Origin of the sequence: Nocardia tenerifensis NBRC 101015 (genome assembly GCF_000308715.1) — a bacterium.
GTDB classification, from domain to species: domain Bacteria; phylum Actinomycetota; class Actinomycetes; order Mycobacteriales; family Mycobacteriaceae; genus Nocardia; species Nocardia tenerifensis.
Map to the genome: position 1 here is coordinate 1 of NZ_BAGH01000198.1, position 47,107 is coordinate 47,107.

Annotated in this window: 42 protein-coding genes and 3 pseudogenes; 26 read left to right on the top strand and 19 right to left on the bottom strand. The window is 69.3% G+C overall.

Annotated elements, in window-relative coordinates; genetic code table 11:
* A partial coding sequence (locus ON39_RS16760; protein WP_040735164.1) for an Lrp/AsnC family transcriptional regulator occupies nt 1-365 on the bottom strand: 365 nt, incomplete at its 3' end.
* Nucleotides 366-450: 85 nt separating this feature from the next.
* On the opposite strand from ON39_RS16760, the gene ON39_RS16765 reads away from it, so the two are divergent.
* Nucleotides 451-1,329, top strand: a complete 879-nt coding sequence (locus tag ON39_RS16765; protein ID WP_040735166.1) for a VOC family protein — start codon at nt 451-453, stop codon at nt 1,327-1,329.
* A 1-nt stretch (nt 1,330) separates the two neighbouring features.
* On the opposite strand, the gene ON39_RS16770 is transcribed toward ON39_RS16765, so the two are convergent.
* From ON39_RS16770 to ON39_RS16795, 6 genes are all read right to left on the bottom strand, one after another.
* Nucleotides 1,331-1,756 (bottom strand): YybH family protein, encoded by a 426-nt coding sequence (locus ON39_RS16770; protein ID WP_040735209.1) that lies wholly within the window; start codon nt 1,754-1,756, stop codon nt 1,331-1,333.
* Nucleotides 1,757-1,847: 91 nt separating this feature from the next.
* Entirely contained in the window at nt 1,848-3,245 is a 1,398-nt protein-coding gene (locus tag ON39_RS16775) for an APC family permease (protein WP_051186727.1), read from the bottom strand.
* Between the two features lie 130 nt (nt 3,246-3,375).
* Nucleotides 3,376-4,521, bottom strand: coding sequence for an LLM class flavin-dependent oxidoreductase (locus ON39_RS16780; RefSeq protein WP_040735167.1), 1,146 nt, complete (start codon nt 4,519-4,521; stop codon nt 3,376-3,378).
* A gap of 11 nt (nt 4,522-4,532) precedes the next feature.
* Nucleotides 4,533-5,537 (bottom strand): ABC transporter substrate-binding protein, encoded by a 1,005-nt coding sequence (locus tag ON39_RS16785; protein ID WP_040735169.1) that lies wholly within the window; start codon nt 5,535-5,537, stop codon nt 4,533-4,535.
* Nucleotides 5,534-6,238, bottom strand: coding sequence for an ABC transporter ATP-binding protein (locus ON39_RS16790; protein ID WP_040735212.1), 705 nt, complete (start codon nt 6,236-6,238; stop codon nt 5,534-5,536). Before ON39_RS16790 ends, ON39_RS16785 begins: the two co-directional genes overlap by 4 nt.
* Before the next feature lie 341 nt (nt 6,239-6,579).
* On the bottom strand, nt 6,580-7,398 hold the full coding sequence (locus ON39_RS16795) for an ABC transporter permease (RefSeq protein WP_246003171.1): 819 nt from the start codon (nt 7,396-7,398) through the stop codon (nt 6,580-6,582).
* 240 nt (nt 7,399-7,638) lie between these two features.
* Between ON39_RS16795 and ON39_RS16800 the strand changes: the two genes are divergently transcribed.
* The gene (locus ON39_RS16800; protein ID WP_040735170.1) at nt 7,639-9,144 is read left to right on the top strand and encodes a flavin-containing monooxygenase; all 1,506 of its coding nucleotides are present in this window, start codon (nt 7,639-7,641) and stop codon (nt 9,142-9,144) included.
* A gap of 609 nt (nt 9,145-9,753) precedes the next feature.
* Here ON39_RS16800 and ON39_RS16805 read toward each other — a convergent pair.
* Nucleotides 9,754-10,473 carry a TioE family transcriptional regulator gene (locus tag ON39_RS16805; RefSeq protein WP_040735172.1) on the bottom strand — a complete coding sequence of 240 codons (720 nt, stop codon included), beginning with the start codon at nt 10,471-10,473 and terminating at the stop codon, nt 9,754-9,756.
* Between the two features lie 81 nt (nt 10,474-10,554).
* On the opposite strand from ON39_RS16805, the gene ON39_RS16810 reads away from it, so the two are divergent.
* Nucleotides 10,555-11,733: an erythromycin esterase family protein gene (locus ON39_RS16810; RefSeq protein ID WP_040735173.1), complete on the top strand. Its 1,179-nt coding sequence runs from the start codon at nt 10,555-10,557 to the stop codon at nt 11,731-11,733.
* A gap of 388 nt (nt 11,734-12,121) precedes the next feature.
* Here the strand turns inward: ON39_RS16810 and ON39_RS16815 are convergent, their stop codons facing one another.
* Nucleotides 12,122-12,532, bottom strand: coding sequence for a hypothetical protein (locus tag ON39_RS16815; protein ID WP_211336466.1), 411 nt, complete (start codon nt 12,530-12,532; stop codon nt 12,122-12,124).
* Nucleotides 12,533-12,965: 433 nt separating this feature from the next.
* Between ON39_RS16815 and ON39_RS51450 the strand changes: the two are divergent.
* Both ON39_RS51450 and ON39_RS16825 read left to right on the top strand, forming a co-directional pair.
* A pseudogene (locus ON39_RS51450) lies at nt 12,966-13,190 on the top strand (hypothetical protein); the annotation flags it as partial.
* Nucleotides 13,145-16,324 (top strand): acetyl-CoA carboxylase family protein, encoded by a 3,180-nt coding sequence (locus ON39_RS16825; RefSeq protein ID WP_040735176.1) that lies wholly within the window; start codon nt 13,145-13,147, stop codon nt 16,322-16,324. The pseudogene ON39_RS51450 and the gene ON39_RS16825, both read left to right, overlap by 46 nt.
* A 61-nt stretch (nt 16,325-16,385) precedes the next feature.
* On the opposite strand, the gene ON39_RS16830 is transcribed toward ON39_RS16825, so the two are convergent.
* Entirely contained in the window at nt 16,386-17,552 is a 1,167-nt protein-coding gene (locus ON39_RS16830; RefSeq protein ID WP_083894504.1) for a serine hydrolase domain-containing protein, read from the bottom strand.
* 958 nt (nt 17,553-18,510) lie between these two features.
* On the opposite strand from ON39_RS16830, the gene ON39_RS16835 reads away from it, so the two are divergent.
* Nucleotides 18,511-18,921, top strand: coding sequence for a YciI family protein (locus ON39_RS16835; RefSeq protein ID WP_040735179.1), 411 nt, complete (start codon nt 18,511-18,513; stop codon nt 18,919-18,921).
* 1 nt (nt 18,922) lies between these two features.
* Complete coding sequence (locus ON39_RS16840) at nt 18,923-20,161, top strand: RNA polymerase sigma factor (RefSeq protein WP_040735180.1); 1,239 nt, start codon at nt 18,923-18,925, stop codon at nt 20,159-20,161.
* Nucleotides 20,162-20,233: 72 nt separating this feature from the next.
* Here ON39_RS16840 and ON39_RS16845 read toward each other — a convergent pair whose 3' ends face one another.
* Nucleotides 20,234-20,959, bottom strand: a complete 726-nt coding sequence (locus ON39_RS16845; protein WP_083894501.1) for an alpha/beta fold hydrolase — start codon at nt 20,957-20,959, stop codon at nt 20,234-20,236.
* 151 nt (nt 20,960-21,110) lie between these two features.
* On the opposite strand from ON39_RS16845, the gene ON39_RS16850 reads away from it, so the two are divergent.
* Both ON39_RS16850 and ON39_RS16855 read left to right on the top strand, forming a co-directional pair.
* Nucleotides 21,111-21,509 (top strand): winged helix-turn-helix transcriptional regulator, encoded by a 399-nt coding sequence (locus tag ON39_RS16850; RefSeq protein ID WP_051186728.1) that lies wholly within the window; start codon nt 21,111-21,113, stop codon nt 21,507-21,509.
* Between the two features lie 373 nt (nt 21,510-21,882).
* Entirely contained in the window at nt 21,883-22,086 is a 204-nt protein-coding gene (locus ON39_RS16855; RefSeq protein ID WP_040735184.1) for a hypothetical protein, read from the top strand.
* A gap of 91 nt (nt 22,087-22,177) precedes the next feature.
* Here ON39_RS16855 and ON39_RS16860 read toward each other — a convergent pair whose 3' ends face one another.
* Nucleotides 22,178-22,765, bottom strand: coding sequence for a TetR/AcrR family transcriptional regulator (locus tag ON39_RS16860; protein ID WP_040735186.1), 588 nt, complete (start codon nt 22,763-22,765; stop codon nt 22,178-22,180).
* Between the two features lie 92 nt (nt 22,766-22,857).
* Here ON39_RS16860 and ON39_RS48190 point away from each other — a divergent pair, with 92 nt between their 5' ends.
* Nucleotides 22,858-23,118, top strand: coding sequence for a hypothetical protein (locus ON39_RS48190; protein ID WP_085998203.1), 261 nt, complete (start codon nt 22,858-22,860; stop codon nt 23,116-23,118).
* Between the two features lie 140 nt (nt 23,119-23,258).
* Here ON39_RS48190 and ON39_RS16865 read toward each other — a convergent pair whose 3' ends face one another.
* Nucleotides 23,259-23,471: a type 2 periplasmic-binding domain-containing protein gene (locus ON39_RS16865; RefSeq protein ID WP_040735187.1), complete on the bottom strand. Its 213-nt coding sequence runs from the start codon at nt 23,469-23,471 to the stop codon at nt 23,259-23,261.
* A gap of 59 nt (nt 23,472-23,530) precedes the next feature.
* Between ON39_RS16865 and ON39_RS16870 the strand changes: the two genes are divergently transcribed.
* Genes ON39_RS16870 through ON39_RS16880 form a run of 3 tightly spaced genes read left to right on the top strand, consistent with a single transcriptional unit; the run spans nt 23,531 to nt 25,504 of the window.
* Complete coding sequence (locus ON39_RS16870; protein ID WP_040735188.1) at nt 23,531-23,725, top strand: hypothetical protein; 195 nt, start codon at nt 23,531-23,533, stop codon at nt 23,723-23,725.
* Nucleotides 23,722-24,567, top strand: a complete 846-nt coding sequence (locus tag ON39_RS16875; RefSeq protein ID WP_040735190.1) for a polysaccharide deacetylase family protein — start codon at nt 23,722-23,724, stop codon at nt 24,565-24,567. Before ON39_RS16870 ends, ON39_RS16875 begins: the two co-directional genes overlap by 4 nt.
* Nucleotides 24,560-25,504, top strand: a complete 945-nt coding sequence (locus ON39_RS16880; RefSeq protein ID WP_040735216.1) for an NmrA family NAD(P)-binding protein — start codon at nt 24,560-24,562, stop codon at nt 25,502-25,504. Before ON39_RS16875 ends, ON39_RS16880 begins: the two co-directional genes overlap by 8 nt.
* A 122-nt stretch (nt 25,505-25,626) precedes the next feature.
* Here ON39_RS16880 and ON39_RS16885 read toward each other — a convergent pair whose 3' ends face one another.
* The 3 genes from ON39_RS16885 to ON39_RS16895 all read right to left on the bottom strand — a co-directional run bounded on the left by ON39_RS16885 (nt 25,627) and on the right by ON39_RS16895 (nt 28,765).
* Entirely contained in the window at nt 25,627-25,806 is a 180-nt protein-coding gene (locus ON39_RS16885) for a hypothetical protein (RefSeq protein WP_146251340.1), read from the bottom strand.
* 1,075 nt (nt 25,807-26,881) lie between these two features.
* Nucleotides 26,882-27,751: an NAD-dependent epimerase/dehydratase family protein gene (locus tag ON39_RS16890; RefSeq protein ID WP_040735192.1), complete on the bottom strand. Its 870-nt coding sequence runs from the start codon at nt 27,749-27,751 to the stop codon at nt 26,882-26,884.
* 66 nt (nt 27,752-27,817) lie between these two features.
* Nucleotides 27,818-28,765: an NAD-dependent epimerase/dehydratase family protein gene (locus ON39_RS16895; RefSeq protein WP_040735193.1), complete on the bottom strand. Its 948-nt coding sequence runs from the start codon at nt 28,763-28,765 to the stop codon at nt 27,818-27,820.
* 302 nt (nt 28,766-29,067) lie between these two features.
* Here ON39_RS16895 and ON39_RS16900 point away from each other — a divergent pair, with 302 nt between their 5' ends.
* The 4 genes and pseudogenes from ON39_RS16900 to ON39_RS16915 all read left to right on the top strand — a co-directional run bounded on the left by ON39_RS16900 (nt 29,068) and on the right by ON39_RS16915 (nt 32,237).
* A complete protein-coding gene (locus ON39_RS16900) occupies nt 29,068-29,643 on the top strand; it encodes a TetR/AcrR family transcriptional regulator (protein WP_040735195.1) in 576 nt (191 codons plus the stop codon).
* 90 nt (nt 29,644-29,733) lie between these two features.
* Nucleotides 29,734-30,391 (top strand): annotated as a pseudogene (locus ON39_RS16905) (hypothetical protein).
* A gap of 1 nt (nt 30,392) precedes the next feature.
* Nucleotides 30,393-31,106: a type 1 glutamine amidotransferase domain-containing protein gene (locus ON39_RS16910; RefSeq protein WP_040735196.1), complete on the top strand. Its 714-nt coding sequence runs from the start codon at nt 30,393-30,395 to the stop codon at nt 31,104-31,106.
* A 486-nt stretch (nt 31,107-31,592) separates the two neighbouring features.
* Nucleotides 31,593-32,237, top strand: a complete 645-nt coding sequence (locus tag ON39_RS16915; RefSeq protein ID WP_040735198.1) for a pentapeptide repeat-containing protein — start codon at nt 31,593-31,595, stop codon at nt 32,235-32,237.
* 102 nt (nt 32,238-32,339) lie between these two features.
* Here the strand turns inward: ON39_RS16915 and ON39_RS16920 are convergent, their stop codons facing one another.
* Both ON39_RS16920 and ON39_RS16925 read right to left on the bottom strand, forming a co-directional pair.
* Complete coding sequence (locus ON39_RS16920; protein ID WP_040735199.1) at nt 32,340-33,209, bottom strand: fructosamine kinase family protein; 870 nt, start codon at nt 33,207-33,209, stop codon at nt 32,340-32,342.
* A gap of 10 nt (nt 33,210-33,219) precedes the next feature.
* On the bottom strand, nt 33,220-33,981 hold the full coding sequence (locus ON39_RS16925) for a TetR/AcrR family transcriptional regulator (RefSeq protein ID WP_040735200.1): 762 nt from the start codon (nt 33,979-33,981) through the stop codon (nt 33,220-33,222).
* 97 nt (nt 33,982-34,078) lie between these two features.
* On the opposite strand from ON39_RS16925, the gene ON39_RS16930 reads away from it, so the two are divergent.
* The 9 genes from ON39_RS16930 to ON39_RS16970 all read left to right on the top strand — a co-directional run bounded on the left by ON39_RS16930 (nt 34,079) and on the right by ON39_RS16970 (nt 46,589).
* On the top strand, nt 34,079-34,753 hold the full coding sequence (locus tag ON39_RS16930) for a hypothetical protein (RefSeq protein ID WP_040735201.1): 675 nt from the start codon (nt 34,079-34,081) through the stop codon (nt 34,751-34,753).
* 159 nt (nt 34,754-34,912) lie between these two features.
* Entirely contained in the window at nt 34,913-35,956 is a 1,044-nt protein-coding gene (locus ON39_RS16935; RefSeq protein WP_051186729.1) for an AraC family transcriptional regulator, read from the top strand.
* A gap of 72 nt (nt 35,957-36,028) precedes the next feature.
* Nucleotides 36,029-37,444 (top strand): MFS transporter, encoded by a 1,416-nt coding sequence (locus ON39_RS16940; protein ID WP_083894502.1) that lies wholly within the window; start codon nt 36,029-36,031, stop codon nt 37,442-37,444.
* 1,005 nt (nt 37,445-38,449) lie between these two features.
* Nucleotides 38,450-39,709 (top strand): GlnX family signal transduction membrane protein, encoded by a 1,260-nt coding sequence (locus tag ON39_RS16945; RefSeq protein ID WP_246003172.1) that lies wholly within the window; start codon nt 38,450-38,452, stop codon nt 39,707-39,709.
* Nucleotides 39,706-40,671, top strand: a complete 966-nt coding sequence (locus ON39_RS16950; protein WP_040735202.1) for a glutamate ABC transporter substrate-binding protein — start codon at nt 39,706-39,708, stop codon at nt 40,669-40,671. The genes ON39_RS16945 and ON39_RS16950 overlap by 4 nt, the downstream gene beginning before the upstream one ends.
* Nucleotides 40,668-41,852 carry a hypothetical protein gene (locus tag ON39_RS16955; RefSeq protein ID WP_040735203.1) on the top strand — a complete coding sequence of 395 codons (1,185 nt, stop codon included), beginning with the start codon at nt 40,668-40,670 and terminating at the stop codon, nt 41,850-41,852. Before ON39_RS16950 ends, ON39_RS16955 begins: the two co-directional genes overlap by 4 nt.
* On the top strand, nt 41,849-44,266 hold the full coding sequence (locus ON39_RS16960; RefSeq protein ID WP_211336468.1) for a serine/threonine-protein kinase: 2,418 nt from the start codon (nt 41,849-41,851) through the stop codon (nt 44,264-44,266). Before ON39_RS16955 ends, ON39_RS16960 begins: the two co-directional genes overlap by 4 nt.
* Nucleotides 44,263-45,306 carry a PP2C family protein-serine/threonine phosphatase gene (locus tag ON39_RS16965; RefSeq protein ID WP_040735204.1) on the top strand — a complete coding sequence of 348 codons (1,044 nt, stop codon included), beginning with the start codon at nt 44,263-44,265 and terminating at the stop codon, nt 45,304-45,306. The genes ON39_RS16960 and ON39_RS16965 overlap by 4 nt, the downstream gene beginning before the upstream one ends.
* Nucleotides 45,303-46,589, top strand: a complete 1,287-nt coding sequence (locus ON39_RS16970; RefSeq protein ID WP_040735206.1) for a vWA domain-containing protein — start codon at nt 45,303-45,305, stop codon at nt 46,587-46,589. The genes ON39_RS16965 and ON39_RS16970 overlap by 4 nt, the downstream gene beginning before the upstream one ends.
* 43 nt (nt 46,590-46,632) lie before the next feature.
* Here ON39_RS16970 and ON39_RS51160 read toward each other — a convergent pair.
* Nucleotides 46,633-47,107: pseudogene (locus ON39_RS51160) on the bottom strand (hypothetical protein); the annotation flags it as partial.

The following is a 47,107-nucleotide window of genomic DNA, read 5'->3' on the forward strand; positions in this document are numbered from 1 at the left end:
GCCAGCTCGGCCAGCGGCGCCGACGCCGCCTCGGCCACCCGGAACAGGCAGCCGAGTTCGGCCCCACCCGACATGATCGTCACCCACGCCGTGTCGGCGCGCCGCGCGAGTACCCGCGCCAGCTCGGCGGTGCCGTCCGGGTTCATCCGCAGGCGGACCAGCCACTCCGCGTGACCGGTCCGCTGTTGGTCGAGCACGCCGGTGACCCGCAGCGTGCCCGTGCCGAGCAGCTTGCCGTAGCGGCGCGCCAGGGTGCGCTCGGAGACGTCGAGCACCGCGCCTATCCGGCTGAACGGCGCGCGAGCGTCCAGTTCGAGCGCGTGCAGCAATCCGCGATCGACGGCATCGAGGGTGAGCGAATCCACCTCGTCAGCGTAGGTGAGTGTCGGATTGCGGCGCAGTGGCCCGTGATTCGGGACAGTCGGGGCTCGCCGCGGCGAACATCGTCGCGTGACCACAATCGACGCCATCCACCACACCGGCATCCTGACCCGCGACCTGGACGGGATCGCCGCCCGATACACCGACTTCGGCTTCACTCTCAGCCCGCGCTCGCGGCACCAGCTCAGCGCGGGGCCCGGCGAACCGCTGGTCGAGAGCAGCACCGCCAACCAGTGCGCGCTGTTCGGCGGCTCCTACATCGAACTGCTCGGGGTCGTCTCCGAGACCGCGCCCGACCCGTGGCACGCGCGGGCCATGGCCGATCAGTACGAGGGTCTGCGCATCCTCAATCTGGAGACCGACGACGCCGACGCCGCGCAGCGCCGCTTGACCGAGGCGGGCCTGCCCGCCTCCGGCGTGCTCGAGCTGGAACGCGACGTCGACACCGAGGAGGGCGTGCGCACCATGCGCGCCCGCACCGTGCACATCGACCCGCGCACCACCCGCGAGGCGCTGCTCGGCGTCTCCCAGCACATGACCCGCGAGTACGTGCACCAGCCGCGCTACCTCACCCACCGCAACGGCGCCCGCGGCATCACCGCCGTGCTGATCGTGGCCGCCGACGACGAGTTCGACGCGATCGTGGACCGCTACCGCCGCATCGTCGAGGTGAACCCCGAGCGAGTGAACCCGCGCACCGTGCTGAAACTGCCCACCGCACAACTGGAGTTCCTGCGCGCCTCGGAGGTCGAGGAGTTCCTGCCCGGCGAACCGGCCCCCGCCCCGTCCTATCTCGCCGCCATGACCATCGCCGTCGACGACATCACCGCCGCCCGCGGCATCGTGGACGGCGCGGGCGTCGAGACCGTCGACACCGCCCACGGATTCTTCGTCTCGGCGCGCGACGCGTACGGCTCGGGCTTGTTCTTCGTGCCCGCCGCAGGCTGATTCAGCCCCCGACCGACTCCACGTCGGGCAGGGTGCTGTCCGGGAACGAGTGGTGCTCGTGCGCCACGATCCACCGCTCGTTCTCCTTGCGCAGGCCGAGGGTGAGCCGCAGACGACGGCCGGGATTCTCGGCGAACTCCTCGGCCGTCCCGCAGAGCACCAGGGCGTGTGCGAACGCGACGTCGGCGCCCGCGGTGACGTCGAGGGAGACGATCTCGAACGTCGCGCCCTGCGCCTGCCACTCGAAGAACGCCGGCCAGGCCGCCCGGTAGGCGTCGATGCCGCGCAGGCCCTCGTCCGGCGGCGGCACGTCGAACATGACGATGTCGGGCGCGTGATCGGCGAGGACGCCGGCCAGGTCGCCCGCGTGCACGGCGGCGGCCCAGCGCTCGATCAAAACCCGGATCGTCTTCTCGTCGTCCGCCATCGTCATCGTCCCTTCGTAAGACGCCTCACCGGCACGGTCGGCCTCCTGTGAGCCTGCCGGAGAGGCGGCGGCGTGCGCAACCGACCGGTCGCTAGTCGGCCGTGGGGGCGAGGGTCGAGCGTTTGCGCCCGTATCCGAGATAGACGATCAGCCCGACGACCACCCACACCGCGAACCGCACCCAGGTCAACGCCTCCAGCGTGGTCGCGAGCAGCACGCACCCGATGAGGGCGAGCACCGGAACCACGGGCACGAGCGGCGTGCGGAACGGCCGCTCCCGCTCGGGCTCGGCCCGGCGCAGCACCAGCACGCCGACGCACACCACCGCGAACGCGGACAGTGCGCCGATATTCACCAGCTCCACCACGATGTCGATGGGCAGCAGTCCGGCGATAACCGCGCAGCACACTCCGAGCAGCAGCGTGAGCCGGACGGGCGTGGACCGCTTGCCGGTCTGCGCGAGACCGAAGGGCAGCAACCGATCTCGGCACATCGCGAACGACAGCCGGACCTGTGCGTAGACGATCATCAACAGGCCCTTGGTCAACGCGATGATCGAGGCGACCACGATGACATTGCCGATCCAGCCGATGTGCAGACTGTCGAACGCCGTCGCGATCGGCGCGCCGTTGTTCAGCGAGGCGAACGGCGCGATACCGGTCAGCACCGCGCTGACCAGTGCGTAGAGCACGGTCGCGATGAGCACCGTGCCGATGATGGCGAACGGCACGTCCCGGCGCGGTTTGCGCGCCTCCTCGGCCGAGGCCGCGACGACGTCGAAGCCGAGGAACGCGAAGAACGCGATGGCGGCGCCGCCGACGATCCCGCCGACGCCGAACGGCGCGAACGGCCGCCAGTTGTCGACGTCGATATGCGGCGCGCCGACCGCGACCACCAGCACCAGCACGCCGATCGTCACCCCGACCAGCACCTTCGTGATCCGCGCGGTCAACGACACCTCGCCGGCCAGCACCGCCACGATCACCCCGATGATCAGCACCGCGGGCAGGTTCACGATCCCGCCGTCGGCGGGCCCGGCGGCGATGGCCTTCGGGACGGTGACGCCGAACAGGGAGTCCAGCGCCGACACCGTGGTGCCCGACCAGCCGATCGCGACCGCGGCCCCCGCGATCACGAACTCCAGCAACAGATTCCAGCCGACCAGGAACGCGGGCCCCTCACCGAGGGTGGCGTAGGTATAGGTGTAGGCGCTGCCCGAGACCGGCACCATCGCCGCGAGTTCGCTGTAGCAGAGCGCGACCAGCACGCATACCGTCCCGGCGAGCACGAACGACAGCACGATGGACGGGCCGGCCTTCTCCGCGGCGGCGACGCCGGTGATCACGAAGATGCCCGCGCCGACGATGGTGCCGACGCCCATCGCGGTGAGGTCGACGCGCCCGAGCTTGCGCGCCAGCTTCGGCGCGCCCTCGGGGGTCGCGGTGTCGGGCAGGCGGCGGCGCCATCGCTGAGCGGGTGCGGTGGTCATGACTCCCTTATGAGTTCGTCCGGCGGGCCGGCCGGTGAGCCGGACCGTCGGATATTCTCGCCGCAGTCAGTCAGTGACCGTTAACTGGGGATCCCCACTCGATCTCCCGCGGGGGCCGCAGCCTGCTATTTCAGCTGCTGGACGAGGCGGCGAACGGCGTCGCCGCAGGCGCCGTGGCCGGACGCGACGGGTGCGTCCACAAACCCTTGCGCTCGAGGATCGGCAGCACCCCCTCACCGAACCAGTACGCCTCCTCCAGATGCGGATATCCGGACAGGATGAAGTGGGTGATGCCGAGCTTCGAGTACTCGACCAAGCGCTCGGCGACCTCCGCGTGCGAGCCGACGAGCGCGGTGCCCGCCCCGCCGCGCACCAGCCCGACCCCGGCCCACAGGTTGGGCGCGATCTCCAACCGATCCGTGCTGCCGCCGTGCAGCTCCGACATCCGCCGCTGTCCCTCCGACTCGCTGCGCGCCAGGCTGGCCTGCACGCGTTCGATATCGGCGGGGTCGATGCCCTGCAGCAACCGATCGGCCTCGGCCCACGCCTCCTCCGAGGTGTCGCGGCTGATCACGTGGATGCGCAGGCCGTAGTCGAGCACGCGGCCGTGGTCGACGGCGAGGCGGCGGATCCACTCCAGCTTCCTGCTCACCGCGAGCAGCGGTTCACCCCAGGTGAGGTAGGCGTCGGCGTACCGGGCCGCGACCGGTCCGGCCGGTGCGGAGGAGCCGCCGAAGAACACCGGCGGAACCGGATCGGGCCGGTTGCTCAGCAACGCGTCGCGGACGTGAATGTGCTCGCCCTCGAACGTGATCGGCTCGTGCGAGTTCCACAGCTCCCGCACCACGTGCAGAAACTCGCCGGTGCGCGCGTAGCGCTGCTCCTTGTCCAGGAAATCGCCGTAGGCCTGCTGTTCGTGCGGCTCGCCGCCGGTCACCACGTTCAGCAGCAGCCTGCCCTGCGAGTGTCGCTGGAAGGTGCCCGCCATCTGCGCGGCCAGCGTCGGGCTGACCAGGCCGGGGCGCAGCGCGACCAGGAACTTCAGCGTCTCGGTGGTGTCGACCATCATCGCCGTGGTGAGCCAGGCGTCCTCGCACCACGCGCCGGTCGGCGTGAGCACCGCCTCGAAGCCGTTGTCCTCGGCGGCCGCGCCGATCTGGTTGAGGTAGCGCAGCGTCGCCGGGCGATCGCCGGACATGAAGGTGCCGTGCCCGCCGGCGACGAGGCCGCGCGAGTCACCGTAGGTGGGCAGGAACCAGTGGAACGACAAAGTCATGGGCCAACTCCTCAGGCGGGGGGAAACAGGTCGTTGAAGCGGGTGTCGGTGAAGTCCGAGATGGTCACCTTGCGGGGGATGAGCCCGGCCTCGGCGAAGGCGTCGGCCACGCCCTGCTCGGCGGCGATGCTGGCGGCGTCGAGCGGATGATCCTGGTACCGACCGCGTTTCACGACGGTCAGGATGACGTCGTAGGGCAGGCCGGTCAGTTCCGCGTAGGTCTTGGCCCACTGCTCGGGGTGGTCGTTGACCCAGGCGTGCGCCCGCGCGATGCGGGCGAGCAGGTCGCGCAGGGCGGCGGTGGTCGCCTTGCTGCCGAGCGCCTTGTCGCCGGCGACGTAGAAGGCGTCGCCGGTCACATAACCGTTGCCGTCCACCAGGATTCGCGCGTTGGACTGCTGTTCGGCCTGCGCGGTGTAGGGGTCCCAGATGGCCCATGCGTCGACGCGTCCGGTCGACAGCGCGGCCAGCGCGTCCGGCGGTTGCAGGTACTGCGGCTCGATGTCGCTCCACTTGATGCCCGCCTTCGCCAAGACCGCGAGCAGATGGGCATGGGCCGAGCTGCCCTTGGTGACGGCGATCTTCTTGCCGCGCAGGTCTTCCGGGGCGCGCAGCGGTGAGTCCTTGGGCACCACGATGCCCTGGCCCTCCTTGCCCGCCTGGTACCCGCTGACGATCTTGATCGCCGACTTGGCCGCGGCCGCGAAGATCGGCGGGGCATTGCCGACGCCGCCGATGTCGACCGCGCCGGAGTTGATCGCCTCCAGCATCGGCGGGCCCGCCTGGTACTGCGACCAGGTGATCTTGTAGGGCGTCTTGTCCAGCTCGCCCGCGGCCGTGAGCAGGGCCTGGAGTCCCGTGCCCTTCTGGTCGCCGGCGTGCAGGGTCACCTGGGACAGGTCGATCGAGCCGTCGGGGCGGACCGCCGCGTCGTCGGACTTGCCGGACCCGCAGGCCGTGCCGACCGCCACGACGAGCGCGAGAGTCGTTGCGAGCAGCAGCCTTCTGGCTTTCATTCGGTTCCTTCCGGTGCGACGCCGAGCTCGGCGAGCAGGGTTTCGCGCAGCGCGAGCAGGCGCGGATGGTCGCCGCGGCGCGGGCGCGGCAGGTCGATGCGGGACTCGTGGGCGATGCGGCCTTCGCCCAGGACCAGCACCCGGTCGGCGAGGCGCAGCGCCTCGTCCACGTCGTGGGTGACCAGCAGGACGCCGGGGCGGCGGCGCTGCCACAGGTCGATCACCAGGCGGTGAATGGTGAGGCGGGTCAGCGCGTCGAGGGCGCTGAACGGCTCGTCCAGCAGTAGCAGGTCCGGCTCGCGGACCAGCGCGCGGGCCAGGCTGGCGCGCTGCGCTTCGCCGCCGGAGAGGGTGAGCGGCCAGGCGTCCGCGCGCGCGGCGAGGCCGACCTCGGCGAGCGCGGCGCGGGCCGCCGCCTTCGGGTCGCTGTGGCGCAGGCCGAGAAACACGTTGGGCAGCACGCGTTTCCACGGAACCAGGCGCGGTTCCTGGAAGGCGACGGCGATGGTGCCCTGGGTCGTGAGCTCGCCGCGTACGCCGCGGTCGAGGCCGGCGAGGGCGCGCAGCAGGGTGGACTTGCCTGAGCCGCTGCGGCCGAGGAGGGCGACGAATTCGCCTGGGGCGATGTCGAGGTCGAGGCCGTCGAGGACGCGGCGGTTGTCGAAATCGCGAGTCAGGTTGCGCACGTGGGCGACCGGTATCGCGGTCGCGTAAGCCGTTGTGGGCGAGCGGTCCTCGATCCCGCCCGCCGAGCGTGGTTCGGTGCCGTGCTGTGAGCCCTGTTCGGCGTCGTCGTCCGAGCCCGGTGTGGCGTCGTGCTGCGGGCCTGGTGTGGCGTCGTGGTCCGAGCCCGGTTCGGTGTCGTGCTGTGAGCCTGGTTTGGCGCTGTGGTCCGGGCCTGGTGTGGTGTCGCGCTGCTGGCCGGGTTCGGCGTTGTGTTCCGAGCTTGGTTCGGCGTCGTGCCGCGGACCCGGTTCGACGCCGTGTCCGGAGCTCGCAGAACTCGTTGCCCCGCTAGCCTTCTCGGCCAGCTTCTCGACGATCACTGCCCCAGTAACCCGCGTCGCCATGCCAGCGCCTTCCTCTCGATCAAACGGACGAACGCGTCGGTCAGCAGGCCGAGCACGCAGTACACCAGCAGGCCGACCACGATGACGTCGGTGCGCAGGAACTCGCGGGCGTCGTTGATCAGAAAGCCCAGTCCCGCATCGGCATTCACCTGCTCGGCGACGATCAGCGCCAGCCAGGCGACGCCGAGCGACTGGCGCAGCCCGACCAGCGTCTGCGGCAGCGCGCCCGGCAGCACGATGTGCCCGAGCAGGGCCAGGCGGCCGAGCTGCTGCACGCGGGCGAGCTCGGCCAGCTTGCCGTCGACGCCGCGGATGCCCGCGAAGGTGTTGAGATACAACGGAATCGCCGTGCCGAACGCGACAAGCACCACCTTCGGCAGCTCGCCGATCCCGAACCACAGGATGAGCAGCGGGATCAACCCGTAGAACGGCACCGTGCGCAGCATCTGCATCGGCGGGTCGACCACGTACTCGCCGATCGTGCTCAACCCGGCGAGCACGGCGAGGCCGATCCCGAGCGCGGCACCGATCACGAACCCGGTCGCCGCGCGCCCGAGCGAGACGGTGATCGCCTCTTGGAGTGTGCCGTCACGCAGGAGTTCTCCGGCGGTCCGCACGATCGTCACCGGCGAGGCCAGCTGCCGCTCCGGCAGCACGCCCGCGACACTGGCCAGCTGCCACGCCGCGACGATGACCAGCGGGCTCACCACCCGCAGCCAGGATTTGCCCGGCCGTAGCCGGGTCGCCGGCCGAACCCGGATCGGCGTGGGCTCCAAGACAATTGATGACACGCGACACCTCGGGTAGGGGACAGGGTTCAGCGAACGCCGCTGGGCGCGTCGCAGTCCTCCATGCTGTGCGCGCGGCGCGCGGGAGTCACCGTTTGAAACCAGCGCGGTTTTAATTGCCGCCCCGTCGGCGGCACGTTTCCGGCAACCCCGGACTAGACGTAACCTGAGATAACACGTAATCTCGAAGAGAGCCCTCGCTCGCCGGTGAACGAGGCGTGACCAGACGAAACGAGTTCCTCAATGACGCGGCATGTCGACGTACTGATCATCGGCGCTGGCCTGTCCGGTATCGGCGTGGCCTGTCACCTCACCCGTGAGCAGACCGGGCGCAGCTACGCGATCCTGGAGCGCCGCACCGCCATCGGCGGCACCTGGGACCTGTTCCGCTACCCCGGCATTCGCTCCGACTCGGACATGATGACCTTCGGCTACGGCTTCCGGCCCTGGATCGGCACCAAGGTGCTCGCCGACGGGCCAAGCATCCGCCAGTACGTCGAGGACACCGCCGAAGAGTACGGCGTCAAGGAGCACATCCACTTCGGTCGCAAGGTGACCACCGCGCGGTGGTCGAGCGCGGAGAACATCTGGACCGTCGAGGCGCTCGACGAGCAGACCGGCGCCGTCGAGACGTTCACCAGCAACTTCCTCGTCGGCTGCACCGGCTACTACGACTACGACAACGGCTACCGCCCCGAGTTCCCCGGCGAGGCCGACTTCGGCGGTCAGATCGTGCACCCGCAGCACTGGCCCGAGGATCTCGACTACCGCGGCAAGCGGGTCGTCGTGATCGGCAGCGGCGCCACCGCCATCACCCTCGTCCCCGCCATGAGCAAGGACGCCGCGCACGTCACCATGCTGCAGCGGTCGCCCACCTACATCACCGCGCTGCCCGCCGACGACCCCGTCGCCGTCGGCATGAAGCTGGCCCGGGTGCCCGCCGCGATCGCCTACCGGGCGGGTCGTGCACGCAATATCGCATTGCAGCGCGCCAGTTTTCAGCTCTCCCGCACCAACCCCGCCGCCTCGCGCAAGGTGCTGCTCGCCGCCGTGCGCCTGCAGCTCGGCTCGAAGATCGACATGCGGCACTTCACGCCGTCGTACAACCCGTGGGACCAGCGGCTGTGCGTGGTGCCCAGCGGCGACCTGTTCAAGGTGCTGCGCAGCGGCGAGGCGTCCATCGTCACCGACCGCATCGAGACCTTCACCGAGACCGGCATCCGCCTCGCCTCCGGCGAAGAACTGCCCGCCGACATCGTGATCAGCGCGACCGGCCTGCGCGTGCAGATGCTCGGCGGCGCCACCCTCGAGGTCGACGGCGAGCCCGTCGTCACCCGCGACCGCGTCGTCTACAAGGGCGCGCTGCTCGACGGCATCCCCAACGCCCTCATGGTCCTCGGCTACACCAACGCCTCCTGGACCCTCAAGGCCGACCTCGCCGCCGAGTATTTCTGCCGAATCCTCAATCACATGAAGGCGCGCGGCTACACCAAGATGGTCGCCGTCGCCGAGGAGGCCGACCGCTCCACCGAGTCCGTCATGGGCGGCGCCCTCACCTCCGGCTACATCCAGCGCGGCGACGCCGTCATGCCCCGCCAAGGCGCCCGCGGCCCCTGGCAGGTCATCAACAACTACTTCCGCGACCGAAAGATGTTGCGCAAGGAGCCCATCGAAGACGGCGTCCTCACCTTCTCCCACCCCGAAGCCGAGGCCGTAGTCCGCCCGTTGGCAGCCAAACGCACCGCCTGACCCGCCTGGCGCCGCCACCTGCCGGCGGCCCCACGGCAGCACTGCACCGGCGTATCAGCGAGCAGAGTCATATGGTCGCCAACTGATCTTCGCGGGCAACCATATGACTCTGCTCGATGGATGTGACAGCTGAGGGGCGGACCTCCGCGCAGTGCACCCTGGTGACAACCCGAGCGGTCTCGCCCTCCATCGTTGGCACCTGGGGGCGCGCTGCACTGCTTGGCCTCGCTGGCATCAGCACGTCGGCGGTGGCTCGGACGGTCTGGTCCTCCGACGTCGGGACCCCTGGGCGGCCCCGATGAATGGGCGCGGATCTTTGGGTAAGAAGGCCGCGCTCACTCTAGGGGAGCGCCCTTTTGGTGCCGGAACCCAGTCGTGCGCGCGCACATCGGCGGCGCTGGGATGGAGCAGAGTCGAATGGTCGTGGTCCAAGATCGAATAGGCACCATTTGACTCTGCTCGTCGCCTCATCGTGCTGGAGGAGCAGAAGGTGACGCCGCGTACCTTTCTTGCTGGGGCTGACCTTGGGCGGGTGGCGGTCCATAGGCAGCCGCATACCTTCTGATGTCCCGCACACGGAAACGCATGCAACTTCGTGTGCTGTGGGAGTCAAGGGGTTCGCGGGGGGAGGGTTACGTATTCGCTCAGGCGCTTGGCCGCGGTCAGCATGGCGAGACCTTGTGCGGTGAGTTTCTGGTGCCAGTCGTCCAGGGCGGCGGCCAAAGCGTCTGTGCCACCTGCGGTTCGGATCTGGTGGATCACGGTGCGGATGTGGTGGAGGGGGTAGCCGCCGCGGCGGAGGAGTTCGGTGAGGCGGGCGTCGCGGATGTCGGTGGCGTCGTAGCGGCGGTAGCCGGTGGTTCGGTCGCGGGTGGGGGTGAGGATGCCTGCGGACTCCCAATTGCGAAGCGTCGCAGGGGTGATGCGGAGTTGGTGGGCTAGTTCGCCGATGGTAAAAGACTGGGTGTTCTCGAGTTGGCTTGCCGCGCTGCCGGTTTCATTGGTCAGGTGGGCCACCGCTTTGCGCACGGAGTCGAGAGTTTCTCTGTCGCGCAGCAATCGGCAGTGGCCGCGGTCGATAGTCAACAGCACGCCGTCGAGTCCGCCCGCGTGCAGCGCGTTCATGATCTGGCCGCTGGCCGCGTGCCCGTACGCCGGGATGAGCGCGAGGTAGGTGCGCAGTGCGGCCGCGTGCACCTCGGTGTAGATCCGGTACCCGCTCGGCGTGCGGTCGGCGGGCGGAATGCAGCCGTCCTGCTCGTAGTTGCGGACGGCCTGAGTCGAGAGGCCGTGTTCGCGGGCTAGGTCGGCTGGTCGCAAGGTAGTCACCGATTTGAGACTTTATCGCACGGTTCACATGCACAAACGGGAAAAGCTTCAACCGACCTTTCAACGATACGATTCATATGCATGACCCAGAACATTCGAGACTTCATCCCGCCCGCCTGCCACGTGGTGGCGCTCGGCGAGCCGACGCATCAGGAACCCGCCTTCCAACTGATCCGCAATCAACTGTTCGCGCAACTGGCCGACCTCGGCTTCCGCTCGTTCGTCCTGGAAACCGATCGCGTGGCCGCACTCGCCGTAGACGACTACGTCCGAGACGGCGTCGGCACCCTCGACACCGCGCTCAGCGAGGGCTTCTCCCACGGCTGGGGCGAACAGGAAGGCAACCGGCGACTACTCGCCTGGATGCGCGAGTACAACCGGCAGCGCCCGCCGGAAGACCAGCTGTCCTTCCACGGCTCCGACGCACCGACGGAGACCATGAGCGCACCCAGCCCGCGCCGCTACCTCGAATACGCCCGCGACTACTTGCAATTCGACGCCGACCTGACGAGTCTGCTTGGTGAAGACGAGCTTTGGAGCCGCGAGGCGGCCATCATGAACCCGGCCGACTCCCTCGGCGCCACCCCCGAGGCCGAGCGGGCGCGAGTAATCGCCGAAGGCATGCTCATCGCGCTCGAACGGCGCGGCACCGATCCGGTCGGGCCCGCCCGCGCCGAATGGCACCGCGCCAGAACCCATCTCACCGCCGGCCTCGACCTGCTCCGCTACCACCGCCAGGCCGCCCGCGACCTCGAACTCAACGAACGCATCTCCTTGCTCGCCACCACCAGGGACGCCATCATGGCCCGCAACCTCCTCGACATCCGCGCCGTCGAAATCACCCGCGGCCCAACCATGCTCAGCGCCCACAACTACCACCTCCGCCGCAACTCCGGCACCATGCGCGTCGCGGGCCTGGTCCTCGACTGGCTCGGCGCAGGCGCCCTGATCGGCGCCCTACTCGGCGAGCAATACACCTTCATCGCGGGCAGCCTAGGCCGAAGCGACACCCTCGACCTCCCCGAACCCACCCCCGACACCTACGAGGGCCTCCTCCGAACCCAACTCCACACCTGGGGTCTGACCCCCGCCGACACCATCACCTCCGGCCGAACCCGCACCGACACCGTCCCCGAAAAGGGCTACTTCCCCCTCGACTCCAAAATTCTCGCCACCGCCGACACAGTCCTGTTCATCGGCGACGGCGTGCCCGCCTCACCCACGGAACCCAGCCACAGTCTGGCGACCTCCGACACATAGTCGGCCACAGCACTTTTGAGCGGCAGAGTCGGCGACCCGAAACCAACTCTCCGATGAACCCAGCGCAGCGAGCAGTCGAGCCGCGGCGGCGCGAGCAGGGGCGCGCATGACGAACCGGTCGAAGCTCCAAGGCCGGAGCATTCAGTATCCCTCGAGCACTCCTGGGGGCGCGCCTTTCGCGTACGCATCGTCCTCCAGCGCGACGGCTGCGAATTCGAGTTCGGCCCGGAATCCAGCGCGTCGACGACCCGGATCTGCCTTGTGCGGTTCGGACAACGACTGTGGCGCGTCGGTCACGCACTCGTCCTCGCCAACGGGGATGGCTGCACCGGCGCGCCTACGGTGCCCCAAGCTGCCGGATGTGGGATGTAAAACGCTGTGACGCAACTCAATCCGTGCGTCCCGTACCGGCGGTGTGCCAGTCGAGCAAGGCTTGGGCCCATGCCTTGTTCCGGGTGGTCTCCATGAATTCCTTGCGGTCGATGAGCAGGTAGATCTCCCCAGCCGAGACGGTGTGCAGGATCAGGGGTTTGCCGGAATCGAGCAGACCGCCGAGGAAGCGGCCGTAGAGGTCGGTGAATTTTCGCTCGATAGCGGTGATTTCGGTGGGGCGCAGGATCAGGTCGCCGGAATCGTTCCAGTCCGACAACACCAGGGTGTCGGTATCGAGGGTGATCTTTCCGCGGCGATGGAACAGGGCCTTCTGGCTGACCAGCCCCGCCGCCTTGTCCGGCGTGCCCTTCTCCCGCAGTTCCGCGGCGGTGGCGCCGACATAGGTTCCCGATTCGATGGCCGTCACTGTTACTCCTTCGCGTCGTGCTCCGATACGGCCATCGTCGCCCGATCCCGGTGAGCTGGACATCGGTCTCGGGTCGCGCGAGTGGGTGATTCGACGGGGCTCGCGATGGTCCTCGAGAGGTAGCCCCCATCCGCCCGCGGTCGCGCCGTCATCCCAGGTCTGTCGGCACCGCGCAAATAGGTAGTGCCCGGCACGCTCACAGCAGAGACTGCCGACATTCTTCGACGCTCACGCGGCGGGAGCAGGCGGTGCTGTCACGGTCGGCGGCCAATCGCGCGGTTCGATGTCGGCCGGCTTCTGGGGCAGGTCCCGGCCCCAGTCGAAACCGGTTCTGGTGCTTCGGCTCGGCTAATGAGATGGGTTCCGAAGTCGGCGTGCACGCAGCCGCAAGGTCCGGAGAGCATCATCTCGGCAATCCGACCCACTACGCCCCCAGGACCCGTTCTCCATGCTGGCCCTGGCGTTCGCGCTGACGGTGCTGTTCGAGGTCGCGATCCAGGTCGCCCGGCTCAACGACATCCGCAAGGTCCGGCGGGAGGCCGAGGACCTGGCGGCGCTGTCCGACGAAGAGGCCCTGTTCGAGGCTGGGCGGGCATGCGGGAGACTGGCCGGATGCGCGTGGTTGTGGTCAATCGGGGTGAAATTGCGGTTCGGGTGATGCGGGCTGCTCGGGAGCGGGGGTGGGCGACTACGGCGGTGTATACGGCCGAGGAGCGGGATGCTTTGCACGTTCGGCTGGCCGATGATGCGGTGCGGTTGCCGGGAGTGGGGGCGGCGGCGTATCTGGATGTGAGCGCTGTGGTGGCGGCGGCGGGGGCGGGGGCGTTCGTGCATCCGGGGTATGGGTTTCTCAGTGAGAGTGCGGATTTCGCGGAGGCGTGTGCGGCGGGGGAGCTGGTGTTCGTGGGGCCGGGGGCGGAGGTGTTGCGGACGTTCGGGGACAAGGTGGCGGCGCGGGCGGCGGCGGAGCGGGCGGGGGTGCGGGTGTTGGCCGCTACGTCGGCGGGCGGGGGGCTCGACGAGATCGCTTCGCTGCTCGCCGCGCATCCGGACGGCGTGATGGTGAAGGCGGCGGGTGGGGGCGGCGGGCGCGGGATGCGGGCGGTGCGCGAGGCGAAGATGCTGGCCGAGGCGTATGAGCGATGCCGGGCGGAGGCGTTGGCGGGGTTCGGGGACGACACGGTGTACGCGGAGGCGCTCATCGATGACGCGCGGCATATCGAGGTGCAGGTGGTCGCGGACGGCGTGCACGCCGTCGCCGTGGGGGACCGAGACTGCAGTGTGCAGCGGCGGCACCAAAAGCTGATCGAGGTCGCGCCGGCGCCGAATCTCGCTGCGGCGCTTCGCGAACGGCTGCACGCGGACGCGGTGCGGCTGGCCGAGTCGGTGGGGTGTCGCGGTGTGATCACGGTCGAGTTCCTGGTGCGCGGCGCGGACGCGTGGTTCCTCGAGGTGAATCCGCGACTTCAGGTGGAGCACACGGTCACCGAGGAGGTGACAGGGGTGGACCTGGTGTCGATCCAACTGGATCTGGCGCAGGGACGCGCCCTGGCGGACCTCGACCTGCCGACCGGTCCGCCGCGCGGCTACGCCGTGCAGGCGCGGGTGAACGCCGAGATCGTCACCGCGGGCGGCGAAGTGCTGCCGAGCACCGGCACCCTCGCCCAGTTCGCCGCGCGGACCGGCGTCGGTGTGCGCGTCGACACGGCCGCCTACGCCGGGATGCGGCAAGGGGCACAGTTCGATTCGCTGCTCGCGAAGGTGATCGCCCGCGGTCCCTCGTACTCCGCCGCACTGCGCCGCTGCTCGGACGCGCTCGCCGAGACCGTCGTGGTCGGCATCGACACCAACGCGAACCTGCTGCGGGCGGTGCTGGACGCGCTCGCGGGCGAAACCACCGTCTCGACCCAGTGGTTCGAACGCAATCTCGATGAATTCGCCGCCCTCGCAACCGATTACGCGCCCCATATCGAGCCGTCCGCAGCCGACTATCCCGCGCCGACCGGGACGGCCGATTCCTTTGTCCTGCAAGACGATGAACAAACCCTGCGCTCGCCCATGGGCGGCACAGTGGTCAGCCTGGTCGAACCGGGCACCGTGGTGGCGGCCGGCGCCGAAGTCGCCGTCTTGGAGGCGATGAAGATGCAGCACGTCCTGCGCGCCGAGCAACCACTGCGCATCCGCCGCCACCTCGCGACACCGGGCGCAACGGTGGATCCGCATGCGCCCCTGCTGATCTGGACCGAAGCCGACCACGAGGGCGTCGCCGCCGACAGCACGGCCGTCGATCTCGACGCCATCCGTCCCGACCTGGCCGAGGTGCTCGAAAGGCGCCGCGTCGTGCTCGACGAATCCCGCGCCGAGGCCGTCGCCAAACGCCACCGCCTCGGCAGGCGCACCGCCCGCGAGAACATCACCGACCTAGTCGATCCCGACAGCTTCGTGGAGTACGGCGCCTTGGCGGTGGCCGCCCAGCGACTGCGCCGCAGTCAAGAAGACCTGATCGCGAACACCCCCGCCGACGGTCTGATCGGGGGAGTCGCGACCATCAACGCCGACCGCTTCGGCGCAGACCGCAGCCGCGTGGTCGTAATGTCGTACGACTACACCGTTTTGGCGGGCACCCAGGGCGTGCGCAACCACGCCAAGACCGACCGCATGCTGGAACTGGCTCGCGTGCAGAACCTTCCGGTCGTCTTCTTCACCGAGGGCGGTGGCGGGCGCCCCGGCGACACCGACGGCGGCATCTCCGGCCTCGACTTCACCACCTTCCACGCCATGGGCGCGCTGTCCGGCCGAGTCCCGTTGATCGGCATCGTGTCCGGCCGCTGCTTCGCGGGCAACGCGGCCCTGCTCGGCATGTGCGACGTCGTCATCGCCACCCCCGACGCGAACATCGGCATGGGCGGCCCGGCCATGATCGAGGGCGGCGGCCTCGGCGTCTACGCCCCCGAGGACATCGGCCCGATCGAGGTGCAGCGCCGCAACGGCGTCGTGCACATCGTGGCCGCCGACGAAGCGGAGGCGGTGCGCGTCGCGCAGCGGTACCTCTCCTATTTCCCAGGCGCGGTGGACGATTGGACCGCCCCGGATCCGCGCCTGGCCCGTCACGTCATCCCGGAGAACCGGCTGCACGCCTTCGACATCCACCGCGCGATCGAGGCCGTCGCCGACCTCGACTCCGTGCTCGAGCTGCGCGCCGACTGGGCGGTCGGCCTCGTCACGGCCCTGATCCGCGTCGAGGGCCGCCCCTACGGCCTCATCGCCAACAACTGCCACCACCTCGGCGGCGCCATCGACGCGCCCGCCGCCGACAAGCTCAGCGCGTTCCTCCGCCTGTGCGACGCCAATGATCTGCCGATCGTGTCCCTCTGCGACACACCGGGTTTCATGGTCGGCCCGGAGGCCGAGAAAGACGCCACCGTCACCAGGTTCAGCCGCCTGTTCATCGAAGCGGCCGTACTGTCCGTCCCGTGGGGCACCATCGTCCTGCGCAAGGGGTACGGCCTCGGCGCGCAGGCCATGGCGGCCGGGTCCTTCCGCGCTCCGCGCTTCGTGATCGCCTGGCCCACCGGCGAAATCGGCGGCATGGGTCTGGAAGGGGCTGTGCGCCTGGGCTTCGCGAAGGAACTCGCCGCCATCGAGGACCCCGGCAAGCGTCAGGAGGCGTTCGACAACCTGGTCAGCCTGGCCTACGCCAGCGGAAAAGCGTTGACGGCGGCCACCGTTCTGGAACTGGACGACGTCATCGATCCCGCGGACACGCGACGGTGGATTCGCACCCTCCGCTGACCGGGATGTCAGGGACCATGCTCGCGCGCATCAGCCGTTGCGCCAGTCGGCAATCCGCGTGCTATCCGAGAGCACTGTCGAGCGCATCGACCAGATTGCGTGCGCGCAGATCGAGCGCCCCTTCGATGATGTAGTTGGTGACGTAGGCGAAGGCGACACCCCGACCGGGATCGGCATACCCGAGCGACCCGCCTCGCCCCGGATGGCCGAACGAATCCGGCCCGCCCAGTGGAAATTCCGCGAGCGGCAGCATGAACCCGGTGGCATAGCGATTCGGCAGCATGATGACCCGGTCGAGTCCGCTGGTCTGCTCGGCGACGGCTGCCGCGAGGGTCTCCTCGGTGAGCAACCGGTCGCTGTCGACCTCCCCGATCAGCGTCGCGTACAGCCGGGCCAGCCCGCGCGCGGTTCCGATGCCGTTGCTCGCGGGTATCTCCGCGGCGTGCACGGCGGGCGAGTCGAAGTCGATGTCCGGCGGGTCGGTGATCTGAAAAGCCCTGTTGGACAATGATTCCGGATCGCGCATGGCCGCGAGCATCGGTCGCAGCTGCTCGGGAACGAGTTCGTCGGGCACCGAGGCCAGGTCGGGCTTCGGCGCGAACGTCAAGCGGCTCACCCGATTCCGTTCGGCCGCGGGCAGTCCGATGAAGAAGTCGATGCCGTAGGGCTTCGCGATCTCCTCGGCCAGGAACTGCCCGACGGTACGCCCGGTGATCCGCCGGATCACCTCGCCGACCAGCCAGCCGTAGGTGCGCCCGTGGTATCCGTGGTCGGTGCCCGGCGTCCAGTTCGGCGCCTGCGCGGCCAGCGCGTCGACCATCGGCGTCCAGGCCAGCGCCTCGGCCAGCGGCACCGGTTCATCGAGCGCGGCCAGACCGGCCTGATGCGTCAGCAGCCAGCGCACCGGAATCTCGCCCTTGCCCGCCGCCGCGAACTCCGGCCAGTACCGCGCGACCGGCGCGTCCAGGTCGAGCTGCCCGCGCTGAACCAGCAGATGCGCCGCCGCCGCGACCACCCCCTTGGTCGCCGAGTACACCAGCTGAAGCGTGTCGCGCTCCCACGGCCGCCCCGTCTGCGCGTCGGCCACCCCGCCCCACAGATCCACCACCGGCCGCCCGTCCCGATACACGCACACCGCCGCCCCCACCTCGCCCTCATCGGCGAAGTTAGCCGCAAACGCCTCCCGAACCCCCTCATACCCCCGAGCCACAGTCCCGTCGATCCGCATGCGCCCCAGCATGTCACGATCAGTCCCACCCGCCATCTGAATATCGCCGCGGCACCCCGTCAGCCCTCTGCCGAGACGCTGTCTCAGGGATCCGACAGTCGTCACCACTGCAGTCGGCGGACGATGCTGCTCCGAGCCCTCCGAGCCCTCCGAGCCCTCCGAGCCCTCCGAGCCCTCCGAGCCCTCCGAGCCCTCCGAGCCCTCCGAGCCCTCCGAGCCCTCCGAGCCCCCCGAGCCCCCTGAGCCTTTGAGCCTTTGAGCCCCCGAGCCCCGAGCCGTGGCCCGCAGCGCGTGCCCCGGTGCCGCTCGCGTGGCCGGACGCCGGCACCCTCCTTCGGCGGCTGGATGTTCATGACAGCAATTCATCTGCGGGGCATCCTCGGCTACAGCGCGGTCCAGGCCGCGCATGCGGTTGCGCCTTGTGCCCCGCGCCGCAGGCCCATTGCGCGTGCGCTGTGCACCGTGTGTCTTGCCCTGCGGCCCGTGCGCCGTGCGTCCTGCCCGACGCCGCTCGCGTGGCCGGACCTCGGCATTCTCCGGCGGCCGGATGCACGTGATGGCCAACCCTCGGCGAGGAGCCCCTCAATTCCAGCGCGCTGCAACCCCTCGCCTCGCGCCACGGGGCCGCCTTGTGCGCCCGTGCACCACGCCTCGTGCCTGGTGCCTCGTGTCCTGCGGCCCAGCGCCCGTGCCCCGGGCCCCTCGCGTGGCTGGACCCGGGCATCCTCCGGCGGCCGGATGTTCGTGATGGCAACCCATCTGCGGGAGCCCCCTCGGCTCCAGCGCCTTGCACCCCTCGCCCCGCGCATCCTGATCGCAACGGAGTCCGCAGTCACGCTGCCGCCCCACTGACTCAAGCAATCAACATTTTCACCGCCCCGATGTCCGAGAATGGTCTCCGGCTCCGACGTTCCATTACGAGCGACGCCACCGGGGCGGCCGACGACGAGGAGTGACGATGAAATACATGATCCTGAGCTACGGCTCGCAGGAGGATTACGACGGCATGGCGGGCAAGGCGTCCGGCAAGCCCGCTTGGACGGCCGAGGAGTTCGCGGCCATGGTCCAGTTCATGACCGACTTCAACAAGCGACTGGCCGAATCCGGCGAGCTGGTGGAGACGCGCGGCTTGGCCGAGCCGGTGCATACCCGGCGGATCGGCGGCTCGGGCACGGCGTTCGTCACCGACGGACCGTACGCGGAGACCCAGGAGGTGCTCGCCGGCTACTGGATCGTCGAGTGCGAGAGCTTCGACCGCGCCACCGAGATCGCCGCCGAGCTGGGCCGCTGCCCCGCGCCCGCGCACCTCGCCGACACGGCCTACGCGGATGTGCGGCCGATCTCCGAGGCGGCCCCCGATCACGGCTGACGTGCCGGACAGCCGAGTGGCCGACCTGCTGCGTTCCGCGGCGCCGCAGGTCTTGGCCGCGCTGGTGCGGCGCTACGGCCATTTCGACTCCGCCGAGGACGCGGTGCAGGAGGCGCTGCTCGCCGCCGCGACGCAGTGGCCGACGCAGGGCGTTCCCGACAATCCCACGGCCTGGCTGATCACCGTCGCCTCGCGACGATTGACCGATCTGTTGCGCAGCGAGCAGGCTCGCGAACGGCGTGAGGCGCAGGCCGCGCGGTGGGTGCTGCCGCAGGATTGGGTGACCCCGCCCGCCGACCGGCGCGCGACCGACTCCGACGACACGCTGATCCTGCTGTTCCTGTGCTGTCACCCCGCGCTCTCGCCGCCGTCGCAGGTAGCGCTCACCCTGCGCGCGGTCGGCGGCCTGACCACCGCCGAGATCGCCCGCGCCTTCCTCGTTCCCGAGCCGACCATGGCCAAGCGCATCGGCCGCGCGAAGAAGACGATCAAGGACAGTGGTGTCCCCTTCGCACCGCCCGCCCTCGGCGAGCGCGACGCGCGCCTGACCGCGGTGCTGCACGTGCTCTACCTGATCTTCACCGAGGGCTACGCCGCCACCTCCGGCGACAGCCTGCACCGCGTCGAATTGTCCACGGAGGCAATCCGACTCACCCGCCTGCTGCACCGGCTGCTGCCCGACGACGCCGAGGTGGCCGGCCTGCTCGCGCTGCTGCTGCTCACCGACGCCCGCCGCGCGGCCCGCACCGGACCGTGCGGTGAACTCGTCCCGATGCAGGAGCAGGACCGCGCACTCTGGCACGCCGAGTCCATCATCGAGGGCATAGCGCTCATCACCGCGACCCTGCCGCGCGGCGTCCCCGGCCCGTATCAACTGCAAGCCGCCATCGCCGCGCTGCACGACGAGGCGCCCAGCTACGCCGAGACCGATTGGCCGCAGATCATGCTCCTCTACGATCGTCTGCTCGCCCTCGCCGACAACCCGATGATCGCGCTCAACCACGCCGTCGCGGTGTCGATGGCGATCGGCCCCCACGCGGGTTTGCGGCTCGTCGACGACCTCGCGACCGACGCGCGCATCGCCGACGACCACCGCCTGCACGCCGTGCGCGCCCACCTTCTGGAGTCCATCGGCGACCCCGCCGCCGCCCGCGAAGCGTATCTGCTTGCCGCGCAACGGACTATGAGCCTGCCGCAGCAGCGCTACCTGAACGCCCGCGCCGCCCGCCTCGACCGGTGACCGACCCACGGATCCGTCACCGGTCGAGGTCGACCGGGTGATCACGCCTGTCACCGATCCGCCCGGTCGGTGCTACACGCTGAGCTTCAGCAGCAGTTCACTGAGCTCGACGGGCATGGTGATCATGCAGTCGTGGCCGGTCGGTAACTCCCACACTTGGGCGGGAGAACCGTTGGGCTGCAAAGGAACTGGTCGTCGGGTGATGCCCGCCGGACTCGGGCCGACGCAATGAATATGCGTGCGCGGGACGGTGTTGAGGGCCGGGTTGTCCATGCGCACCGGTTGCTGAAGGCAGCGCACCGGTTGATCCGAGAGCATCCCGCGCAGCCAGGCAACGTCGACCGGGTCGGTGACCCCGAACAGGCCGAAGGGTGGTGGCAGCTCCGGCATCGGCGGCACCCGCCAGCCGCTGTCGGACCGCTCGGCGAGATCGATCAGATCTCGAGTGACAGGGAGGACGTCGACCGCGGTCTCGCCGTCGCGCGGGACCATCGCGTCGAGGTAGACCAAATGCCCGATCCGGTCCGGAACCCGGTTGGCCGCAGCGGAAATGACCAGTCCCGCGTAGCTGTGCCCCACCAGGATCACCTCGGTGAGATCTTGCTCGTCGATCAGCGAGACGATGTCCTCGACGTGCGTGTCGAGCCCGACCTCGGGGCCGAGCAGATGCGCCTTGTCGCCGTAGCCGGTGAGCGACGGCGCGAGCACTCGGTGTCCGGCCGACTCCAGCAGCGGCACCACTCGCTCCCAGCACCGTCCACTGTGCCAAGCGCCGTGGACCAGCAGAAATGTTGACATGATGTCCTTCTTTCGAGGCGAGCTACGCGCGAAACAACTACGGTTACCGTTCGTAACCCGGTACTGTTCAAGAACCGCAATCAATGGTGATCGCTCGATATGCCCAGAGCAATAAGGCACATTTCCGTGCCCCGGTTCCCCGGAGGTAACCATGACCACGAGCAGGCCTGTGCCGCAGGACGTTACGTGCCGAACCCGGGTGGTGCTCGACATCGTCGCCGGCAAGTGGTCGTTGCTGATCGTGCGCAATCTCCGGCACGGTCCGCGCCGCTTCACCGAGCTCAAACGAGACATCGACGGGATCAGCCAGCGCATGCTCACCGTCACACTGCGCGACCTGGAACGCGACGGAATCTTGACCCGCACCGTGCACAACGTCATGCCACCCCACGTCAGCTACGAGCTCACCCCGATGGGCAGGACGCTGCGCGAAGCCACCGCGCCACTGCTGGAGTGGAGCGTCGCCCACCTCACCCACATCGACGCCGCCCGCGCGGAATACGATGCCCGCGCCGACACCGGCCAACCCGGTCGAAGTGGCCGCGCCTGACCCGGCCCGCATCGATCGTCGACGCCCGGAAGTCGGCGTAAGTCGTTCTCCACCAAGCGGTTCGGATAGCGCTCGTCAAGGTCCAGAAGCCGGCCCAAGTCGTTGACATCGGTGCGCTCTCACGCCGCTCTGTGGTGATCGCGAAACATGCCCGCCCGAGCACAGTGCGCCACGTCTCTCTCGGCATGCTTCCCAACTGAACCGACAAAATGTAGGTTACATATTCGGGCGTGGTGGGTTCGCGTGCGGCACGGTTCCTGCGGCAGTGGTACCCGTCGCTGCCGTTCACCATCGCCGGTCGTGATCTCGACCGCGCACGACGGGTGGCTGCATCGCAGCACCTATCTGCTGCACCCGCGGGGGGCAGGGGCCGTTGACCTCGCTCGGTGTCGCGCTGGGGGTGGAACGCCTGCTCGAGCTCGACGGCGCGACCCCACCCGGTCCCGGCGTCCATACCCCCGAAGCGCTGTTTTCCTCGACCTATGTGGTGGGTCGCATGCTCGAGACGGGTGCGGTCTTCCTCGACGACGCCACCGGTGACCCGGTCGAGGAGTTGCCGGCGGCGACGATGACATAGCTTGTCGCCCAACGTAATCGGCATCGCGTGCGCCGCGCACCGGGGGCGCTGGATGCCGAAAGCGTGCGGGTGCGCCCGCCAGTTGACTGCTTCAGCCGGTCGCGGTGATGTCGAGGCCGGCGAGGATGAGACCGGTCAGCGCGTCGGTGGCCTCGGTGAGGGTGGCGCGGCCGCGGATCAGCTCGGCGCCGAGGATCTCGGCGGCGCCCATCACCGCGAAACAGCGCAGCCGCAGAGTCCGCGCCGACAGGCGGGTGTGGCCGGCGATGGCGGCGCTCATCATGTCCGCGAATCCGTCGCACAATTCGAGTTCGACGGGCTCGAGTTCAGGGCTGCCGCGCAGCGCCGAGGCCACGGCGGTCCACTCGGAAACCTCCGTCAGGCACGTGAAGTAAGCCGTGCTCAACGCCTGGGCCAGCTCCTGCGGGTCCGCGTTCGCCCGCGCCAAGGCTGTGCTGGTCATCTCGCGTAGCCGATCGGCGAGCCGACGGTAAAGCGCGAGCAGCAACCCGGGCCGGGTGCCGAAGTGGTCGTACACCACCGGGCGGCTGACTCCGGCGGCTTCGGCCAGGGTCACCAGGGACAGTTGGTCGGTGCCGTGCGCCCGCACGATCGACAGCGCGGCATCGAGCAGCTGCTCGCGCCGCTCTTGGCGGGACAGCCGGGGCGTGGTCGGCAAAATTCTCGTCCTCTCTTGCGCTCGACCCACAGCGTACTCTACAAACTGTAGGTTACATTTTGTAGGCAACGGAGATCTGGAGAGGTGTCGCGATGACAGTGGATTGGCGCAGTGCGCGCGCGGCGATGTCGGGGCGGTTGGTCGATGCGTGGCTGCGGGTTCCACCTGCCACGATCGCTGTCCCGCAGGAAACACGGGACATGACCATTCCCATGCCCGACGGGGCCGAACTGCTCGCCGACCGGCTGCGCCCACCGGGAGAAACGCCGCTGCCGGTGGTACTGATCCGCAGTCCCTACGGCCGCCGGGGAGCGTTCCTGGCCTCACACGTCGTCCTGCCGGTCAGGCGGTAAGGGGTACGGGGCGGTATCGCGAGAAGACAACTGCCGCTTGGCAATTGACCGGCAGTGCGTCTCGGAAGGCGCATGCTGAACGCCCGCTCATCATGCCGAGGGTGTTCACCGCCGGACTTCTCGGACGCGCGGAACGTGCCTCAGGCAGTCAGCTGTTCTCTGGCGCACCTCAGGAAGGCCGCCACCAGACCGGAATCCTCGGTGCGCGTCGCGAGGACGACGCGGCTCGGTGCGACTCCGTGTAGCGGGATCACCGCGAGGTCTGTTCGGGTGGTGTTGACATGGCTGCGGGTGGCGACGGCGAGAGTATCCCCGGCGGCCACGAATTCCCAGGTGTCGTCGAGGGTGTTCATCGCGGGGCCGGCGGGCGCGGGCCGGCCGTCCGGTCGGGGTTCGAGACGCCAGAAGGCGGATGTCGCGAGCCCTGTTCGGCCACGGCGTCTACGCGGTCGCCTTCACCCATCCGGTCGTGCCCCGGGGCGCGGCGCGCATTCGCGTCCAGGTCTCGGCCGCCCACTCGGACGCCGAGATCGCCTGCTGCGTCGAGGCATTCGTGCGTGCCCGGCGCGACGTCGCGGCCGATGGTCACACCGGGACGGGCCGATGAGCGAGGCGCCGATACGGTGGCCGGGCGGCAAGCAGGCGGCGGTCATCATCACCGTGGCCGTGGAGCTGTGGTCACCGGGCCACTGGCCGGTCTACGCCCCGATGGCCGCGGCGTGGCCACTGCCGGGAGTGCTTGATACACACAGTGTTTCCTGGTCCGAGTACGGCGCCACCACCGGGGTGTGGCGGCTGCTCGACATTCTGCGTCACGTGCCCGCCACCTTCGGCGCCAACGGCCTTGTGGCCGAGAGGTTTCCGCAAGCGGTCAAGGCCGTGCACGACGCCGGGCACGGGATCGCCGCGCACTCCTACGCGCAGGATGTCATCCCGGCCCTGCTCGACGTTCGCGCCGAACGCGAGAACATCCGCCGATGCACCGCGATCCTCGGCGACCTGACCGGCGTGCGCCCCATCGGCTGGATGAGTCCCCGGGCCTCGGGCACGACGAACAACCCCGATCTGCTGGCCGAGGCCGGATACCTGTGGTCCGGTGACTACAACGACTACGAACTACCGCGAGTCCTGACGACCCGGCACGGCCCGCTCGTCGCGATCATGCACAGTGCGCTGTCCGACATTCGCGGCGCAGCCGGACCCCGCGACTACCTGGACAGCCACGTCGACCTGCTGAACGACGTGCTCGACGCGCCCGGCGCGGGGATCTACAACCTGACCGTGCACGCACACGTCGGCGCCAGGCCGCTGCTGTCCGGCATGTTCGTCCGGATCCTCGAGCATATCGAGTCGGTGAGCGACAAAGTGTGGCTCGCAGCGCACCGGCAGGTCGCCGAACACATTGTCAGCCAACAGAATTCAGAAGGGAGCTGTGCCGATCATGGTTGATACGCTCGTCATCGGCGGCACCGGCGCGATGGGCAGCGCGGTGGTCCACCGACTGCTCCGCACTCCCGGCGACACCGTCGCCGTGCTCACCCGCAAGCCTCGCGCGGACAAGGCCGCGGATCTGCTGGCGCGTGGAGGCAGCCGGATCCGCACCGTTCAGGGCGATCTGGACGACGCCGACAGCGTCCGCGCGGCCGTCACCGGCATGGAGCAAGTGTTCTGCAATACCGACTTCTGGTCCGGCGCAAGCGTTCTCGGCGAATATCGGAGGGGGATCACCGTGCTGGAGGCCGCGCGGGCGGCCCGGGTCGAACGGTTCGTCTGGTCCTCACTGGACAGCGCCGTGACCCTCACCGGCGGATCCATCCCGGTGCCGCACCTCGACGCGAAAGCCGCCGTGGCGGCGCACATCAACATGCTCCGATCCGATGAGACGATGCGTGAGGTCGACGACGGCTGGTACAGCGACCACGTGTCGATCCTGACGACCTCGCCCTACTTCGAGAATCTGCGAGCGCGCCTCGCGCCACAGCGCCACCCGCTCCCCGACGGACGGTCCGGGCTGTTGTTCTCCCTCCCGTTGGGATCGGGCAGGTACCCGCTGATCGGGCTGGACGACATCGCGTGGTTCGCCGACTTCATGCTCCAGAACTGGCAGAGCTGGGGTGCCCGCGACCTCGCCGTCGCAGCGGACAGCCTGACCGGTGACGAGATAGCCGCCACCTTCGAGCAGGTGACGGGCACCCCGTGCCGATACCGCCCGATTCCGCCGGACGATCTGCGATCCTCGATGCCCGGCGTCGGCCACGACTACGCGGCCATGTTCCGCTTCTTCCAAACACGCGACATCCTCGGCCTCGATCGAAACCTAACGCACCTGCGCGAACTCCACCCGGTGTTGATGACCTTTGAAGACTGGCTCCGCGCCACGGCATAGGTTGTGGCGCAAATATTCTTAACTGGTTCTCCCCGCACAAACCGATGCTGTCGCGGCCACTGTCTCGCTCTCGCCGTCAGCCGCTTCGAACTCCGCCTCTACGACTCCGTGGGCAACGGTCTTCACCACAGCAGAAAGATCGCCTCCTGGCCCACCACATAGCCGATGACCACCGCGGCCACACCGCCGAGCGCCACCACAGGCCAGGACTTGCCGCGCCACCGAAGTGTCACCACCACGAGTGTGGTGAGCACGAGAATCCCGATGAGCAGAGCTACAGCAGGCGTGTGATCAGTCTGCATAGGGTAGTAGACAATTTCATCATCGGACTCCACGCTAGTCGAATCGGCTCATCGGAATTCGATGTTTCATCGAGCTGGGCTGCCACGCCGCCGAGGTGCGGCGACCGCCGTGATCGAGGGGGTAGCGCCGGACGCCACGGAGCACGGGTTCCCCGGACTTTACTGGAACACCTTGGAAGACAGCCCAGCTCGCGCGCTATATGACAACCTAGGCAGGGCTTCAGCAGGGGCTCGTTCACTACACGTACCGACCCGATGCCGGCACTCGACGCGTGACCACGCGGTAACGCCTCGTTCCGGACGGTCAAGTTGACCAAAGGCGTTGGCGGACAACCTATCTCGCGAGCATCCGATGACGCCGTCCTCGGTTTGCCTGACATCGATCCGCGCGACAGCCTCGTAACAGGTAGCGTTCGGGGTGGCAGGCGAGCGTGAACGTGTCGCCGACTCGGTGCAGCTCCTGACGGAAAGGCGTGGGGGAGCGCGGTGCTGCGGCGTCTCGGTCTCGGCTCAATGGTCGATGCCGGGGAGACTGACCGGATCAGAGTCCGGTGGGATGTTCTGGGCCCCGCGAAGGTGCGGACTCGGTGGCACCGGGCTGCGCGGTTCACGGTCGCCGGCCAGATCTCCGCCTTCTGGCTCGTCGGGGGCCGGTATTGGGAACACTCGGGTCGACAACAATCTTGACCCGGGAGGCCCGCAGACTACCTTCCCTGCTGCCGCCTGGTATGCCGTCTTTCCCGCCTCGCACCGCATTCTCTCGTGGCGGCCGTCGGGAAGTACACGCAGGTAGTAGGGGCTGACACCATCGGGCTGCAGTGTGTAATCGCCAGGTTCCGGGTTGTGTGTCATACCTCGGAATTGTGACACCTCAATCGCATGGTCGAAACGTATGCGCCCGCCCTGAATTGTGACACCCCAATCGCACGGTCGGAGCTTGTGCGCCCGCCCCGGTCGGCGATGTCTATCACTCGATGGTGGTCGAAGTTCCCCCGGTGCCTTCTGCGCCGACGAAAGTGCTGCTAGGCAAGCCTGTCCGGCGACGGGACAGGCTTGCCTCCCAGGCAACGGTGGGTCAGCGATAGGACCCATCGGTCAGATCCGAGATGACATCGGGACCCTCGGGCTGCCAGTTCAACTGCTCGATTCCGGCCTGTCCGGTGATGGTCTGGCTCAGCGCCAGGGCGTCGGCGAAGGGCGTGCCCAGTTCGGCTCGGGCTTCCTCGAGGGGCCAGATCTCGGTGTCGCCGGTGACACCGGCGGCCTGGGCTGCGGCCGTGGCCAGGTCGGTGACCGGGACGGCGGGCTGGCTGATGCCGTGCCAGATCGAGCCGGCCGGAGCCGCGTGCACGACTTTCGCGAACAGATCGGCCAGGTCGTCGAGGTGGACCATGGGCCACACGACCGACTCGTCGGCGACGACCACCGGGGCCTCGTGCTTGCGGGCCAAATCGACCAGCAGGGCGGGAATTCCGCCGCCGCGCCCGTGGACGATGCCGGGGCGGACGACGGCCGCGCGGACGCCGGCGCCGGCGAGCGCGAGGACCTGGCGTTCGATCTCGGGACGGTACCCGACGATGGGAATCGGGTTGGTGGGCGAGGTTTCGTCGGCACCGTCGGTCGCGCCGAGCACCCAGACTCCGCTGGTGTAGACGAACGGCTTGCCGGTGCCGCGCAGCGGATCGGTGAGCGCGGCGACCGCGGCCGCGTCCACGGCGGCATCGCCGCTGGGAGTCGCCAGATTGACGACGGCGTCGATATCGGGGGTGACCGCGGCGGTCAGCGACGCGGGATCGGCGAGATCTCCTGTGCGCGTCTCATACTCATGCGCGCCGGTGTCCGCGCCGGGACGCTCGAGTGCCACGATCTCGTCCCCGAGGGACGAGAGGCGTTCGGCGACAGCGGAACCCACATATCCCCTGGCCCCGATGAGTAGTACTCGCACGACATCTCCTCCTGTTTGCAGCAGCCGTTCAGGGCTAACCGGCCTGAGAGATACCCCCGTACCGTATTACATCGGCTCGGACTCGATCAACCGCTCGCCGGTGAGGATCCGCGTGACTCCCTCCCGATAGGTGGTGACTTGGAAGTCGGGAAAGCGGGCCGCGAACTTCGAGCTGTCGAAGATGTTGTCGTCGCGGTAGCGGTCGAGGAGTTCGTACATCTCGTCGAGCGGCTCGACGAGGTGGCGCCCGAGGCGGAAAGCGAGCATCGGCAGGACCGTGTAGCCGATCTTGCGGCCGGTGACCTCGCCCGCGATCTCGATGAGCTGGGCGTAGGTCTGGCGGTTCGGGTCGGTCGGTAGGTGCCACGTCTGGCCGTAGGCATCCGCGGTGTTGCCGAGCAGGGCCAGCGCCCGGCTCGCGGCGGGGGTCCAGATCAGGGAGCGCTCGGTGTGGGCGTTCACCGGGACGAACGGCCGCTTGCCCGCCCTGATCCGGTCGAACACCAACGAATTCGTGTAGCTCTTGGTCGAGCCGGGTCCGTAGAACTCGGGGGCGCGGCCGATGAGGCCTTGAACCCGATCGGCCCGCACGGCCTCGAGCAGCATGGTGGCGAGCTCGCCGCGGACACGTCCCTTGCGACCGTTCGGTGCGAATGCGGTCGACTCGGTCTGCGGCGCCGACGTTCCGGGATACATGTAGGTGTTGTCGAAGAAGACGAGCTTTGTTCCGTGTGCGGCGCAGGCGTCGATGACGTTGCGCATGATGACGGGGAATTGACGCTCCCACAGCTCCGAGTTCAGGGGCAGGCCGACGGTGAGGTAGGCGATCTGGCTGCCCGCGACGGCGCGGCCGGTGGCCTCGGCATCGGTGAGGTCCGCGGCTACGAGTTCATCGGTGTCGTTGATCTGCGCCGGCTTGCGGCTGACGAGGCGAATGTCCTTGGTGTGGTTGCGGTGGAGCTCTTTGACGAGCTCGTCGGCGATCGGTCCGCCGGCGCCGAGGACGGTCTGCATGTGGTCTCCTCGCGGTGATGGGGCGGTGTCGACGTCGGCTCGGTGACGAGCAGCGTCGTGCCACCCGAGGGCTATGCGGTCCACCACCGTGGCCCGGGGTGTGGACCAACGTTGGTCGAACTCGGGGACATATGGTCGCTGGTGCGGTTGTCGGCGTGTCGCAGAGGCCGACGCGAAGGTGCGATCGGTGATGCCGTCGACGGCAGCGCATCGTCGCCCAGGGGTGACGAAGGCCGGACGGTTCCTCCGGGGAGTGCGCTATGTTTACAGTGCTAACACAGCGTAGAAGGGCAAAGTGAGCAATGTCAACATCGGAGAAGGGCAGCTACCATCACGGCGACCTACGGACAGCGCTGCTGTCGGCCGCGATGGAGATGCTCGAGGCCGGCGAGCCCTTCTCGCTCCGCGCGGTCACGCGGAGGGCCGGCGTGTCGCAGACGGCGCCGTATCGCCACTTCAAGGATCGCGACGCACTGGAGTCCGCGCTGGCCGTCGAGGGCTTCCGGGATCTGCTGGCGGACCTGGGCCAGGGCGGCAACCCGCCCGCCTCGCTCCAGGATCTGGCCGAGTTCGCGGTCGCCTACGTCGCCTTCGCGCTGCGGCGCCCGGCACTGTTCCGCGTGATGTTCGGCAAGCCGTGCGACGATGCGGACGACGAGCGGGCCAAGGCCGCCGATGCTCTGCACGAGCTGCTGGCCGACGCGCTCGATCAGGTTTTCCCCGAAGCGGACTCCTCGGCCCTGGCGTCGGCCGGCTGGGGGCTCGCGCATGGGCTGGCCTGCCTGTACCTCGACGGCAAGCTGCACGCGGCGTCGAGCGATGAGGTCGCCGAGCGGGTGCGCAGTGCCTTCCTCGCGATCGCCTCGGTCGGCTCCTGAGCGCCGCGCCTCGCAACGCGCGTTGTTGACAGTGCTCACATGCCGTGCCATCCTCGGTGTTGACACCGCTTACATTGGAGGAGAGCGTCGATGGCATCGACCGGCAAGCTGGCCGACGGGACCGTAGAGGTCGACCTCGGCGGGCGTCTCGTCACCGTCCCGGAAGGCGGCCTCTACGACCGGTTTCGGATGAACACCGACCTCGACGAGGTCGCGCGGGACCCGAGGGTCAGTAGCGTCGACTTCTTCCGCCGGATGCCGAAGACTCGCGTGGACTCCCGCATCGGACCCACACTCACGCCGAACTTCTACTACCGCATCTCCACTACCCGGCTCACGATGCTCGCGCCGACGAAGGCGATCCGGACTCGCCTGCCACAGGAGCTGGATCCGCTCGAGATCGCCCCGGGGCTCGGGCTCGTCTCGGTGATGGCCTTCCGATACGACGTGTGCGACATCGACTTCTACACCGAAGCAGACCGCCCGGCCCACCGGCGCGCACGTCTCGACCCTGACCTCCTACACCACGATCGACGGTGCCTGGCACGCCACGACCAGTCAGATCAACATGCTCTCCTCGGGCACCACGCGATTCCCTCGCCGCCTGAATCTCCAACTCGGCGAGGGCCGGATGAGCGAGAACCTGCGCTCGCTGAAACCGATCCGGACGATCCAGCTCGACGTCACCACCGAAGGCCAGCTTGCCCTGCACATGCCGGTGCCCACCTCCGTCCAGGATCGGAGCTGAGATGCCCACCAAGCGTGTTCTCCACGTCGTCACCAACGTCGGCCACTACGACGACCCGTCGCACGCGACTGGGCTGTGGCTCTCCGAACTCACGCACGCTTGGCGCGTGTTCGACGAGGCGGGCTTCGAGCAGACTTTGGTCAACCCGGCGGGCGGCCCCTCGCCGCTCGAGCCGCGGGCGCTGAAGTTCCCCAGTTACGACAAGACCGCGAAGGCCTGGCGCGCCGACCCGGCGAAGATGGAGCTGCTCGCGACCACGAAGCGCCCCGAGGAGATCGACTCCGCCGACTTCGACGCCGTCTACTTCACCGGCGGCCACGGCGTGATGTACGACTTCCCCGATTGCGAAGGCCTGCAGCGCATCACCCGCGAGATCTACGAGCGAGGTGGGGTCGTGTCCTCGGTCTGCCACGGCTACTGCGGGCTGCTCGACACCCGGCTCTCCGACGGCTCCTACCTCATCGCGGGCAAGCACATGACCGGTTTCGCCTGGCGGGAGGAGGTGTTTGCCCGCGTCGACAAGCTGGTGCCCTACAGCGCCGAGGAGCGCGCGAAGCAGCGCGGGGCGCTCTACGAGAAAGCGAAGCTTCCGTTCGTGTCCTACACCGCCGTCGACGGCAACCTCGTCACCGGCCAGAACCCGGGCTCGGCCAAGGCCACGGCGCGTAAGGTCGTAGAGGTCCTCGCGGGCGACACATCGCAGGCTCGCCCCTGAAACGCGTTCGTTCCGTGGAACACTGCGGTCGAGGCCGACGCGATTCTCGTCGGAGATTCGGTTTGCGGGGCTTACAGCATCAATTGCTGTGGCGCGCAGCGGTATTCGGGCCATGGTGCGGGAAAGCCGAACTGCGGAAATGACGTCTCAGTTCACCGCGCGCCCGCGAATTTCGTCCCCGACATCTGGACCTCCGCATCTACAGTCGAGCCGATTTCGACGCGATCGCCGATGAACCCAACGCGCGCCCTCGGCAAACCCTCGGATTCCGCACACCATCACAAGTACTCGAAGAGGTGTTGCGTTGACCGCCTGAGCCCGCACCGCATATCGCGCGTTGCCAGTGAAAGGTGTTCTTGTCCTCGTGACGGCGAGGGTGGTCGGCCACATCGGCGATGGGCCGTCGACCTCCGGGTGAGTGTGTCGGTGGCGGCCGGAATACTCGACGCGTTGTCGCACCACGAACCAGCACCAGGAGGAATCCGCATGCCTCGCGAGCTCGAAGACCTGCCCTACGCGCGCCATCTCACGGCACCGGAGGGGGAGTTGGAGCCCGAGGGCGATTACGACTGTGTGCATTTCGACGACGGCGAGTTCGACGAGGTGGACGCGCAGAACGCTCGGTTCGGCGAGTCCGCCTTCACCTCGGTCGCGTTTCATCGAGGCAGCATGCGGTACAGCAGGTTCGCCGATGTGTGGCTGCGCAATGTCCGCTGGGTCGGCACCGAGCTCGCCGACACCGGGTGGCTCGACGGCGAGGTGATCGCCGGGGCCATGTCCGGCGTCGATCTGGCCGGCTCGCGCCTGCGCCGCGTGCGCTTCGAAGGGTGCAAGTTCGACTCGGTGAACTTCCGCACCGCGCAGTTGCGCGAGGTGTCCTTCGTCGAATGTGTGCTCAGGGACTGCGATTTCGGCGACGCCACCCTCACCGATGTGACCTTCCCCGGCTCCACCCTGGAGAGCCTGATCCTGAGCCGGGCGAAACTGACCAAGGTCGACCTGCGCGGCACCCGCACCGTCGACATCACCGAAGGCCTGGACGCCCTACGCGGCGCAACCATCGACCACGGCCAACTGATGGAACTGGCCCCCGCCCTCGCCCGCCACCTCGGCATCCTCCTACGAGACTAGGGCAAGTCGAGCAGAGTCATATGGTGCCTGAAAGATCTTGGGCAGCAACCATTCGACTCTGCTCGATGAACGCGCGCATTTCCGCGGCGGTGCGCGGCCCGGTCAGGTCCGCCTGCGGCGGTGAGGTGCGAGCAGTTCGTGGATGATCCGGGCGGCGCCCCAGGTGTCGAGGCCATGGGCGATCACGCTGAACAGATCCCAGACGCGCAACAGCTGTGCGTGGTCGCGCCATCCGTCGCACGGTGGGGTGAGGTCTTCGTAGACGGCGAAGAACCGGTCCGAAGCCGGTGGTCGGGGTTGGCACCATAGTGCGGCCAGGTCGATTTCGGGCCAGCAATAGGACACCGCGGGGTCGATCAGAGCGGGCTTGCCGGTGCTGTCCGTGAGGATGTTCCCGGGCCACATGTCGCCGTGGGTCAGCGATGGCGGGTGGGGTGGGATGAGCTCGGGGAGCGCAAGACACAGTCGTTCGATGGCCCGGCGTTGGTCTCGGTCGAACTCCTCCCGCACCGGCTTCTCGCGCAGCCACCGCAGGATCCTGTGCTGCGCGTAGAACTGGTAACCGTCTGTCTCCCAAGCGTTTTCCTGCCGCATTCGGCCGTGCCAGCCATCGCGGTGCCAGCCGAAGCGGTCGGTGACGGTGGAGGTGTGCAGTGCGGCGACCATGTGCGCGAGCTGTTCCCAGAACTGTTCGTCTTCGCCGCGGGGCTGTAGCGCTTCGAGGACGAGCAGCCGGGGCGAGACATGGGCGACGGCGGGGACGCGTACACCGCCGAGCTGTGCGAGGGCGGACAGCCCGGCGGCTTCGACCTCGAAGACGTCCGCGTCCGGCAGTGTCTTGGCGAAAACCCGGCTCCCGTCGCGCAATACCGCGACGCCGGCGATGCAGATGCATCCGCCCGCCATCTGTTCGAGCACCGTGACATCGAAGCCCGCCGCCGCTAGTTGGTCGGCGAGGACCTCCACCACCATTCCGGATGACCTACTGGGCGGCGCGGGCGATGGTGGCGGCGACGCCGTCGAGGACGAGTTCGAGCCCGAACTCGAAATCGTCCCGGCTGGGGTCGTCCGCCGTCGGCGGCGGCGCGGACTCGAAAAGTCCGGAGGCGAAGAGTTCGGCCGCGTCCGGGAAGCGCTCCGGATCGACCAGCCGGGCCATGTGGCGGCCGTAGTCGCGGTTGGTCTCGGATTCGTTGAGACCCGTTGTCCGCCTTCCCTGTTCGAGCTGCTGAGCGAGTAGGTCCGCTTGGCGCACGTACCCGCTGACCACCATGATCACGCCGACCTTCGTGCCGGTGTCGAGGCCGGTCGCCCGCATGGCGCGCAGACCCGCGTCCATCCAGCCGATGGTGCCCGGCCCGCTCGGCGGCCCGGCGATCGGCAGTTGGGTGAGCCAGGGTCGCCGCCGGTGCATCGACCAGAGCGCGTGGGCCCACTCGCGCAGCGCGGCGCGCCAATCCTCAACCGGCGCAGCGAAATCCGGGGGCGTACCGGTGCCGACGTCGCTCATGAGGACGAACAGCTCGTCCTTGGATCCGATGTGGCGATAGAGCGACATCGGTGTGACGCCGAGCTTTTCGGCGATCTTCGGCAGGGTGGCCCCGGTCAACCCGTCCTCGTCCGCGAGTTGCACGGCGGTTCGGACGACCTGGTCGACGTCGAGCCCCGCCGGGCGGCCGAGCCGGGGACCGGTGGGCAGCCGCCAGAGGCGAACCAGCTCACTCGGCGGGGTGTCGTCGGCCATCGTGCGTTTCGCCTCCTCGGTAGTCGTGCTCGAGCTGCCGAAACATTAGCATTCGTCTTATAGTATAAGTAATATACTAACCGGAAGCGAGAAGATCATGAACGACACCGTCATCAGACGCACCACCGGCGCGGCGGGCCTGGCCGCCACCGTCCTGCTGCTCGTCGAGCTGCCGCTCTACTTCGTCTACGGCGGCGCACCGCCGGACTGGAACATCCTCACCCGCAGCATGTTCGGGCTCATCGGCAACACCCTGCTCATGGTGTTCATGCTCGGCCTGCCGCACCTGCTCAAATCCCGCGACCCGGAGTACGCGTGGATCGGCTCGATCGTCGCGGCGGCCGGGCTGATCTGGCTGACGGTCAGCGCCGTCTCCACCTGCCTGGAGGTCGGCGCCGCCATCGCCGCCCCGGAGCCGATCGACCCCACGATCGCCGTCCCCGCTACCTACCTGCTCTACGGCTCGCTGACGAAACTGCTGCTCACCCTGTTCCTGACGGCGTTCGGTATCGCGATCGCGAGCACCGCCCTGCTGCCGCGCTGGACCATGTGGTCGGCCTTCGTTCTCGCCGCCATCCATGTGGCCTTCGTGCCGTCGATGTACTTCGGGAACGACCCCGCGAACTTCTACGCGGCCAATGGCTGGGGCACCACCGCGACAACCGGCGGAATGACCATTCTTTGGCTGCTAGCGGTGAGCGTCGCACTCCTGCGCACGTCGGCGAGCGACACCGCGCCGGCGCGGGTGCTCGAATCTTCGCCGTCGCGGTGATTCGTCCTCAGAAAATTCGCGGCACACGCGCGAACCGGCGAGTTGACCACTCGCCGAAAGGGTTTCCGGCAAACGCGGCGTTTCCGCCCGCGAACCGCTCGGCATTGATAGATTTCGCCAAGCCGTCTGGTACGGCGATTTCGACAGGAATGCGAGTACATGTTCGACGGGGAATTTCGCCGCGGCACCGCGGGCGTTCGCGCGCTGATCGCGCTCGCCGAGGAACGCGGAGTATCCGGTGCCGACTGCCTCTCCGGCACGATGCTGACGCCGGGCGATATCGAATGCACGGCCGAGCAGGAATTGCTTGTGGTGCGCAATGTGGTCGAACGCCTCGGCGCCGAGCCCGGACTCGGCGCGGCGGCGGGCGGCCGGGCCGAGCTGCCACCGTCCGGGCCGTGGGGGCTGGCACTGCTCAGCAGCCGCACCCTGGGTGACGCGGTCGATGTCGCGGCGCGTTATCTGGATCGCACGTCCATTTCCGGCCGCGTGATCGTCGAGGAAACAGCGAACACGACACGCGTGCGCTTCGATCGGTCGGAGTGCCCGCCGGATCTGCGAGCGTTTCTGGCCGAGCGAATACTGGCCGCCGTCAAGACAATCGGCGGCGAGATGTTCGAAACCGGAATTCCGCCCGCCCGAGTCGAATTCCGGCACGCCCCGCCCGCGAACCTCGGCCGTTATCGCGAGATCTTCGGCATGGAGCCTATTTTCGGCGCCGAGACCGACGCCATGACGTTCGACCGCCGCGCGCTCGACCTTCCGGCGCCGAAGATTCGCGAACGTGCGCGCGGCGCGTGCGCGCAGTTCTGCCGCGAACTGGTGGATCGGCAGCACACCCGCTCCGGCGTCGCGGGGGCGGTGCGCAATCTGCTCGTCCGCAACCCCGGCGCCATCCCCGACCAGATCGCGGTCGCCAATGAACTGTTCATGAGCCCGCGCACCCTGTCGCGGAGGCTCAACGAGGAAGACGTCTCCTTCCGCGGACTGCTCGACGAGGTGCGGCAGCTGATGTCGGAGCAGTTGCTCGTCCACACCGCCCTGTCCACCGAGCAGGTCGCCGCGCGCCTCGGCTATGCGGAGGCCGCGTCGTTCATTCGCGCGTTCCGGCGCTGGAAAGGGTGTCCGCCGCAGGAGTTTCGATTGCACCGGGACCGGGCGGGCGCGCCACCGCGGGCCGCCGTCGCGGCGGGCGTCCACTAGCGCGTGCCCTGGAATCAGGCTCGCACGGTGTGTTGACAGTGCCCACGAGCGGGATGCTGGAAGTATGCTGACATGTCGATCAGCGCTCCCGCTGTGCCGAATATGCCGAGAACCAACCGGCAGGCCGCGGTGTTGGCCGTCTGCTGCGCCGCCACCGCGATGGCGAGCATGGACACCGCTGCGGTCACCGTCGCACTACCCGCGATCGGCCGAGGGCTGCACGGATCGATGTCAGGGGCGCAATGGGTGGTCGTCGCCTACCCGCTGACCCTGGCCTGCCTGTTGACCCTGTCCAGTTCGCTCGCCGACCTGATCGGCCGCCGAGCCGTCTTCCAGATCGGCCTAACGATATTCGCCATGAGTTCGCTGGCGAGCAGTATCGCCCCTTCGATGGGCTGGCTGATCGCGTCGCGGGTCGCGCAGGCGGTCGGCGGGTCGATGCTCACGCCGGTCGCGATGGCGATCATCTCGGCGGTCTTCACCGATCCGGGGCAGCGGGTCAGGGCGATCGGGGCGTGGAGCGGATCGATCGTTCTCGGCTTGGCGGCGGGCCCGCTGGTCGGCGGATTCCTGGTCGACGCGGTCGGGTGGCCGGCGGTGTTCTGGATCAACGCGCCGATCGCGGCCGTCGCGCTCCCGCTCACCCGCCTGATCGTTCCCGAGTCGAGATCGAAGCGCCCGCCCGCGCTCGATCCGCTGGATCAGCTGCTGGTAAGCGGGGTGCTCGGCCTGCTGGTCTTCGCGATAACCGAAGGGCCACACCGGGGTTGGGCCTCCCCGGTGACGATCGGCTGCCTCGCCGGATCAGTCACCTGCCTCGCCGCGCTGCTGAGATACGCGCCGCGCCACCCACATCCGCTGATCGACCCGCGCCTGTTCCGGTCCGCCCCCTTCACCGGCGCGTTCGTGATCGCGATCCTCACCTCCGCCGCCATGGGCGGCTTCCTGTTCCTGAATACGTTCTACCTTCAAGAGATTCGGCAAGACTCGCCACTGGCGACCGGTCTCGCACTGACCCCCATGGCGCTCGCCATGCTCCTGTTCGGACCGATGTCGCGCAGGCTGATCGCCCGCCGAGGCGCCCGCCGCACGCTGACCGCTGGCGCCGTCCTCGCGACCACAGCAGCCGCAACCCTGACGGCCACCTTCAACGCAAACCCCTTGCCTCTCACCGTCTACGCCATATTCGGCGCGGGCCTCGGCCTCCTCCACACGCCGCTGACGGCAACCGCGACGGCGGGCCTGCCACCTCCGCAAGCAGCCGAGGCCGCGAGCCTGGTAGCCATGTCGCGCCAAATCGGCCAGACACTCGGCATCGCACTGATCGGCTCCATGATCGCGGCCCAGCCAGACGCCCTGACCTCATCCACGACCTTCCACCCACCCGCCCACCTGAGCTGGCTCACCATCACCACCCTGTGCGCCGCCACCTTGCTCATCACCCGAATAAGCACCGCCCCCAAACGAATCAACACCGTCCCCGACTGATTCCGCCCCGCCTTATGCTGATTCAGCACCGAGCCGGGGTGATCGGGCATCGCCACTGGATGATTCGGCGTCGCTCTTTGTGATTCGGCGTCGCCCTGGGTGACCAGGCAGTCCCCGAGGGATTCAGGACCGCCCGTTGGAGATTCGCGTCGCGCCCAGCTGATTCGGTGGTGGGCCTGCCGCTCGAGGACGCAGCCGCGGCGGCGAGCCTGACAGCTATGTCGCGCCGGATCGGCCAGCGGCTCACCGTAGCCAGTCATCGGCTCCAATGATCGCCGGCCCCAGGCAAAACCGCCCATCACTAGGTGGGTAAGCACGGCCCGTTGGTGATTCGGCCCGCGCCCGGCTGATTCGGCACGGTGCCAGGTGTTCGATCCTGCCGCGGACGCAGCCGCGGGCGGCGAGCCTGATAGCTATGTCGCGCGAGATCAGCCGGGCGTTCGGCATAGCGGTCATCGGCTCCATGAGCACCGGCCCGCCGGATGCCCTGACCTGGGCCGCACTCTGTCGGCTGGCCCACGGCCCAGTTGGCTGACTATCGCCGTCCTGTGCGCCGCCTTGCTCGTCACCCAATCAACCCCGCGTGCCGGCGAATTAGCACCTCCGCCGAGAGATTCGGCACCGCGCCAGGTTATTCGGCGTCGCTCCTGGGTAGTTCGACACCGGCTCTAGCTGTTTCAGCACTGCCCTCGGCTGTTTCAGCACTGCCCTCGGCTGTTTCCGCACTGCCCTCGGGTGATTCAGCACCGCCCTGGGTGGTTGGCATCGGCCTTGTTTGAATCGGCACGGCCCTCGGCCGAATCGGCACGGCCCTCGGCCGAATCGGCACAGCGCCGGGGTGCTCGGGCATCGCCTCCGAGCGATCCGCACGGTCCTTAGGGCCGTTCGCCCGCGCCTTCTGGCACTGCCATTGTCCACCACCTGGGCAATCGGTCGGCACACCGAATCCTCCTCCCGTACTATCGCGATCGGATACACCGGCCGGGGAGATGTAAGGAGGACGGTGTGGGACCTCGCATCCGCAACGGGACCCTGTGGTTGCGACGCTTCGCCGGAACGACGCCGGGGGTGATCGCGGCGTTCGCCGTCGTCTCCGTCGTGCTGTGCCTGCTCGCCGGTTTCACGTGCGCGAACCAGATGAGCGGTAAGAGCGCGCGCCGCGACGTCGCGCTCGAGCGCACCGAGCCGCTCGCGTTCGCCGCGCAGCGGCTGTACGTGGCGCTCTCGGCCGCCGACGCCTCGGCCGCCACCGCGTTCCTGTCGACCGGCATCGAGGCCCCCGAGCTGCGGCATCGCTATCAGCAGTCGCTCGCCGACGCGGCCGTCGCGCTCGCGGAGGCGACCGCGGGGGTGTCGGACGAGCAGACCAGGCAGATCGTGGCCCGGATCGCCGCGGACCTGCCCGCCTACACCGGCCTCATCGAGACCGCGCGCGCGAACAACAGGCAGGGCTACCCGGTGGGCTCGTCCTACCTCAGCGCGGCGTCGGAGGTGATGCAGAAGTCGTTGCTGCCCAACGCCGAACGGCTCACCGCCGACAGGTTCGCCGCGGTCCGCGAGGACCAGCGGGCCGTCGCCGCGCTGCCCGCGCTGAGCATCGCGCTGATCGTGCTCGTGCTGCTCGTCTGCGCGGCGGGCTCGTGGATCCTGTTGCGGCGCACCAATCGGCTGGCCAACGCGGGCGTCCTGGCCGCGGCGGGCGCGGCCGTGCTCGCGCTGCTGTGGGTGGTCACCGCGACGAGCGTCGCGGCGAACGCCATGGACACCGGCGCGTCCGGCGCGAGCAACCGTTTCGAGTCCCTGGCGAAGGCGCGCATCGCGGCTCAGCAGGCCCGCACCGACGAGACCCTGCAGCTGATCACCCGCGGCGATATCGCGGCGGGCGAGGACAGCTACAACCGGCACGCCGCCGAACTGCGCGAGCGCCTCGGCGCCGTCGTCGGCCCGGAATCGGCCGCCGCACAGGAACTCTCCCGGTGGACCGACGGCCACCGCGCCCAGATCGAGGCCTATCAGGCGGCCGACTATCGGGCGGCGCTCGCGCAGGCGATAGGCGCGCAGCCCGACTCCTCGGCCTCCCGGTTCACCGCGCTGGACCGCTCGCTCAACGACAACATCACCCAGGCCCGGCTCGATCTGCGCGGCGGGCTGCGGACCGCGGGCAACGCGCTGATCCTCAGCCCGTTCGGCACGCTCGTGCTGCTGGTGCTCGCCGCGGCCGCCGTGGTGGTCGGCGTGTGGCCCCGGCTGAAGGAGTTCCTGTGAGGACACATCCGCTGCTCGCCGCGCTGGTCGTCGGCGCGAGCGTGCTGATGACGGGGTGCGGCTCGGGCGAGCTGCCCGCGTCGAGCACCTTGGACGCGGTGGACCCGCAGCCCGCGGGCGCGGCGGAGATCACCGCGGCCCCGCAGGCCGAGGGCGGCTGCGACACCGAGGCGACCCTGCGGCCCGGCCCGCTGCCGAGAGCCGGTGCGATGCCGCCGAACTCGCCGATGGCGGCGATCGTGGCGAATAAGCGGCTGCGCGTCGGCGTCGATCAGAACACCTACCTGTTCGGCTTCCGCGATCCGGCCACCGGCCGCCTCGAGGGCTTCGACATCGACATCGCGCGCGAGATCGCCAGGGCGCTTTTCGGCGATCCGGACAAGATCGAGCTGCGCTCGGTGACGGCCGCCGAGCGCATCCCCGCGCTGCGCGACAAGCAGGTCGACATGATCGTGCGGACGTTCTCCGCGACCTGTGAGCGCCGCCGGGAGGTCGACTTCTCGGCGGTGTATTACCGTGCGGCGCAACGCATTCTGTCCCCGCGCGCGTCCGGCATCGCCTCGGCGCGAGACCTGGCGGGCAAGCGGGTGTGCGTGGCGCGCGGCACCACCGCCGCCGCGCCGCTGTTCGCGCTGCCCGAACGTCCCGTGGTGCTCGGCGTGACCAACTGGACCGACTGTCTGGTCGCGCTGCAATCGGGTCAGGTGGACGCGATCAGCGGCGACGAGCCGATCCTGTCCGGCCTGGTCGCCCAGGATCACAATCTCGAGGTGGTCGGCGACCCCGTCGGCACCGGCGGCTACGCGGTCGGCATGCCCAAGGGCAGCGACGAACTGGTCCGATTCGTGAATGGCGTGCTCGAGCGGATGCGCGCCGACGGCACCTGGCGGCGGATCTCCTCGGCCCGCCTCGGCGCACTCGGCCAGGCGCAGGACCCGCCAGAGCCACGGTATGTGGGATGAACGGGACCATCATGGAGCCGCTCACCCTCATCGAGATCGATCTCGAATTGGCCAGGCGCGCCGCCGAAGCCGACTCGATCGTGGCCACCCTGCTCGAACTGGACAAGCATCAGGGGCTCACCCTGGTGCGCAACTACCCGCCGTCCGGGGTGACCGAGGCGCGCTGGCTGCCCGTGCGCGACGCGCTCGCGCTGATGTGGGAGGACCTCGGGCGGATGCGCGCCATCCTGGACTCGGCGCGCGCGGTGCGCGGCACCCGCGCCAAACTCGACGACGGTCAGCGCGCCCGGCTCACCGAGTTGCTGCGCGGGCGTCCGCACGAGCTGTCGCGCACGCCGATTCCGCTGGTCGAGCGCTCGCTCACGGGTCCGAGCGAACACGTGCTGTTCGTCGGCCTCGCCGATACGCTCGAGCGCATGCGGGCGACCTTCCCGATGATCGCCGAATTCCTGGACGCGGTGGACAAGGTGAACTCCCGCGTGATGACGGGACTCGCGCCGCTACAGGACCAGCTCGACCGGGCCGGGGCGGCGACTCCGCGGCTGCGCTCGATCGGCGACGGCATCGCCGAGCTGCTCAGCCGCTCGGCCACCGACCCCCTCGCCCTCACCACGGCCGAGATAGACGCCCGCTTGGCCGAACTCGCCGACGCCCTCCGCCGCGAGTCGGCCACGCTCGCCGAACTCGCCGCGATGAAGGCGAATTGGCCCGCGGCGGTCGCCGCCGCACGCGCGAGACTGGACGCCGTGCAGGCCACCCGGGACCGGGCCGCGCGCGCCAAGGCGGAGGTCGAGCGCACCATCGTGTCGAGTCCGCTGCCGGTGTCGCCGAACGATATCGGCCCGCTGCGCGCGCAGCTCGACGCGATCGCGGACAACCCGGACGCCGCGCCCGCGCTGCTGGACCTGGGCGGTCGGATCGACGCCGCCACCTCGGCCGCGGCCGCTGCCGAGGACCTGGCCCAGGGCCTGCTCGACCGCCGCGGCGAGCTGCGTGGCAGGCTGGCCGCCTACCAGGCCAAGGCGGCGCGTCTCGGCGTCGGCGAGGACCGCGACGTGATCGCGGCCCATCGGATCGCCGACGGGCTGCTCGCGCGCACACCGTGTGATCTGGCGGCGGTCACCCGCGCGGTCGCCGACTACCAGCAACTGATCGCGGAGAAGGCGGGGAGGCGACCGTGAGGACATGCACCGAACCCGGCTGCGCGGGCACGATCGAGGACGGCTACTGCTCGGTGTGCGGGACCGCGCCCGCCGAGGCGACCACGGTCCACTCGACCCCGGCGCCGGCGTCGAGCCGGGGCGCGCAGGCCGCCGAGGCGGCGTCCGCGAAGACCGAGCCGACCACCGCCGAGGCGGCGCACCGTCGATGCGCCGAACCCGAGTGCGGCGGAACGATTCTCGACGGCTACTGCGAGGTCTGCGGCACCGCGCCCGCCCCGGAGACGGTCGAGACGGTGTCGGCAGGCACCCGCGGCACGCGCGCGGGCTCGCGTTCGGTGCGCACCGGTCGTTCTTCGTCCAGGTCGAGCAGGCGCGGGCGGCTCGGCGCGGGCATGGTCGAGGTGCCCCGCGTTCCGCGCATCGACCCGGCCACCGCGATCATGACCGACCCACAGGTCCCGGAGAGCAAGCGCTTCTGCGGCAAGTGCGAGAAGCCGGTCGGTCGCGGCCGGGACGGAAAGCCCGGCCGCACCGAGGGTTTCTGCGCCAACTGCGGCACCCGATTCTCCTTCGCGCCCAAGCTGGCCAAGGGCGACCTGGTCGCCGGCCAGTACGAGGTCGCGGGCTGTCTCGCGCACGGCGGCCTCGGCTGGATCTACCTCGCGATCGACCGCAATGTCAGCGACCGCTGGGTGGTGCTGAAGGGCCTGCTCAACTCCGGCGACGCCGACGCCATGCTCGCGGCGGTGGCGGAGAAGCGCTTCCTCGCCGAGGTGGAGCACCCGAGCATCGTCAAGATCCACAACTTCGTCGAGCACGCCGGGGCGGACGGCGTCGCGGTCGGCTACATCGTCATGGAGTACGTCGGCGGCACCTCGCTCAAGCAGATCCTGCGCGCGCGCCGCGACGCGGGCGCCGGATTCCTGCCCCCGGCGCAGGCGATCGCCTACGTGCTGGAGATGCTGCCCGCGCTCGGTTACCTGCACTCGCTGGGCCTGGCCTACTGTGATTTCAAGCCCGACAACGTGATGCAGACCGACGAGCAGCTCAAGCTCATCGACCTGGGCGCGGTGATCGCCATGGACGATGAGGACAGCCCCATCTACGGCACCATCGGCTACCAGGCGCCCGAGATCGCCGAGACCGGCCCGACCGTCGCGACCGAGGTCTACACCGTCGGCCGCACGCTGGCCGTGCTGCAGATGGACGTGCCGCAGCAGGGCGGTCACTTCGGCGCGCTGCCCGGCCCGGACACCGAACCCCTGCTGGCCACCCATGATTCGCTGCACCGATTCCTGTTGCGCGCCACCGACGCCGACCCCGACGCGCGGTTCGCCTCGATGGAAGAGATGTCCGATCAGCTGACCGGGGTGCTGCGGGAGGTGCTGTCCGCCGAGGACGGGGTGCCGCGGCCGGGCATGTCGACCTACTTCGGGCCCTCGCGCGCCGTCTTCGGCGTCGACGCGCCGGTGGATGCCGCGAATATTGTTGCCGCCCTGCCGGTTCCGCTGGTCGACCCGACCGACAGCGCGGCCGCGCTACTGGCGACCACGAGCGGCACCACCCCGGCCGAACTGGAGCATGCGTTCGAGGCCGGGCTGCGCTCGGTCGTCACCGGGCGCGGCGCGTCGACCGAGATTCCGTTGCGGCTCATCCGCGCCGCGATCGAGGTGGGCGACACCGCCGAGGCCGACCGGCGGCTGACCGAGGTGGCCGCGACGCTGCCGGGAGATTGGCGGCTGGCCTGGTATCGCGGCGAAAGCCGTTTGCTCGCCGGTGATTTCGCGGCGGCGAGCGCGGAATTCGACGCGGTGTACGCCGCGCTGCCCGGGGAGGGCGCGCCCAAGTTGGCACTGGCCGCAGTTGCCGAGCTGTCCGGCGCGGCGGCCCCCGAGACGGCGGGATTCAACGCCGCGCAGGAGAAGCGCAGAGCCGCAAGCTATTACGAGACGGTGTGGCGGACCGATCGCACGTATCTGAGTGCGGTGTTCGGACTGGCCAGGCTACGTGTCGCCGCGGGCGATCGCGACGGAGCGGTCGACGTACTCGATCAGGTCGACGCGGGCTCGGCGCTGTTCACCGAGGCGCGGATCGCCGCGGTGGAGACGATCCTGAACGGCCGCACCGCCGACGAACTCAGCGAGCCGATCCTGCGCGACGCGGGCGAGCGGGTGGCCCGGCTGCGGCTGGACTCGAAACGCCGTGGCGCACAGGTGCGTCTGCGCGTGCTGCGCGCCGCGCTGGACTGGCTGAGCGCGGGCCACACGCCCGGCTCGCCGGACCCGTTGCTCGGCGCGAACCTGGATCAAGACGGCGTCCGCACCGGATTGGAGCGCTGCTACCGAGACCTGGCCCGGGAGACCGACGACATGTGGGAGCGATTCGCATTGGTAGAGCAGGCCAACACCGTTCGGCCGAGGACCAGGTTATGAGCACCGGGGTCGAATTGCGCTGCCCCGCCTGCGCCGCCGAGGTGGACCCGCGGGATCGGTTCTGCGAGAACTGCGGACAGGAACTGGGCGGCAAGCGCGTCGCGCTGCCGAACCACGAGCCGGGCCCGCCCACCGCGTGCGACGGCTGCGGCGGACTGCGCTACGACGGCGACGGCTACTGCGTCGACTGCGGGCAGCTGCGCGGCGCGCCGGACCGCTTCGACGCCGACCTCGGCGCCGTCGCGGTGGTGACCGATCGCGGAATCTCCCACGCGCGCAACGAAGACGCGGTCGCCGCGGCCGTCCTCGACGGCACTGGCGGCGGCCCGAAAGCCACGGTGATCGTGGTCGCCGACGGGGTCTCCTCCTCGGAGGACCCCCAGGTGGCCTCGGGCACCGCGGCGCGCACGGGCGTCGAGGCGTGCCGCACCGCGCTGCTGGACGGCCTGCCCTCGGCCGAGGCCGCGATGGCCGGCCTCGCGGCGGCGACCCAGGCGGTCCGCGATATCGGCGTGGCCGACGGCCACGCGCCCTCGTGCACCTACGTCTCGGCGGTGGTGCGCGCCGACGCGGACGGCACCGAGATCACCGTCGCGAATGTCGGTGACAGCCGGGCCTATTGGCTGCACGCCGACGCGCCCGACGATCCGGGCAACCCGCCGTCGCAGCGGTTGACCTCCGACGACTCGTGGGCCCAGGCCCTGGTCGACGCGGGCGCGATGGACGAGCACGCCGCGATGAACGACCCGAGGGCACACACCCTGATCCGCTGGCTCGGCGCGGACGGCCCGGCGAAGCCGTGGTCGGACAACTGCCTGCGCACGCTGCGCACCACCGGCCCCGGCGTGCTGCTGCTGTGCAGCGACGGGCTGTGGAACTACCTGTCCGACGCGACCGCGCTCGCCGAGGTGGCCACCGCGACCGCCCCCGCCGTCGCCGCGCGCGAACTCGTCGAGTTCGCCCTGCGCTGCGGCGGCAGCGACAACATCACCGTCGCGATCGTTCCCGTTCCATGGTCACAGCCAGGAGAAGTACAGTGAATTCCGTTGCAGGCAATGGCATCTCGGTCGCCGTAGATCAGAACGAGTACCTGGCCGATGGCGTCGGCACCGTCGACGCGGTGGTGACCGTCGAGACAGGCGCCGATCTGGTGGTGGCCGCGCCGCCGCGGGAACGGCTGGAGATCCTCATCCTCGACTGCTCGGGGTCGATGGCCACCGGGCGCAAGTTTCCCGGCGCGCGCCAGGCCGCGCTGGCCGCGCTCGACGTGATGGCCGACGGCACCAAGTTCGCCATCGTCGAAGGCACCGCCATGGCGCGGCTGGCCTTTCCGTCGAATGTGCCGTCCCTGCCCGCGAATCGGGAGTCGCGCGCGGCCGCGCGGCGCGCGCTGGACAAGCTCTCGCCCGGCGGCGGCACGGCGATGGGCACCTGGCTCGGCCTGACCAGGCAGCTGGCCAAGAAGCACCCCGACGCCATGGTGCACGCCATCCTGCTCACCGACGGCAAGAACGAGCACGAGGAGCCCGCCGCGCTCGCCGCGGAGATCAAGCAGTCCGAGGGCGTGTTCACCTGCGACTGCCGCGGCGTCGGAACCGATTGGCGGGTAGACGAATTGCGCACCATCGCCACCGCCCTGCACGGCACCGTCGACATCGTCGCCGACCCGGCCAAGCTGGCCGCCGACTTCGCCGCCATGATGCAGGGCTCGATGGCGAAGGCGATTCCCGAACTGACACTGCGGGTCTGGACGCCCGCGGGGGCGAAGGTGCGCTTCGTCAAGCAGGTCGCGCCCACCATCACCGACCTCACCGCGCGCCGGGTGGAGACCGGGGCGCAGGTGGGGGAGTATCCGCTCGGGGCGTGGGGCGCGGAGGACCGCGACTACCACGTGCAGGTCGAGGTGGAGCCGGCCGCGCCGGGCCGAGAGAAACTGGCCGCGCGGGTGAGCGTGGTCAGCGGCGAGGAGGTGCTCGGGCAGGGCTTGGTGAAAGCGGTGTGGACCAACGACTCCGAGCTCTCGGCCCGAATCAGCAGGCGCGTAGCGCATTACACCGGTCAGGCGGAGCTGGCACAGGCCGTGCAGGAGGGGCTGGCCGCGCGCAAGAGCGGCGACACCGACACCGCCACGGCCAAACTGCGGCGCGCGGTCCAGCTCGCCGCCGAGTCGGGCAACGAGAGCACCGCGAAGCTGCTGCGCGGCGTGGTCGAGGTGGACGAGCACAACGGCACGGTCCGGCTGCGCGCCAGCGTCGCCGCCGCCGACGAGATGGCCCTCGACGCCCGCTCGACCAAGACGGCAAGGGTACGAAAGGAGGGATAGTGGCCGTTACCTGTCCCGACGGGCACACGTCGACCGCCACCGACTACTGCGACGTGTGCGGCACGCCGATCAGCACGACCGAGCCGCCGACCGCGGAGTCGGCCCCGCCGTGCCCATCCTGCGGCGCGCCGATCAGCGGCCGCTTCTGCGAAGTGTGCGGGCACGATTCAGCGTTACCCGCCCCGGCCGTCCGCCCCGATCTGCTGATGACGGAAGCCGTGGCGGCCGCGTCCGGCACGCCTGTCACGTCCGGCACGTCCGTGGTGCCCGGCGCGCCTGTCGAGCCTGGTACGCCTTTCGCACCTGGCATGCCCGGTACACCCGTTGCGCCTGGCACGTCCGCCGCGCCTGGCACGCCGGGCATTTCTGGCACACCGAGCACGTCTGGCACAACGGGCACGTCCGTCGCGCCGGGCATTTCTGGCACACCGGGCACAGCGGCCACGTCCGCCGCACCGGGCATACGGGGCACGTCTGCCGCGCCTGGCACGTCTGCCGCGCCTGGCACGTCTGCCGCG

Coding starts and splice junctions, on each gene's coding strand:
- ON39_RS16770 (WP_040735209.1), bottom strand. CDS start 1,756: ATGGCGGACGACGAGAAGACGATCCGGGTTTTGATCGAGCGCTGGGCC.
- ON39_RS16775 (WP_051186727.1), bottom strand. CDS start 3,245: ATGACCACCGCACCCGCTCAGCGATGGCGCCGCCGCCTGCCCGACACC.
- ON39_RS16780 (WP_040735167.1), bottom strand. CDS start 4,521: ATGACTTTGTCGTTCCACTGGTTCCTGCCCACCTACGGTGACTCGCGC.
- ON39_RS16785 (WP_040735169.1), bottom strand. CDS start 5,537: ATGAAAGCCAGAAGGCTGCTGCTCGCAACGACTCTCGCGCTCGTCGTG.
- ON39_RS16800 (WP_040735170.1), top strand. CDS start 7,639: ATGACGCGGCATGTCGACGTACTGATCATCGGCGCTGGCCTGTCCGGT.
- ON39_RS16810 (WP_040735173.1), top strand. CDS start 10,555: ATGACCCAGAACATTCGAGACTTCATCCCGCCCGCCTGCCACGTGGTG.
- ON39_RS16825 (WP_040735176.1), top strand. CDS start 13,145: ATGCGCGTGGTTGTGGTCAATCGGGGTGAAATTGCGGTTCGGGTGATG.
- ON39_RS16830 (WP_083894504.1), bottom strand. CDS start 17,552: ATGCGGATCGACGGGACTGTGGCTCGGGGGTATGAGGGGGTTCGGGAG.
- ON39_RS16835 (WP_040735179.1), top strand. CDS start 18,511: ATGAAATACATGATCCTGAGCTACGGCTCGCAGGAGGATTACGACGGC.
- ON39_RS16845 (WP_083894501.1), bottom strand. CDS start 20,959: ATGTCAACATTTCTGCTGGTCCACGGCGCTTGGCACAGTGGACGGTGC.
- ON39_RS16850 (WP_051186728.1), top strand. CDS start 21,111: ATGACCACGAGCAGGCCTGTGCCGCAGGACGTTACGTGCCGAACCCGG.
- ON39_RS48190 (WP_085998203.1), top strand. CDS start 22,858: ATGACAGTGGATTGGCGCAGTGCGCGCGCGGCGATGTCGGGGCGGTTG.
- ON39_RS16865 (WP_040735187.1), bottom strand. CDS start 23,471: ATGAACACCCTCGACGACACCTGGGAATTCGTGGCCGCCGGGGATACT.
- ON39_RS16870 (WP_040735188.1), top strand. CDS start 23,531: ATGTCGCGAGCCCTGTTCGGCCACGGCGTCTACGCGGTCGCCTTCACC.
- ON39_RS16875 (WP_040735190.1), top strand. CDS start 23,722: ATGAGCGAGGCGCCGATACGGTGGCCGGGCGGCAAGCAGGCGGCGGTC.
- ON39_RS16880 (WP_040735216.1), top strand. CDS start 24,560: ATGGTTGATACGCTCGTCATCGGCGGCACCGGCGCGATGGGCAGCGCG.
- ON39_RS16885 (WP_146251340.1), bottom strand. CDS start 25,806: ATGCAGACTGATCACACGCCTGCTGTAGCTCTGCTCATCGGGATTCTC.
- ON39_RS16895 (WP_040735193.1), bottom strand. CDS start 28,765: ATGCAGACCGTCCTCGGCGCCGGCGGACCGATCGCCGACGAGCTCGTC.
- ON39_RS16900 (WP_040735195.1), top strand. CDS start 29,068: ATGTCAACATCGGAGAAGGGCAGCTACCATCACGGCGACCTACGGACA.
- ON39_RS16910 (WP_040735196.1), top strand. CDS start 30,393: ATGCCCACCAAGCGTGTTCTCCACGTCGTCACCAACGTCGGCCACTAC.
- ON39_RS16915 (WP_040735198.1), top strand. CDS start 31,593: ATGCCTCGCGAGCTCGAAGACCTGCCCTACGCGCGCCATCTCACGGCA.
- ON39_RS16920 (WP_040735199.1), bottom strand. CDS start 33,209: ATGGTGGTGGAGGTCCTCGCCGACCAACTAGCGGCGGCGGGCTTCGAT.
- ON39_RS16925 (WP_040735200.1), bottom strand. CDS start 33,981: ATGGCCGACGACACCCCGCCGAGTGAGCTGGTTCGCCTCTGGCGGCTG.
- ON39_RS16930 (WP_040735201.1), top strand. CDS start 34,079: ATGAACGACACCGTCATCAGACGCACCACCGGCGCGGCGGGCCTGGCC.
- ON39_RS16935 (WP_051186729.1), top strand. CDS start 34,913: ATGTTCGACGGGGAATTTCGCCGCGGCACCGCGGGCGTTCGCGCGCTG.
- ON39_RS16940 (WP_083894502.1), top strand. CDS start 36,029: ATGTCGATCAGCGCTCCCGCTGTGCCGAATATGCCGAGAACCAACCGG.
- ON39_RS16955 (WP_040735203.1), top strand. CDS start 40,668: ATGAACGGGACCATCATGGAGCCGCTCACCCTCATCGAGATCGATCTC.
- ON39_RS16965 (WP_040735204.1), top strand. CDS start 44,263: ATGAGCACCGGGGTCGAATTGCGCTGCCCCGCCTGCGCCGCCGAGGTG.